65 protein-coding genes, 1 tRNA gene and 4 pseudogenes are annotated in these 55,399 nt (G+C 49.9%); 51 read left to right on the top strand and 19 right to left on the bottom strand.

The window, feature by feature from the left end; genetic code table 11:
• Positions 1–15: 15 nt before the first annotated feature.
• Both FC814_RS10915 and FC814_RS10910 read right to left on the bottom strand, forming a co-directional pair.
• Entirely contained in the window at positions 16–372 is a 357-nt protein-coding gene (locus FC814_RS10915) for a type II toxin-antitoxin system HicB family antitoxin (RefSeq protein ID WP_024165144.1), read from the bottom strand.
• 78 nt (positions 373–450) lie between these two features.
• A pseudogene (locus FC814_RS10910) lies at positions 451–2,163 on the bottom strand (flagellar biosynthesis protein FlhA); the annotation flags it as partial.
• On the opposite strand from FC814_RS10910, the gene lafU reads away from it, so the two are divergent.
• The 5 genes from lafU (at position 2,135) to prfH (ending at position 6,603) form a co-directional block, all read left to right on the top strand.
• Complete coding sequence (gene lafU, locus FC814_RS10905) at positions 2,135–2,902, top strand: putative lateral flagellar export/assembly protein LafU (RefSeq protein WP_137325931.1); 768 nt, start codon at positions 2,135–2,137, stop codon at positions 2,900–2,902. The pseudogene FC814_RS10910 and the gene lafU sit on opposite strands and share 29 nt — an antisense overlap.
• A 128-nt stretch (positions 2,903–3,030) precedes the next feature.
• On the top strand, positions 3,031–4,086 hold the full coding sequence (gene dinB / locus FC814_RS10900) for a DNA polymerase IV (RefSeq protein WP_001226214.1): 1,056 nt from the start codon (positions 3,031–3,033) through the stop codon (positions 4,084–4,086).
• Positions 4,083–4,535, top strand: a complete 453-nt coding sequence (locus FC814_RS10895) for a GNAT family N-acetyltransferase (protein ID WP_137325930.1) — start codon at positions 4,083–4,085, stop codon at positions 4,533–4,535. Before dinB ends, FC814_RS10895 begins: the two co-directional genes overlap by 4 nt.
• 317 nt (positions 4,536–4,852) lie before the next feature.
• Positions 4,853–5,992, top strand: coding sequence for an RNA ligase RtcB family protein (locus FC814_RS10890; protein WP_205713601.1), 1,140 nt, complete (start codon positions 4,853–4,855; stop codon positions 5,990–5,992).
• Complete coding sequence (gene prfH / locus FC814_RS10885; protein ID WP_137325928.1) at positions 5,989–6,603, top strand: peptide chain release factor H; 615 nt, start codon at positions 5,989–5,991, stop codon at positions 6,601–6,603. Before FC814_RS10890 ends, prfH begins: the two co-directional genes overlap by 4 nt.
• A gap of 54 nt (positions 6,604–6,657) precedes the next feature.
• Here the strand turns inward: prfH and pepD are convergent, their stop codons facing one another.
• On the bottom strand, positions 6,658–8,115 hold the full coding sequence (pepD, locus tag FC814_RS10880) for a cytosol nonspecific dipeptidase (RefSeq protein WP_001292990.1): 1,458 nt from the start codon (positions 8,113–8,115) through the stop codon (positions 6,658–6,660).
• A gap of 260 nt (positions 8,116–8,375) precedes the next feature.
• Between pepD and gpt the strand changes: the two genes are divergently transcribed.
• From gpt to crl, 3 genes are all read left to right on the top strand, one after another.
• Entirely contained in the window at positions 8,376–8,834 is a 459-nt protein-coding gene (gene gpt / locus FC814_RS10875; protein WP_001291989.1) for a xanthine phosphoribosyltransferase, read from the top strand.
• Between the two features lie 92 nt (positions 8,835–8,926).
• Positions 8,927–10,171 (top strand): esterase FrsA, encoded by a 1,245-nt coding sequence (frsA, locus tag FC814_RS10870; protein WP_000189561.1) that lies wholly within the window; start codon positions 8,927–8,929, stop codon positions 10,169–10,171.
• A gap of 57 nt (positions 10,172–10,228) precedes the next feature.
• Positions 10,229–10,630, top strand: coding sequence for a sigma factor-binding protein Crl (gene crl / locus FC814_RS10865; RefSeq protein WP_000174679.1), 402 nt, complete (start codon positions 10,229–10,231; stop codon positions 10,628–10,630).
• 37 nt (positions 10,631–10,667) lie between these two features.
• On the opposite strand, the gene phoE is transcribed toward crl, so the two are convergent.
• The gene (phoE, locus tag FC814_RS10860) at positions 10,668–11,723 is read right to left on the bottom strand and encodes a phosphoporin PhoE (RefSeq protein ID WP_137325927.1); all 1,056 of its coding nucleotides are present in this window, start codon (positions 11,721–11,723) and stop codon (positions 10,668–10,670) included.
• 287 nt (positions 11,724–12,010) lie between these two features.
• Here phoE and proB point away from each other — a divergent pair, with 287 nt between their 5' ends.
• The 3 genes from proB to FC814_RS10845 all read left to right on the top strand — a co-directional run bounded on the left by proB (position 12,011) and on the right by FC814_RS10845 (position 14,569).
• Entirely contained in the window at positions 12,011–13,114 is a 1,104-nt protein-coding gene (gene proB, locus FC814_RS10855; RefSeq protein WP_001285271.1) for a glutamate 5-kinase, read from the top strand.
• 11 nt (positions 13,115–13,125) lie between these two features.
• On the top strand, positions 13,126–14,379 hold the full coding sequence (gene proA / locus FC814_RS10850; RefSeq protein ID WP_085460414.1) for a glutamate-5-semialdehyde dehydrogenase: 1,254 nt from the start codon (positions 13,126–13,128) through the stop codon (positions 14,377–14,379).
• A gap of 114 nt (positions 14,380–14,493) precedes the next feature.
• Positions 14,494–14,569 (top strand) — tRNA-Thr (locus FC814_RS10845).
• A 14-nt stretch (positions 14,570–14,583) separates the two neighbouring features.
• On the opposite strand, the pseudogene FC814_RS10840 reads toward FC814_RS10845, so the two are convergent.
• The 13 genes and pseudogenes from FC814_RS10840 to FC814_RS10780 form a co-directional block, all read right to left on the bottom strand.
• Positions 14,584–15,701, bottom strand: a pseudogene (locus FC814_RS10840) (tyrosine-type recombinase/integrase).
• Positions 15,623–15,973 (bottom strand): helix-turn-helix domain-containing protein, encoded by a 351-nt coding sequence (locus tag FC814_RS23130; RefSeq protein WP_071830316.1) that lies wholly within the window; start codon positions 15,971–15,973, stop codon positions 15,623–15,625. Before FC814_RS23130 ends, FC814_RS10840 begins: the two are co-directional and overlap by 79 nt.
• The gene (locus tag FC814_RS10830) at positions 15,945–16,223 is read right to left on the bottom strand and encodes a DUF4222 domain-containing protein (protein ID WP_000488407.1); all 279 of its coding nucleotides are present in this window, start codon (positions 16,221–16,223) and stop codon (positions 15,945–15,947) included. Before FC814_RS10830 ends, FC814_RS23130 begins: the two co-directional genes overlap by 29 nt.
• A 47-nt stretch (positions 16,224–16,270) precedes the next feature.
• Entirely contained in the window at positions 16,271–16,489 is a 219-nt protein-coding gene (locus FC814_RS10825) for a TraR/DksA family transcriptional regulator (RefSeq protein ID WP_033554594.1), read from the bottom strand.
• Positions 16,490–16,587: 98 nt separating this feature from the next.
• Positions 16,588–16,803: a hypothetical protein gene (locus FC814_RS10820; RefSeq protein WP_000188870.1), complete on the bottom strand. Its 216-nt coding sequence runs from the start codon at positions 16,801–16,803 to the stop codon at positions 16,588–16,590.
• Between the two features lie 76 nt (positions 16,804–16,879).
• Complete coding sequence (locus tag FC814_RS10815; RefSeq protein ID WP_000129285.1) at positions 16,880–17,437, bottom strand: phage N-6-adenine-methyltransferase; 558 nt, start codon at positions 17,435–17,437, stop codon at positions 16,880–16,882.
• Positions 17,430–17,591: a DUF1317 family protein gene (locus FC814_RS10810; protein WP_000682319.1), complete on the bottom strand. Its 162-nt coding sequence runs from the start codon at positions 17,589–17,591 to the stop codon at positions 17,430–17,432. The genes FC814_RS10815 and FC814_RS10810 overlap by 8 nt, the downstream gene beginning before the upstream one ends.
• Entirely contained in the window at positions 17,588–18,268 is a 681-nt protein-coding gene (locus FC814_RS10805; protein ID WP_137325926.1) for a lambda exonuclease family protein, read from the bottom strand. Before FC814_RS10805 ends, FC814_RS10810 begins: the two co-directional genes overlap by 4 nt.
• The gene (bet, locus tag FC814_RS10800) at positions 18,265–19,050 is read right to left on the bottom strand and encodes a phage recombination protein Bet (protein WP_105906434.1); all 786 of its coding nucleotides are present in this window, start codon (positions 19,048–19,050) and stop codon (positions 18,265–18,267) included. Before bet ends, FC814_RS10805 begins: the two co-directional genes overlap by 4 nt.
• A gap of 5 nt (positions 19,051–19,055) precedes the next feature.
• Positions 19,056–19,352 carry a host-nuclease inhibitor Gam family protein gene (locus tag FC814_RS10795; RefSeq protein ID WP_000995455.1) on the bottom strand — a complete coding sequence of 99 codons (297 nt, stop codon included), beginning with the start codon at positions 19,350–19,352 and terminating at the stop codon, positions 19,056–19,058.
• A gap of 75 nt (positions 19,353–19,427) precedes the next feature.
• A complete protein-coding gene (locus FC814_RS10785) occupies positions 19,428–19,634 on the bottom strand; it encodes a cell division inhibitor protein (RefSeq protein ID WP_107316934.1) in 207 nt (68 codons plus the stop codon).
• A gap of 485 nt (positions 19,635–20,119) precedes the next feature.
• Positions 20,120–21,022, bottom strand: coding sequence for a hypothetical protein (locus tag FC814_RS22845; protein WP_023568614.1), 903 nt, complete (start codon positions 21,020–21,022; stop codon positions 20,120–20,122).
• Positions 21,023–21,731: 709 nt separating this feature from the next.
• On the bottom strand, positions 21,732–22,424 hold the full coding sequence (locus FC814_RS10780) for a helix-turn-helix transcriptional regulator (RefSeq protein ID WP_032316961.1): 693 nt from the start codon (positions 22,422–22,424) through the stop codon (positions 21,732–21,734).
• Between the two features lie 110 nt (positions 22,425–22,534).
• On the opposite strand from FC814_RS10780, the gene FC814_RS10775 reads away from it, so the two are divergent.
• From FC814_RS10775 to cspB, 16 genes and pseudogenes are all read left to right on the top strand, one after another.
• The gene (locus tag FC814_RS10775) at positions 22,535–22,762 is read left to right on the top strand and encodes a helix-turn-helix domain-containing protein (RefSeq protein ID WP_000184665.1); all 228 of its coding nucleotides are present in this window, start codon (positions 22,535–22,537) and stop codon (positions 22,760–22,762) included.
• Positions 22,763–22,792: 30 nt separating this feature from the next.
• Positions 22,793–23,332, top strand: coding sequence for a toxin YdaT domain-containing protein (locus FC814_RS10770; RefSeq protein ID WP_107316933.1), 540 nt, complete (start codon positions 22,793–22,795; stop codon positions 23,330–23,332).
• Positions 23,329–24,348, top strand: a complete 1,020-nt coding sequence (locus FC814_RS10765; protein ID WP_170967946.1) for a replication protein — start codon at positions 23,329–23,331, stop codon at positions 24,346–24,348. Before FC814_RS10770 ends, FC814_RS10765 begins: the two co-directional genes overlap by 4 nt.
• Positions 24,345–25,067: a replication protein P gene (locus FC814_RS10760; protein WP_089659851.1), complete on the top strand. Its 723-nt coding sequence runs from the start codon at positions 24,345–24,347 to the stop codon at positions 25,065–25,067. Before FC814_RS10765 ends, FC814_RS10760 begins: the two co-directional genes overlap by 4 nt.
• A 152-nt stretch (positions 25,068–25,219) precedes the next feature.
• Positions 25,220–25,885, top strand: coding sequence for a hypothetical protein (locus FC814_RS10755; RefSeq protein ID WP_000691849.1), 666 nt, complete (start codon positions 25,220–25,222; stop codon positions 25,883–25,885).
• 14 nt (positions 25,886–25,899) lie between these two features.
• Positions 25,900–26,859 (top strand): hypothetical protein, encoded by a 960-nt coding sequence (locus tag FC814_RS10750; protein ID WP_001030591.1) that lies wholly within the window; start codon positions 25,900–25,902, stop codon positions 26,857–26,859.
• A 631-nt stretch (positions 26,860–27,490) separates the two neighbouring features.
• The gene (locus FC814_RS10745) at positions 27,491–28,099 is read left to right on the top strand and encodes a P22AR C-terminal domain-containing protein (RefSeq protein WP_000211451.1); all 609 of its coding nucleotides are present in this window, start codon (positions 27,491–27,493) and stop codon (positions 28,097–28,099) included.
• A 234-nt stretch (positions 28,100–28,333) separates the two neighbouring features.
• Positions 28,334–28,843 carry a hypothetical protein gene (locus FC814_RS23125; protein WP_000990012.1) on the top strand — a complete coding sequence of 170 codons (510 nt, stop codon included), beginning with the start codon at positions 28,334–28,336 and terminating at the stop codon, positions 28,841–28,843.
• Positions 28,844–28,939: 96 nt separating this feature from the next.
• On the top strand, positions 28,940–29,041 hold the full coding sequence (locus FC814_RS10735; RefSeq protein WP_077167840.1) for a hypothetical protein: 102 nt from the start codon (positions 28,940–28,942) through the stop codon (positions 29,039–29,041).
• Complete coding sequence (gene ybcN, locus FC814_RS10730) at positions 29,038–29,493, top strand: DNA base-flipping protein YbcN (protein ID WP_001053035.1); 456 nt, start codon at positions 29,038–29,040, stop codon at positions 29,491–29,493. Before FC814_RS10735 ends, ybcN begins: the two co-directional genes overlap by 4 nt.
• Complete coding sequence (locus tag FC814_RS10725) at positions 29,493–29,663, top strand: NinE family protein (protein ID WP_000224914.1); 171 nt, start codon at positions 29,493–29,495, stop codon at positions 29,661–29,663. Before ybcN ends, FC814_RS10725 begins: the two co-directional genes overlap by 1 nt.
• Positions 29,656–29,946 carry a DUF1364 domain-containing protein gene (locus FC814_RS10720; protein WP_000774504.1) on the top strand — a complete coding sequence of 97 codons (291 nt, stop codon included), beginning with the start codon at positions 29,656–29,658 and terminating at the stop codon, positions 29,944–29,946. Before FC814_RS10725 ends, FC814_RS10720 begins: the two co-directional genes overlap by 8 nt.
• Positions 29,943–30,305 (top strand): crossover junction endodeoxyribonuclease RusA, encoded by a 363-nt coding sequence (gene rusA, locus FC814_RS10715; protein ID WP_137325924.1) that lies wholly within the window; start codon positions 29,943–29,945, stop codon positions 30,303–30,305. Before FC814_RS10720 ends, rusA begins: the two co-directional genes overlap by 4 nt.
• Positions 30,302–30,441 (top strand): annotated as a pseudogene (locus FC814_RS10710) (YlcG family protein). The gene rusA and the pseudogene FC814_RS10710 overlap by 4 nt, the downstream one beginning before the upstream one ends.
• Before the next feature lie 80 nt (positions 30,442–30,521).
• Complete coding sequence (locus tag FC814_RS10705; RefSeq protein ID WP_137325923.1) at positions 30,522–31,274, top strand: antitermination protein; 753 nt, start codon at positions 30,522–30,524, stop codon at positions 31,272–31,274.
• 368 nt (positions 31,275–31,642) lie between these two features.
• Positions 31,643–31,858, top strand: a complete 216-nt coding sequence (gene cspB / locus FC814_RS10700) for a cold shock-like protein CspB (RefSeq protein WP_000066486.1) — start codon at positions 31,643–31,645, stop codon at positions 31,856–31,858.
• A gap of 281 nt (positions 31,859–32,139) precedes the next feature.
• Here cspB and ynfU read toward each other — a convergent pair whose 3' ends face one another.
• Positions 32,140–32,310, bottom strand: coding sequence for a putative zinc-binding protein YnfU (gene ynfU, locus FC814_RS23120; protein WP_001405948.1), 171 nt, complete (start codon positions 32,308–32,310; stop codon positions 32,140–32,142).
• A 221-nt stretch (positions 32,311–32,531) separates the two neighbouring features.
• Between ynfU and essD the strand changes: the two genes are divergently transcribed.
• Both essD and FC814_RS10690 read left to right on the top strand, forming a co-directional pair.
• Entirely contained in the window at positions 32,532–32,747 is a 216-nt protein-coding gene (gene essD, locus FC814_RS10695) for a phage lysis protein EssD (protein ID WP_137325922.1), read from the top strand.
• 4 nt (positions 32,748–32,751) lie between these two features.
• A complete protein-coding gene (locus tag FC814_RS10690) occupies positions 32,752–32,970 on the top strand; it encodes a DUF1327 domain-containing protein (RefSeq protein ID WP_000165360.1) in 219 nt (72 codons plus the stop codon).
• 24 nt (positions 32,971–32,994) lie between these two features.
• Here FC814_RS10690 and FC814_RS10685 read toward each other — a convergent pair whose 3' ends face one another.
• Positions 32,995–33,291 (bottom strand): hypothetical protein, encoded by a 297-nt coding sequence (locus tag FC814_RS10685; protein ID WP_064226331.1) that lies wholly within the window; start codon positions 33,289–33,291, stop codon positions 32,995–32,997.
• A 127-nt stretch (positions 33,292–33,418) separates the two neighbouring features.
• On the opposite strand from FC814_RS10685, the gene FC814_RS10680 reads away from it, so the two are divergent.
• From FC814_RS10680 to FC814_RS10575, 22 genes and pseudogenes are all read left to right on the top strand, one after another.
• On the top strand, positions 33,419–33,952 hold the full coding sequence (locus tag FC814_RS10680) for a lysozyme (RefSeq protein WP_137325921.1): 534 nt from the start codon (positions 33,419–33,421) through the stop codon (positions 33,950–33,952).
• The gene (locus FC814_RS10675; protein ID WP_137325920.1) at positions 33,949–34,416 is read left to right on the top strand and encodes a lysis protein; all 468 of its coding nucleotides are present in this window, start codon (positions 33,949–33,951) and stop codon (positions 34,414–34,416) included. The genes FC814_RS10680 and FC814_RS10675 overlap by 4 nt, the downstream gene beginning before the upstream one ends.
• Positions 34,404–34,556: a hypothetical protein gene (locus FC814_RS10670; RefSeq protein ID WP_001139679.1), complete on the top strand. Its 153-nt coding sequence runs from the start codon at positions 34,404–34,406 to the stop codon at positions 34,554–34,556. Before FC814_RS10675 ends, FC814_RS10670 begins: the two co-directional genes overlap by 13 nt.
• A 674-nt stretch (positions 34,557–35,230) precedes the next feature.
• Positions 35,231–35,725, top strand: coding sequence for a DUF1441 family protein (locus FC814_RS10665; protein ID WP_000373425.1), 495 nt, complete (start codon positions 35,231–35,233; stop codon positions 35,723–35,725).
• Positions 35,725–37,827 carry a phage terminase large subunit family protein gene (locus FC814_RS10660; RefSeq protein WP_137325919.1) on the top strand — a complete coding sequence of 701 codons (2,103 nt, stop codon included), beginning with the start codon at positions 35,725–35,727 and terminating at the stop codon, positions 37,825–37,827. Before FC814_RS10665 ends, FC814_RS10660 begins: the two co-directional genes overlap by 1 nt.
• Positions 37,824–38,036, top strand: a complete 213-nt coding sequence (locus FC814_RS10655) for a hypothetical protein (RefSeq protein ID WP_001072975.1) — start codon at positions 37,824–37,826, stop codon at positions 38,034–38,036. The genes FC814_RS10660 and FC814_RS10655 overlap by 4 nt, the downstream gene beginning before the upstream one ends.
• Positions 37,964–39,544, top strand: a complete 1,581-nt coding sequence (locus tag FC814_RS10650; protein WP_011478361.1) for a phage portal protein — start codon at positions 37,964–37,966, stop codon at positions 39,542–39,544. Before FC814_RS10655 ends, FC814_RS10650 begins: the two co-directional genes overlap by 73 nt.
• A complete protein-coding gene (locus tag FC814_RS10645; RefSeq protein ID WP_021538845.1) occupies positions 39,489–41,516 on the top strand; it encodes a ClpP-like prohead protease/major capsid protein fusion protein in 2,028 nt (675 codons plus the stop codon). The genes FC814_RS10650 and FC814_RS10645 overlap by 56 nt, the downstream gene beginning before the upstream one ends.
• 86 nt (positions 41,517–41,602) lie before the next feature.
• A complete protein-coding gene (locus FC814_RS10640; protein ID WP_001097045.1) occupies positions 41,603–41,926 on the top strand; it encodes a DUF2190 family protein in 324 nt (107 codons plus the stop codon).
• Positions 41,919–42,194: a DNA breaking-rejoining protein gene (locus FC814_RS10635; protein WP_137325918.1), complete on the top strand. Its 276-nt coding sequence runs from the start codon at positions 41,919–41,921 to the stop codon at positions 42,192–42,194. The genes FC814_RS10640 and FC814_RS10635 overlap by 8 nt, the downstream gene beginning before the upstream one ends.
• 11 nt (positions 42,195–42,205) lie before the next feature.
• A complete protein-coding gene (locus tag FC814_RS10630; protein ID WP_000677106.1) occupies positions 42,206–42,784 on the top strand; it encodes a phage tail protein in 579 nt (192 codons plus the stop codon).
• Positions 42,781–43,182: a phage minor tail U family protein gene (locus FC814_RS10625; protein WP_001079419.1), complete on the top strand. Its 402-nt coding sequence runs from the start codon at positions 42,781–42,783 to the stop codon at positions 43,180–43,182. The genes FC814_RS10630 and FC814_RS10625 overlap by 4 nt, the downstream gene beginning before the upstream one ends.
• 10 nt (positions 43,183–43,192) lie before the next feature.
• The gene (locus tag FC814_RS10620; RefSeq protein WP_000211128.1) at positions 43,193–43,936 is read left to right on the top strand and encodes a phage tail protein; all 744 of its coding nucleotides are present in this window, start codon (positions 43,193–43,195) and stop codon (positions 43,934–43,936) included.
• Positions 43,937–43,996: 60 nt separating this feature from the next.
• Positions 43,997–44,383, top strand: coding sequence for a phage minor tail protein G (locus tag FC814_RS10615; protein ID WP_001298500.1), 387 nt, complete (start codon positions 43,997–43,999; stop codon positions 44,381–44,383).
• Positions 44,384–44,391: 8 nt separating this feature from the next.
• Positions 44,392–44,721 (top strand): phage tail assembly protein T, encoded by a 330-nt coding sequence (locus tag FC814_RS10610; RefSeq protein WP_001161009.1) that lies wholly within the window; start codon positions 44,392–44,394, stop codon positions 44,719–44,721.
• Positions 44,693–47,758 (top strand): phage tail tape measure protein, encoded by a 3,066-nt coding sequence (locus tag FC814_RS10605; RefSeq protein ID WP_137325917.1) that lies wholly within the window; start codon positions 44,693–44,695, stop codon positions 47,756–47,758. The genes FC814_RS10610 and FC814_RS10605 overlap by 29 nt, the downstream gene beginning before the upstream one ends.
• Positions 47,758–48,087, top strand: coding sequence for a phage tail protein (locus FC814_RS10600; protein WP_000447253.1), 330 nt, complete (start codon positions 47,758–47,760; stop codon positions 48,085–48,087). The genes FC814_RS10605 and FC814_RS10600 overlap by 1 nt, the downstream gene beginning before the upstream one ends.
• An 8-nt stretch (positions 48,088–48,095) precedes the next feature.
• On the top strand, positions 48,096–48,794 hold the full coding sequence (locus FC814_RS10595) for a phage minor tail protein L (protein ID WP_001152389.1): 699 nt from the start codon (positions 48,096–48,098) through the stop codon (positions 48,792–48,794).
• Positions 48,795–48,798: 4 nt separating this feature from the next.
• Positions 48,799–49,542, top strand: a complete 744-nt coding sequence (locus FC814_RS10590; protein ID WP_137325916.1) for a C40 family peptidase — start codon at positions 48,799–48,801, stop codon at positions 49,540–49,542.
• Positions 49,440–50,087 carry a tail assembly protein gene (locus tag FC814_RS10585; protein ID WP_137325915.1) on the top strand — a complete coding sequence of 216 codons (648 nt, stop codon included), beginning with the start codon at positions 49,440–49,442 and terminating at the stop codon, positions 50,085–50,087. Before FC814_RS10590 ends, FC814_RS10585 begins: the two co-directional genes overlap by 103 nt.
• A gap of 60 nt (positions 50,088–50,147) precedes the next feature.
• On the top strand, positions 50,148–53,561 hold the full coding sequence (locus FC814_RS10580) for a phage tail protein (protein WP_137325914.1): 3,414 nt from the start codon (positions 50,148–50,150) through the stop codon (positions 53,559–53,561).
• Between the two features lie 60 nt (positions 53,562–53,621).
• A pseudogene (locus FC814_RS10575) lies at positions 53,622–55,325 on the top strand (prophage tail fiber N-terminal domain-containing protein); the annotation flags it as partial.
• Positions 55,326–55,399 lie beyond the last annotated feature (74 nt).

Genomic DNA, 55,399 nt, shown 5'->3' with positions numbered 1-55,399 from the left:
CGGCATCCGGCCTGTTTACATCTGGGCTGAAAACTCACGTTCTAAGACATCAACAATGAGCTGGTTTTTTGAAATGGAATGTTGCCTGGCGACGATGGTCAGCCGTGAATCGATGTGATGAGGAACGCGCAGCGTCAGGCGTTTTTGCTCTTCTTCTTCACGAAAAGGGGCAATGCCGTCCTCTTCACAATCTGCAATCCACTCATCCAGCGCGCTTTCACCTTCACGGTACAATGCTTCAATGCTTGTGGCCACAAAGTCGCAATAACCATTTACATTAAGGAATTTGCCGCGAAATGCGTTGATATCAGCTTCAAATGTCACTGCGGCTGGTTGACCTTTAATTGTGATAATGTTCGATGCTTGAGATATTAATGAACGCGTTTTCATCATCTTATCAATCCCTGACGTCATAAATTGATGTCATCGTATTGCGTTTCTTAAAAGGCATCAACTCAACGCCCCCATAATCTTCAACTCCAGCTCATCCGGCACTTCGTTATACGACAGCACATGCAGCCCCGGCGCAAACAATCTCGCATAGCGCGCCAGTAAAGGGCGTAACTGCGGCGGCACCAGCAACACCGGGTCTTTCCCCGCCGCTTTCATCTGCTCTTTCACCTGCGGCATCGTGCTCTGGAACTGGTTGAGCATATTCGGGTCAACCGGCACGCTGTCGAGCATCACTTTCCCGCCCTGTTGCGCCTGACTCACCACATTGGTCAGCAGATTTTCCAGCTCATTATTCAGCGTATATACCGTCAGCTCCTGCTTGCGAACGAACGGATGGGTAATGCTACGCCGCAGCGCCAGGCGCACATCGGCTGCCAGCAGAATATGATCTTTGGTCACTGTACTACTGGCAACTAGCACGGTGGCGATGGTGACGATATCGCGCAGGGAAACGCCTTCGGTCAGCAGCGCACGGTACACTTTCAGCAACTGGCTGTAATTCAGCGCCGCGCTCAAATCTTCCGCCAGGCGCGGTGCCATCGACGACAGGCGGTTATGTAACTGCGTAATATCGTCATAGTTAAACAAATCAGGGATATAGCTGCGCACAATCTTGTTCACATGGGTGGCAATCACGCTGGCGCTGTCGATCACCTGATACCCCATATTCAGCGCCTTCGCTTTCTGCGCAGGTTGAATCCAGGTCACCGGCATCCCATACGCCGGGTCATTCCCCAGCACGCCATCAATCTCGCCGTAGGTTTCGCTGGAGGGCAGGGCCATCAGTTTATCCGCCGGAATATCCGCTTCATCAGCCTTAATGCCGTTGATGAAAATAGCGTACTGGCTGGGCTTGAGGCGGAAGTTTTCCCGAATACGGATCTCCGGTAGCAGCACGCCGTTGCCGTCGGAAATCACCTGCCGCACGCCGCGAATACGCTGGGTGAGCGGGTTACCCTGTGCTTTATCGACCAGCGCCACCAGCTTATAACCGAGGCTTAAACTGATGGGTTCGATCAGCGGAATGGTCTCCCAACTGACCTGTTGCTCGCTGGTTTCGGTGATAGTGCGGGTCAGCGTTTCGAGGCTTTTCTCTTCCGCCTCCGCCGCCTGAGGGCGTTTGCTCATCCGCCAGCCGGTAAAACCAAGCAGGGCGCTGAACATCAGGAACGGGAAGTGTGGCATTCCCGGCACCACCGCCAGCACGAACATAATCCCGGTGGCGGTGTAGAGCACCGACGGGCTTGCCAGCAGTTGGTGGCGCACGTCGTGGGCGATATCGCCGTTGTCGCTGACGCGGGTGACAATAATCGCCGCCGCAGTGGAGAGCAGCAAGGAAGGTATCTGCGCCACCAGGCCGTCGCCGATGGTCATCAGCACGTATTGCTGGAAGGCGGCATCGGCGCTCAGGTTGTATTTGAAGATCCCGATACAGACACCGCCGATCAGGTTGATTGCCAGAATCATCATCCCCGCGATGGCGTCCCCGCGCACAAACTTCGATGCCCCGTCCATCGCGCCATAGAAATCGGCCTCGCTGGCAACATCTTTACGCCGGGTTTGCGCCTGCGCCTGGTTGATCAACCCGGCGTTAAGATCGGCGTCAATCGCCATCTGCTTGCCGGGCATCGCGTCCAGGGTAAAGCGGGCAGAAACCTCGGAGATTCGCTCGGCCCCTTTAGTGACAACGATAAAGTTGATTGTCAACAGCGTCAGTAAATCCGAGCGCGAAAGCATTATGGCGGCGCTGCATGGGCAGTCGATCTTCAACGGTGGCGGGCTGTCGCCGTTAAATAAAATAAGCCCGACTCATCCGCCGAAACCGACTACCGTGGCGGTGCCGGAAGAAACCGAGAAAAAAGCACGTGATGTGAACGAGAAAACGGCGTTACTGAAGAAGAAATCCGCCACTGAACTGGGCGAGCTGGCGACCAATATCAATACCATCGCCCGTAATGCGCATATGGAAGCCAATCTGGAGATGGAGATTGTCCCGCAGGGATTACGCGTGCTGATTAAAGATGACCAAAACCGCAATATGTTTGAACGCGGCAGCGCGAAGATTATGCCGTTTTTTAAAACGCTGCTGGTAGAATTAGCGCCGGTTTTTGACTCACTCGATAACAAGATCATTATCACCGGGCATACCGATGCGATGGCCTATAAAAGCAATATCTATAACAACTGGAACCTTTCGGGTGACCGCGCGCTTTCGGCCCGTCGGGTGCTGGAAGATGCCGGAATGCCGGAAGATAAAGTGATGCAGGTAAGTGCGATGGCGGACCAGATGCTGCTGGACGCGAATAATCCGCAAAGCGCAGGCAACCGGCGCATTGAGATTATGGTGCTAACCAAAAGCGCGTCGGATACGCTGTATCAATATTTTGGTCAGCATGGGGATAAAGTGGTGCAGCCGCTGGTGCAAAAACTGGATGAGCAGCACGGGTAGCAAAAACGGCCTCCTGTTGGTCAGATAAGCGCAGCGCATCCGGCAATAAGGGGACTGATTGCAGAATCTTTACGCATTTCTCAAACCTTAAAATCACTGTATACTTTACCAGTATTGAGAGGTGAGCGATGCGTAAAATCATTCATGTGGATATGGACTGCTTTTTCGCAGCGGTGGAGATGCGTGATAATCCCGCCCTGCGCGATATCCCTGTAGCTATTGGCGGTAGCCGCGAACGTCGGGGGGTGATCAGCACCGCCAATTATCCCGCGCGTAAATTTGGTGTACGCAGCGCAATGCCGACCGGCATGGCGCTCAAATTATGCCCGCACCTCACCTTGCTTCCGGGGCGCTTTGACGCCTACAAAGAAGCCTCAAATCATATCCGCGAAATCTTCTCGCGTTACACTTCGCGCATTGAGCCGTTGTCGCTGGATGAGGCCTATCTCGATGTCACCGACAGCGTGCATTGCCACGGTTCTGCGACTCTCATCGCCCAGGAAATCCGTCAGACGATCTTTAACGAGTTGCACTTGACGGCTTCTGCGGGCGTGGCGCCGGTTAAATTTCTCGCCAAAATCGCCTCTGACATGAACAAACCCAACGGTCAGTTTGTGATTACACCTGCTGACGTTCCTGCATTTCTGGAAACGTTGCCGCTGGCGAAGATTCCTGGTGTCGGCAAAGTATCAGCGGCAAAACTAGAGGCGATGGGGCTGCGCACCTGTGGTGATGTACAAAAGTGTGATCTGGTGACATTGCTCAAGCGCTTTGGCAAATTTGGCCGCATTTTGTGGGAGCGTAGCCAGGGTATCGACGAGCGCGATGTTAACAGTGAACGGCTGCGTAAATCCGTCGGTGTGGAACGCACGATGGCGGAAGATATCCATCACTGGTCTGAATGTGAAGCGATTATTGAGCGGCTTTATCCTGAACTGGAGCGCCGTCTGGCAAAGGTGAAGCCTGATTTACTGATCGCCCGCCAGGGAGTGAAATTAAAGTTCGATGATTTTCAGCAAACCACTCAGGAGCATGTCTGGCCGCGTTTGAATAAAGCTGACCTAATCGCCACTGCGCGTAAAACCTGGGATGAACGTCGCGGCGGACGCGGTGTACGGTTGGTGGGGCTGCATGTGACGTTGCTTGATCCGCAAATGGAAAGACAACTGGTGCTGGGATTATGAATAACATTCAAATAAGAGACTATCAGTCTGGCGATTTTCAGCAACTATGCGCTATTTTCATTAGAGCGGTTACGATGACTGCCAGTCAGCATTATTCACCGCAACAAATTGCCGCCTGGGCGCAGATTGATGAATCTCGCTGGAAGGAGAAACTCGCACAATCACAAGTGCGGGTTGCGGTGATTAATACACAAACGGTCGGCTTTATTACCCGTATTGAACATTATATCGATATGCTATTTGTTGACCCGGAATACACCCGCTGTGGTGTCGCCAGTGCCTTGTTAAAACCTTTTATTAAGTCTGAATCCGAACTTACGGTGGATGCCAGCATAACTGCAAAACCCTTTTTTGAACGTTATGGTTTTCAGGTGGTTAAGCAACAGCGCGTTGAATGTCGGGGGGCGTGGTTTACTAATTTTTATATGCGATATAAACAGCAACATTAAATCCAGCTTGCAATGAAAATAACGCCCGCCTAATATGTGCGCGTTTTTTTATTCCACAAACTGCAAGGAGGTAAATCATGACAAATCCTTTATCAATGACTCTTTGCAGACCTTTCCAGGATTAATTCTTTTTTTCTTGCCCTGGATTCGTCTGCCATTTTCTGATTTTTATATTTATATACTCTAAATAATTCGAGTTGCAGGAAGGCGACAAGCGAGTGAATCCCCTGGAGCTTACTAAAGTAAGTGACTGGGGTGAACGAACGCAGTCGCAGTACATGCAACTTGAAGTATGACGAGTATAAATGGAATGGTACATGGGCAAATATATTCGTCCCTTATCCGATGCGGTATTTACCATCGCATCTGATGACCTGTGGATCGAGAGTTCAGCGATCCAACAATTACACACCACGGCAAATTTACCCAACATGCAACGCGTAGTTGGGATGCCAGATTTACACCCCGGACGCGGCTATCCGATTGGCGCAGCGTTCTTCTCCGTTGGTCGTTTTTACCCGGCACTTGTCGGCAATGATATCGGCTGCGGCATGGCGCTATGGCAAACAGATATTCTCGCTCGCAAATACAACGCCGATAAGTTTGAAAAGCGATTATCAGCTTTGGATGACGTTGCTGAAGAAAGCTGGCTGGAGGAAAACCTGCCGTCAGCGTTTGCACAGCATTCGTGGCGCAGCGCGCTTGGCTCTATCGGTGGCGGAAACCACTTCGCAGAACTGCAACAGATTGATCAAATCATCGATGCGGAACTGTTTGCACTGGCTGGTCTGGATGCGCAGCATCTGCAACTGCTGGTTCATAGCGGCTCGCGGGGTTTGGGGCAGTCTATTTTACAGCGACATATTGCCTCGTTTTCGCATCATGGTTTGCCTGAAGGCAGTGATGACGCGCTACGGTATATTGCGGAACATGACGATGCGCTGGCGTTTGCGCGTATTAATCGCCAGATGATCGCTCTGCGCATAATGCAACAGGTGAAAGCCAGCGGAAGTCCGGTTCTGGATGTGGCGCATAACTTTGTTAGCGCGTGTCAAATCGGCGATCAACAGGGTTTCTTGCATCGTAAAGGTGCCACGCCGGATGACAACGGTCTGGTGATTATTCCCGGTTCACGCGGTGATTACTCCTGGCTGGTTAAACCTGTTGCGAACGAAAAAACGCTTCACTCGCTGGCGCATGGGGCAGGGCGTAAATGGGGGCGCACCGAGTGTAAAGGGCGGCTGGCAGCGAAATACACGGCGACGCAACTCTCGCGTACTGAACTTGGCAGCCGGGTAATTTGTCGCGATAAACAACTCATTTTCGAAGAAGCGCCACAAGCCTATAAATCGGCAGAAAGCGTGGTGCAATGTCTGGTGCAGGCCGGTTTAATTATTCCTGTCGCGCGGCTGCGTCCGGTGCTGACGCTCAAAAACAGTGGAGGGAAAAAAGGATGATTTTGCTACAACTCTCCTCAGCTCAGGGGCCGGAAGAATGTTGTCTCGCAGTGAAAAAGGCGCTGGACAGGTTGATTAAAGAAGCTACCCGACAAGACGTCGCGGTAACGGTGCTGGAAACAGAAACGGGTCGCTATTCTGACACGCTGCGTTCGGCGCTGATTTCACTTGATGGCGACAGCGCATGGGCATTAAGCGAAAGCTGGTGTGGCACTATTCAGTGGATTTGTCCGAGTCCGTATCGGCCTCATCATGGGCGCAAAAACTGGTTTCTGGGTATTGGGCGTTTTACCGCTGATGAGCAGGAGCAATCCGATGCGATCCGGTATGAGACGCTGCGTTCGTCGGGGCCGGGCGGTCAACATGTTAATAAGACCGACTCGGCGGTGCGCGCCACGCATCTGGCAACCGGAATTAGCGTGAAAGTACAGTCCGAGCGCAGCCAGCATGCCAATAAACGGCTGGCACAATTACTGATTGCCTGGAAGCTGGAACAACAGCAACAGGAAAATAGCGCAACGCTGAAATCGCAGCGGCGAATGTTCCATCACCAGATTGAACGTGGTAACCCGCGACGGACATTTACAGGGATGGCTTTTATCGAAGGATAGTGAAGGGAAACTGCCGGAAGGCGATTAAACGCCATCCGGCAGCAAATCAAATAATTACTTCGCTGGAATTTCTTTCAGCAGTTCAGTCAGAAGCCGCCAGTAATGGCCAACGCTTTCGATATGAACTTGCTCATCCGGAGAGTGTGGTCCGGTGATAGTCGGCCCGATAGAAACCATGTCCATTTCCGGATACGGTTTTTTGAACAGACCACATTCCAGACCCGCGTGGATAATCTGGATGTTCGGCGTCTTGTTGAACAGACGCTGATAGGTTTCACGTACCAGATGCATCACCGGAGAGTTAGCGTCCGGCTGCCAGCCAGGATATGCGCCTTTCGCTTCGGTTTTCGCGCCTGCCAGTTTACCCAGCGAATCCAGCATACTGACCACGTAGTCTTTACCGCTGTCGATCAGAGAACGGATCAGGCAGTGAATTTGTACGTTATTGTCGGTCATGGTTACCACACCGACGTTCAGTGAGGTTTCAACCACGCCTTTTGCCACGTCGGAGTTACGGATCACACCGTTCGGGGTGGCGTTCAACAGGCGAATAAAGGTATCGCGAGATTTGGTGGTCAGCGCAGTTTTGTCGTTCGCTACTGAATCCAGCAGTAATGCCAGGTTTTTCTCTTTCTCGGCCAGCTCGTTTTTCAGGATCTCCTGATAGGTATTCACCAGAGATTTCAGCGCGTCGACTTTATCGGCTGCGACAGCGATGGTTGCAAAGGCTTCACGCGGGATGGCGTTACGCAGTGTGCCGCCGTTGAAATCGATAAGGCGCAGATCCAGTTCTTCCGCATGACCTGCCAGGAAGCGCACCAGCAGTTTGTTTGCATTACCCAGGCCAACGTGGATTTCGCCACCAGAGTGACCGCCTTTCAGACCTTTTAAGGTTAATTTAAAGGTTTCAAAACCAGCCGGAACTGTTTCACGGTCTAAATGCAGGTTGGAGGTGAAGTCGATACCACCCGCGCAGCCCATGTAGATTTCACCTTCTTCTTCAGAGTCGGTGTTAATCAGAATATCTGCCTGTAACCAGTTGCTCTGTAAGCCGAACGCACCGTCCATACCGGCTTCTTCGGTCATGGTCAGCAGCACTTCCAGCGGGCCGTGTACCACGTTGTCATCGGCAAGAACCGCCAGCGCAGACGCCATGCCAATGCCGTTATCTGCACCGAGCGTGGTGCCGCGCGCTTTAACCCATTCGCCATCGATATAAGGCTGGATAGGATCTTTAGTGAAGTCGTGCACGGTATCGTTGTTTTTCTGCGGCACCATATCGAGGTGAGCTTGTAAGACGACCGGTTTACGATTTTCCATACCTGCGGTGGCAGGTTTACGAATCAGGATATTCCCCACTTGATCGCGTTCGACATGGAAACCTTTTTCTTTTGCCCAACCTACAATGTATTCAGCGAGTTGCTCTTCGTGGTAGGACGGGTGAGGAATAGAACAGATTTTGGCAAAAATATCCCACAGCGGCTGTGGAGATAATTGAGACAGTTCAGACACGTTAAGTCTCCTTGTCGATCACCCGCAAAACAGTATTGCAGGTCACAGGGTTAGCAGAAAATGTTGTCAGCACAAGTCAGGCTTGCGAGATATGTTTGAGAATACCACTTTATCCAGCGACAGGTAGTAGCAGTGCGCAAAAAGACGCGGACTTATGTGAAATACTGGTTTTTAGTGCGTCAGATCTCTATAATCTCGCGCAACCTATTTTCCCCTCGAACACTTTTTAAGCCGTAGATAAACAGGCTGGGACACTTCACATGAGCGAAAAATACATCGTCACCTGGGACATGTTGCAGATCCATGCACGTAAACTCGCAAGCCGACTGATGCCTTCTGAACAATGGAAAGGCATTATTGCCGTTAGCCGTGGCGGTCTGGTGCCGGGTGCGTTACTGGCGCGTGAACTGGGTATTCGTCATGTCGATACCGTTTGTATTTCCAGCTACGATCACGATAACCAGCGCGAACTGAAAGTGCTGAAACGTGCAGAAGGCGACGGTGAAGGCTTCATCGTCATTGATGATCTGGTGGATACCGGCGGTACTGCGGTTGCGATTCGTGAAATGTATCCTAAAGCGCACTTTGTCACCATCTTCGCTAAACCGGCTGGTCGTCCACTGGTTGATGATTATGTTATTGATATCCCACAAGATACCTGGATTGAGCAACCGTGGGATATGGGCGTGGTATTCGTTCCGCCTATCTCTGGTCGCTAATCTTTTCAACGCCTGGCTTCGCCGGGCGTTGTTCTTTTTAACTGCAGGCGAGTTACAATAGCTTCCAGTAAGTATTCCTGGAGGTTGCATCCATGACACAGGCAAACCTGAGCGAAACCCTGTTCAAACCCCGCTTTAAACACCCTGAAACCTCGACGCTTGTCCGCCGCTTTAATCACGGTGCACAACCGCCTGTTCAGTCGGCTCTTGATGGCAAAACTATTCCCCACTGGTATCGCATGATTAACCGCCTGATGTGGATCTGGCGCGGCGTTGATCCGCGCGAAATCCTCGACGTCCAGGCGCGTATTGTGATGAGCGATGCCGAACGCACCGACAATGATTTGTACGATACGGTGATTGGTTACCGTGGCGGTAACTGGATTTATGAGTGGGCCACCCAGGCGATGTTGTGGCAACAGAAAGCGTGTGCGGAAGAAAATCCACAAGTCAGCGGTCGTTACTGGCTGCACGCAGCGACGTTGTACAATATTGCTGCCTATCCACACCTGAAGGGTGATGATCTGGCAGAACAGGCGCAGACGTTATCAAACCGCGCTTATGAAGAAGCGGCGCAACGTCTGCCAGGAACGATGCGGCAAATGGAATTCACTGTGCCAGGGGGCGCGCCCATCACCGGGTTTCTCCATATGCCAAAAGGCGATGGTCCGTTCCCGACAGTATTAATGTGTGGTGGTCTGGATGCGATGCAAACGGACTATTACTCCCTTTATGAGCGTTATTTTGCGCCGCGCGGCATTGCGATGTTGACTATCGATATGCCTTCGGTGGGCTTTTCTTCAAAATGGAAGCTCACCCAGGACTCCAGCCTGTTGCATCAGCACGTCTTAAAGGCGCTGCCTAACGTACCGTGGGTGGATCACACTCGCGTCGCGGCCTTTGGTTTCCGTTTCGGCGCTAACGTTGCCGTGCGTCTGGCATACCTTGAATCGCCGCGTCTGAAAGCTGTGGCCTGCCTTGGTCCGGTGGTTCACACCTTGCTGAGTGATTTTAATTGCCAGCAACAGGTGCCGGAAATGTATCTTGACGTTCTGGCGAGTCGTTTAGGGATGCACGATGCTTCCGACGAAGCGTTACGTGTAGAGTTGAATCGCTATTCATTGAAAGTGCAAGGGTTGCTGGGACGTCGCTGCCCAACGCCAATGTTATCAGGCTTCTGGAAGAACGATCCGTTCAGCCCGGAAGAGGATTCACGATTAATCACTTCGTCATCTGCTGACGGTAAATTGTTAGAAATTCCATTTAATCCGGTGTATCGGAATTTTGACAAAGCACTCCAGGAAATTACTAACTGGCTCGAAAAGCGATTGTGTTAAAAATTTGCTAAATTTTGCCAATTTGGTAAAACAGTTGCTTCACAACAGGAGATCGCAATGACGTTACCGAGTGGACACCCGAAAAGCAGATTGATCAAAAAATTTACCGCACTAGGCCCGTATATTCGTGAAGGTAAGTGCGAAGATAATCGATTCTTTTTCGATTGTCTGGCTGTATGCGTCAATGTGAAACCGGCGCCGGAAGTGCGTGAGTTCTGGGGCTGGTGGATGGAACTGGAAGCGCAGGAATCCCGTTTTACCTACAGTTACCAGTTTGGTCTGTTCGATAAAGCAGGCGACTGGACGCATGTTCAGGTAAAAGATGCGGAAGTGGTTGAGCGGCTGGAGCACACCCTGCGAGAGTTTCATGAAAAGCTGCGTGAACTGCTGGCGACGCTGAATCTGAAGCTGGAACCGGCGGATGATTTTCGTGATGAGCCGGTGAAGTTAACGGCGTGAGTGAAAAGTGCCGGATGCATCGCATCCGGCAATATTATTAAAACTGATATGTCATTCCTATCGCGACAATATCATCATTATTAATATTCAACTTATTATCGCTATCCAGCTGGTTGATTTTATAATCAACAAACGCTGACATGTTTTTGTTGAAATAATACGTGGCACCGACATCAATATAATTGACCAGATCCTCATCACCGATACCTTCAATATCTTTTCCTTTCGATAGCACATAACCTAAAGATGGACGCAGACCAAAGTCGAATTGGTATTGAGCGACCGCTTCAAAATTCTGTGTCTTATTAGCAAAACCGCCAGAAATTGGCGTCATTTTACGCGTTTCAGAATAGAAGGTTGCCAGGTAAATATTATTGGCATCGTATTTAAGACCCGTTGCCCACGCTTCGGCACGTTTGCCCGTACCACGGCTTTGCAGATTCTGCTCGTTGGTGCGATCTGAGTTGGTATAGGCCCCACTAATGGCGAAATCGCTGCCGCCAAAGTCATATGTCAATGACGTGCCGAAGCCATCGCCGTTTTGCTTTTTAACGTCGCGGTTTTCGTTTTTCCCTTGATATTGCAGGGTTAAGTTCAGGCCATCGATAACGCCGAAGAAGTCGGTGTTCCGATACGTCGCCAGCCCGCTGGCGCGTTTGGTCATAAAGTTGTCGGTCTGCGCCGAGGAGTCGCCACCAAATTCCGGGAACATATCGGTCCAGGCTTCGACGTCATACAGCGCGCCCAGATTACGTCCATAATCGAAAGAACCTAAATCCTTATATTTCACCCCGGCAAAAGCGAGACGCGTTTTTTGCTGTGCGGTATCACTCTCCGCTTTATTTCCGGCAAACTCCGCTTCCCACCGACCATAACCGATCAGTTGATCGTTAATTTGCGTTTCGCCTTTAAAGCCAAAACGGGTATAACTCTGGTCGCCATCTTTACTGTCATTATCACTCATATAATGCATGGCTTTAACTTTGCCATAGACATCCAGTTTATTACCGTCTTTGTTATATATTTCTGCGGCCTGTACGGATGCAGATGCCACAATACCCATCACCACTAATGCCAGAGTGCTCTTTTTCATTTTCATTCCTGATTTTAATTAACGCGCGAATATTCAGCGGGAGAGACCCGTTGAAAACAGGAAAGTTTTTAACTTGAGATTGTTAAAGATATATTACAGATTAATAATATTCTTAAAATGTGGTAATTTATTAAATCTGTAATAAAAACGTAAACAACTGCCGCTACGCTTGCTGATCCCGCGCAACAAAACGCTATGCTTTGCTCGCAGATGGTTGGCAACCGGCGACAGTCCTGCTAAAACGTTCGTTTGATATCATTTTTCCTAAAATTGAATGGCAGAGAATCATGAGTGACAGCCAGACGCTGGTGGTAAAACTCGGCACCAGTGTGCTAACAGGCGGATCGCGCCGTCTGAACCGTGCCCATATCGTAGAACTTGTTCGCCAGTGCGCGCAGTTACATGCCGCCGGGCATCGGATAGTCATTGTGACGTCGGGCGCGATTGCCGCCGGACGTGAGCACCTGGGTTACCCGGAACTGCCAGCGACTATCGCCTCGAAGCAACTATTGGCGGCGGTAGGGCAGAGTCGACTGATTCAACTGTGGGAACAACTCTTTGCAATTTACGGCATTCACGTCGGGCAGATGTTACTGACCCGTGCCGATATGGAAGACCGTGAACGCTTCCTGAATGCCCGCGATACGCTGCGTGCGCTGCTCGATAACAACATCGTTCCGGTAATTAATGAGAACGATGCTGTTGCTACGGCAGAGATTAAAGTCGGCGATAACGACAACCTTTCTGCGCTGGCGGCGATTCTGGCAGGTGCCGATAAGCTGTTGCTGCTGACCGATCAAAAAGGTTTGTATACCGCTGACCCGCGCAGCAATCCGCAGGCGGAACTGATTAAAGATGTTTACGGCATTGATGACGCACTGCGGGCGATTGCCGGTGACAGCGTTTCAGGTCTTGGAACCGGCGGCATGGGCACCAAATTGCAGGCGGCGGACGTGGCTTGCCGTGCGGGGATCGACACCATTATTGCCGCAGGTAACAAGCCGGGCGTCATTGGTGATGTGATGGAAGGTATTCCTGTCGGTACGCTGTTCCATGCCCAGGCAACGCCTTTAGAAAATCGTAAACGCTGGATTTTTGGCGCGCCACCTGCGGGTGAAATTACCGTTGATGAAGGTGCGACTGCTGCTATTCTTGAACGCGGCAGCTCCCTGTTGCCGAAAGGTATTAAAAGCGTGAGCGGCAACTTCTCGCGTGGTGAAGTCATTCGTATTTGCAACCTCGAAGGTCGCGATATAGCCCACGGTGTCAGCCGTTACAACAGCGATGCATTGCGTCGCATTGCCGGACACCACTCGCAAGAAATTGATGCAATACTGGGATATGAATATGGCCCGGTTGCCGTTCACCGTGATGACATGATTACCCGTTAAGGAGCAGGCCGATGCTGGAACAAATGGGCATTGCCGCGAAGCAAGCCTCGTATAAATTAGCGCAACTCTCCAGCCGCGAAAAAAATCGCGTGCTGGAAAAGATCGCCGATGAACTGGAAGCACAAAGCGAAAATATCCTCAACGCTAACGCCCAGGATGTTGCAGACGCGCGTGCCAATGGCCTTAGCGAAGCGATGCTTGACCGTCTGGCACTGACGCCCGCACGGCTGAAAGGCATTGCCGACGATGTGCGCCAGGTGTGTAACCTCGCCGATCCGGTGGGGCAGGTGATTGATGGTGGTGTGCTGGACAGCGGTCTGCGTCTGGAGCGTCGTCGCGTCCCACTTGGCGTGATTGGGGTGATTTATGAAGCGCGCCCGAACGTGACGGTTGATGTCGCTTCCCTGTGCCTGAAAACCGGTAACGCGGTGATCCTGCGCGGTGGTAAAGAAACCTGCCGCACCAACGCTGCAACGGTGGCGGTGATTCAGGACGCCCTGCAATCCTGCGGTTTACCGGCAGGCGCAGTGCAGGCGATTGATAATCCGGATCGCGCATTGGTGAGTGAAATGCTGCGTATGGATAAATACATCGACATGCTGATCCCGCGCGGTGGCGCTGGTTTGCATAAGCTGTGCCGCGAGCAGTCAACGATCCCGGTGATCACCGGCGGTATTGGCGTCTGCCATATTTATGTTGATGAAAGTGCAGAGATAGCTGAAGCCCTGAAAGTAATTATCAACGCGAAAACTCAGCGTCCGAGCACATGTAATACGGTAGAAACGTTGCTGGTAAATAAAAACATCGCTGATAGCTTCCTGCCCGCATTAAGCAAGCAAATGGCGGAAAGCGGCGTGACGTTACACGCAGATGTAGCTGCGCTGGCGCAGTTACAGGCAGGCCCTGCGAAGGTGGTGGCTGTTAAAGCCGAAGAGTATGACGATGAGTTTCTGTCATTAGATTTGAACGTCAAAATCGTCAGCGATCTTGACGATGCCATCGCTCATATTCGTGAACACGGCACCCAGCACTCCGATGCGATCCTGACACGTGATATGCGCAATGCCCAGCGTTTTGTTAACGAAGTGGATTCTTCTGCTGTTTACGTCAACGCCTCTACACGTTTTACCGACGGCGGCCAGTTTGGTCTTGGCGCGGAAGTGGCGGTAAGCACACAAAAACTCCACGCGCGCGGCCCGATGGGGCTGGAAGCACTGACCACTTACAAGTGGATCGGCATTGGTGATTACACCATTCGTGCGTAAACAAAACCGGGTGATGCAAAAGTAGCCGTTTGATTCACAAGGCCATTGACGCATCGCCCGGTTAGTTTTAACCTTGTCCACCGTGATTCACGTTCGTGAACATGTCCTTTCAGGGCCGATATAGCTCAGTTGGTAGAGCAGCGCATTCGTAATGCGAAGGTCGTAGGTTCGACTCCTATTATCGGCACCATTTAAATCAATAAGTTACACATCATTAGTACCTTCCTTATTTTTTGACTGGGACAAATTTGGGACAGATGGGTTCAGGATCGAGTCTATTTGCCGTGCGTGTTCGGTAAGGTGATTAGGTGCAAGGTGAGCATATCGACGAACCATTTCGATAGACTCCCAGCCTCCCATTTCCTGTAACACTGACAACGGGACTCCGGCTTGAACCAGCCAGCTTGCCCAGGTGTGTCTCAAGTCGTGAAATCTGAAATCATCAATACCAGCCCGTCTCAGCGCCGCTTTCCAGGCTGTGTTTGCGTCATACCGCATCTTCCTGACCGTTGGCGCTTTCGTTCCGTCTGGTTTGGTACAGCTTTCCTTGTACACAAATACCCAACGGTGATGATTCCCGATTTGTTTTTTCAATACGCGACATGCAGTATCATTCAGCGCAACGCCAATTGCGCGGTTTGATTTACTCTCTTCCGGGTTTATCCATGCCACCCGGCGCTGCATGTCTATTTGTTGCCATTCAAGGTTGATGATGTTCGAGCGTCTTAAGCCTGTTGCCAGTGCAAATTCAACAACAGACTTTAATGGCTCCGGACATTCATCAATCAGCCTTTGTGCTTCATGGGGCTCCAGCCAGCGGATCCGTTTATTCTTTGGTTGAGGCACTTTAATAATTGGTGCCTTATCCAGCATTTTCCATTCACGCTCTGCGGCTCTTAGTAGGGCCTTTATAAATGAAAGATGCGTAGCCTTCGTTGCAACGGACGCTGGTTTTGGCGTGTATTCTGGAACAGGTTTCCCTTTTTTTCTGCATGCTTCTGCCCTGAGTTTCCAGTTTTCCTCATGACGCCGGTTCGTCATTTTCTGCATTGCTGAATAAATTTTTGATTCAGTAATGTCTCTTAGTTGCATTCCTGCGAAATGTTGAAGCCAGAATCCGATCCGGCTTTTGTCATCGTCCAGTGATTTTTATGTGCTTTCTCTTCAAGCCACCTGACACACGCTTCCTCGAACGTTATATCAGGTATTTCACCAAGTTTGCTGACCCGCCATGCTTCAGCCTTTAGCTTGTCATGGAGTTCTGTCGCCTGCCTTTTGTCCTTTGTTCCAAGAGACTGTTTAAATCTTTTACCGTTCGGCAATGTGAAACTGGCGTACCATATTTCACCTCTGCGGAAGAGTGACATTTTCTTTCCTCTGTTATGCCATCACCCGCGCTCACCTGGACAGTATGCAGCGGAGACTGAAGCGCCGCAATGCAGGCTTGTCGCGTTGTGAGGTAAGGAGATTTTGGTTTAGTGGGGTCTTTGCGTGTTGCCTGTAGGCGGCCTGTTCGTATCCAGTTGGTGGCGGTTGGTCTGGATATCTTAAGAAACTGACAGGCCTCATCGAGTGTGAGGCTGTATGATTCCATGGTTACCTCTGCTTTTTGAACGCATGTCACGTAACTTCTTAATGTGTTCTGCCGTTTCGATCTCTTCTGCTATCCGATCTGCATCAGCTTTATTCACAGGTTCAAAGTCATGATTAAAGCGGAACATGCTGGCGATACATGTTCTGCCTTTTCGGATGTAGTGAACTTTGTTGTGGGTAGAACGCAGGATTTTGCAGGGAGTGCCGTGGTGGTCGACGTACCAGGTGTTAGGAAAAATGATTCTGAACATTTTTACACCTCAGTTGGACGATGTTGAAATTTGCTGCTTTGAGGCCATCACAATCCCCATTGTTTGTTCTTAAGTTCGATCTCCTCCTGGCAACTTGCACAAGTCCGACAACCCTGAACGACCAGGCGTCTTCGTTCATCTATCGGATCGCCACACTCACAACAATGAGTGGCAGATATAGCCTGGTGGTTCAGGCGGCGCATTTTTATTGCTGTGTTGCGCTGTAATTCTTCAATTTCTGATGCTGAATCAATGATGTCTGCCATCTTCCATTAATCCCTGAATTGTTGGTTAATACGCTTGAGGGTGAATGCGAATAATAAAAAAGGAGCCTGTAGCTCCCTGATGATTTTGCTTTTCATGTTCATCGTTCCTTAAAGACGCCGTTTAACATGCCGATTGCCAGGCTTAAATGAGTCGGTGTGAATCCCATCAGCGTTACCGTTTCGCGGTGCTTCTTCAGTACGCTACGGCAAATGTCATCGACGTTTTTATCCGGAAACTGCTGTCTGGCTTTTTTGATTTCAGAATTAGCCTGACGGGCAATGCTGCGAAGGGCGTTTTCCTGCTGAGGTGTCATTGAACAAGTCCCATGTCGGCAAGCATAAGCACACAGAATATGAAGCCCGCTGCCAGAAAAATGCATTCCGTGGTTGTCATGCAGCCTCCCGACGGGCAAGAATCCTTGAGCCGAACGCCATCAACTCTCCACGATCAACGGTCGTAAAGTGGCAGTGTGTACGGGGGTATGGGTGCCAGATAATGAGCATCGAGCCTTTATTATTTCCACTGACGGGTTTCTCAGTGAGTGGGTTAATAAATGCCAGTCGTCCTGCCGTGATGAATCTGACCTCACTGGCGGTTTGTATCGCTTCATGAAACCATCCGACAGATGTGTCAGCAGGCAATAACATTACACATCCCACACTACTGAATTTGTTTTCAGTGGCTGCCTTTTTCACAAAAGGGGAAATATTGCTGTATGGTGGATTCAACCAGACATAACCAGAGGCATATCCCATTGCTTCAGGCCATGAAGTGGTTAATGTGTTCTGCTCCTGTGAGATAAAAAGCCGACATAGTCGGTTTTTTTCGCTGGCGGCAGCATCAAGTTGAAAAACGAACTCTGCATTAAGCGCAGCAAAAATCTCTGGTGGTGTGCGCCAGCTGTCGCGATGTTCGGCAGGAGTATTGCTTCCGGTGAAATCAGTCATACAGCCCCCGTTTATTATTTATCTCCTCAGCCAGCCGCTGTGCTTTCAGGGGATTTCGGATAACAGAAAGGCCGGGAAATACCCAGCCTCGCTTTGTAACGGAGTAGACGAAAGTGATCGTGCCTACCCGGATATTATCGTGAGGATGCTTCATCGCCATTGCTCCCCAAATGCAAAACCAATTTCAGCTAGTGCCTCGTCCATTTTTTCGATGAACTCCGGCACCATCTCGTCAAAACTCGCCATGTACTTTTCATCCCGCTCAACCACGACATAATGCAGTCCTTCACGCTTCATACGCGGGTCATAGTTGGCAAAGTACCAGGCATCTTTTCGTGTCACCCACATGCTGTACTGCACCTGGGCCATGTAAGCCGACTTTATGGCCTCGAAACCACCGAGCCGGAACTTCATGAAATCCCGGGAGGTAAACGGGCATTTCAGCTCAAGGCCATTGCCGTCACTGCATAAACCATCGGGAGAGCAGGCGGTACGCATACTTTCGTCGCGATAGATGATCGGGGATTCAATAACATTCACGCCGGAAGTGAACTCAAACAGGGTTCTGGCGTCGTTCTCGTACTGTTTTCCCCATGCCAGCGCCTTAGCATTAACTTCCGGAGCCACACCGGTGCAAACCTCAGCCAGCAGGGTGTGGAAGTAGGACATTTTCATGTCAGGCCACTTCTTTCCTGAGCGGGGCTTTGCTATCACGTTGTGAACTTCTGAAGCGGTGATGACGCCGAGCCGTAATTTGTGCCATGCATCATCCCCCTGTTCGACAACTCTCACGTCGATCCCGGTACGCTGCAGGATAATGTCCGGTGTCATGCTGCCACCTTCTGCTCAGTGGCTTTCTGTTTAAGGAATCCAAGAGCTTTCACTGCTTCGGCCTGTGTCAGTTCTGACGATGCGCGAATGTCGCGGCGAAATATCTGGGAACAGAGCGGCAATAAGTCGTCATCCCATGTTTTATCCATGGCGATCAGCAGAGTGTTAATCTCCTGCATGGTTTCATCGTTAACCGGAGTGATGTCGCGTTCCGGCTGACGTTCTGCAGTGTATGCAGTATTTTCGACAATGCGCTCGGCTTCATCCTTGTCATAGATACCAGCAAATCCGAAGGCCAGACGGGCACACTGAATCATGGCTTTATGACGTAACATCCGTTTGGGATGCGACTGCCACGGCCCCGTGATTTCTCTGCCTTCGCGGGTTTTGAATGGTTCGCGGCGGCATTCATCCATCCACTCGGTAACGCAGATCGGATGATTACGGTCCTTGCGGTAAATCCGGCATGTGCAGGATTCATTGTCCTGCTCAAAGTCCATACCATCAAACTGCTGGTTTTCATTGATGATGCGGGACCAGCCATCAACGCCCACCACCGGAACGATGCCATTCTGCTTATCAGGAAAGGCGTAAATTTCTTTCGTCCACGGATTAAGGCCGTACTGGTTGGCAACGATCAGTAATGCGATGAACTGCGCATCGCTGGCATCACCTTTAAATGCCGTCTGGCGAAGAGTGGTGATCAGTTCCTGTGGGTCGACAGAATCCATGCCGACACGTTCAGCCAGCTTCCCTGCCAGCGTTGCGAGTGCTGTACTCATCCGTTTTATACCTCTGAATCAATATCAACCTGGTGGTGAGCAATGGTTTCAACCATGTACCGGATGTGTTCTGCCATGCGCTCCTGAAACTCAACATCGTCATCAAACGCACGGGTAATGGCTTTTTTGCTGGCCCCGTGGCGTTGCAAATGATCGATGCATAGCGATTCAAACAGGTGCTGGGGCAGGCCTTTTTCCATGTCGTCTGCCAGTTCTGCCTCTTTCTCTTCACGGGCGATCTGCTGGTAGTAACGCGCCCAGCTCTGAGCCTCAAGACGATCCTGAATGTAATAAGCGTTCATGGCTGAACTCCTGAAAATGGCTGTGAAAATATCGCCCGCGAAATGCCAGGCTGATTAGGAAAACAGGAAAGGGGATTAGTGATTCAGGCTGTTACCGCGTCCGTCGAGAAAAACTTCCACGAGCAAATCACGGGTATAAGTGCGCTCGATGCCGCGATGCAGATATAGCCGTCCGCGTAAATTAGCTGATGCAGTCCAGGTACCATCTTTGTGTTTGACCAGCATTCCTGGCATGACCGCACCTCGATTAACGGTCTGCGTTCCGTAATGTTGATGAACCATAAAAACTCCTGCCCGTAAGCTGGGCTGCTGAACATATAGAGACTTCTGCGCGTATTCAGGCGGTGGATGGCCGCCGGTTGTCATAACTAAGCCGCCTCGTTGAAGCGACTAAGGTATGAAGTGTTGAGTTGATTTCAGCTGGTCACACCGACGTTCACGCGTCCGCTTCACCCCTCGCACTCCCCGGAGCCTGCTGAAATTCAAGCTGCGGATCTAAGCGGTCATCGCAACGGTGAATCAGGTGGTTGCCGTATCGTTGTGTTGTTGCGACATGGTGATAATAGCTATTGCTATTGGTTGTATCAATACTTATTGCTATTGATTGATGTGTTTTGATATTAACTGTTTGATAGCAAAAAGAATTAATTTTGTGACTTGCATCGCATAGCGATAACTGAAGGGAGGTTGTGGTGGTTTTTCGAACGGTTTGTGTGATGAGGGGAGGGGACAAAAGAAAACCCGGCGCGGTGGCCGGGTGCAAATGATTAAATTTCTGAGTACAACGCGATAGGTTCTATGAAAAACTCATTTTCTGTTGGTTTACAGAACGTTGACTCGATATTTGCTAATGCATCATTCATGTTCCATGCTGCACTTCGTATATCAATCATTGCTCTTTCTGAGTCTGTATTATTGATTGTATCTTTACCTGATTGCGTTACTATACCAACAATAGTAAATTCTCTGGTCGTTTTTCTGGAGTATAGTTTCACTAACATTTCTGGCGTTAGCTTTAAAAATCCCCGAATTAAGAAAGATGTAAATTTGTAATCATTAATTTTTTGTGATATTTCAAGCTCATCTCCATAAGCATAATTTAAAACAATTGATAGGTTGTCAAAGAAAGCTTTTTTGTTTTTCATGGCACTTTCTTTTATTTGTTCTAATAAATTATCGCGAAGTATTTTTAAATCTTTTTTTACATTTGGCTTTGCTGTCTTATCAGAAATCAAGATGTCAATATTTTCTAATTCATCATGTTTGTGAACATAATGAATAGCATATCCAAGGTCAGTAAAATTTTTAGTGGTATCTTTTAGTTTTTTATAATCATTAATTTCAATAGCACATTTTATTTTTACGAATTGTCCTGATTCAATCTCCTCTGGATAAAAATCCCCAGAGGAGATTGATTTGATGAGTCCTCTATGAAACAGTTCTTTTTCAAATTTCAAGTAATGGTAGTCATGCGGGTTTATAACAGTCGATAGCTTATTTGTATCACTAGTATTACTAGATTTTGTCTGCGTTTTGACCTCGACCGCATCAGAGTTTGATAGCGTTGATGCCTGCTCTTCTACGGCTGATTGAACAACTCCTTCGAATAACTGTGAACTGAGGGAGTAAACTTTTTCGTAATCAATGTAAATTATATTTTTTAACGACATAGTAATACCTGTTATCGATATCTAAGTGCTTTTGCTTTCTCGGCAAAATGCTCACTATTTTTCTTTCTTATGTTTTCAATGGACGCTAGTGCGTCTTTATATTTTTTGAGGTTATTTCTTGAGAGAAATGCAAGATATACAGGAATGATAACTGTTATTATAAAGAGCAAGATCATTAAATAATACATAATCACTCCTTGGTTAAAATATCATTATTTATAATAGCACATTGAACGGAGTTTTGTCCAATATATAGCGATATTAAGCATGTAATTATTACTAGTATCTTGGTGAATGTTAAATCCAAAAGTTCCTCTGCCAACATGCTTATTATGTATATAGTAGAGAAAATCACTATAAAAATAATGGAGAAGGTTGTATTTACTATGAATTTATTTTCACTTTTGAAACTCGGTTTACCAATGCCAAAGTAAATGCTTGATATTTGTATGGCGAAACCAAAGCATACTAACTCAGTAATATTAAAAAGCTCAATGTCTTTTTTTATAATCATGAATGAAATCAATCTAATTATAATTGGGATCGCACCAACTATAACTGTCCCACACCACCACTTAAAATAATCAGCATGTATATTTCCATTCATTGTAATGGCTTCCGTTTTTCCTATAAATATACGCTCATACAATTTGTCCCGTGGCCAACTATATTTGGCCTATCTCACAAACACATAACATTAGCAATAAAACTACCCATGCTTCCTATACGTCTGCGGCATGCTTCCAATGACTTTCCCGAAGATAAACACCCGGTTCATCTCGTCTTTCTCGATCGGGTCCCACGGTGAGTAGCTCTTGTTATCAGAGATAACCAATAGCTTGTCCTTCATCATTTGTAGGCGCTTAACATGGGCTGTGTCGTCGTACAGGAACGCATAGATACCATCGCCATCGAAAGATTTAACTGTGATATCAACGAACAGCAGGTCACCAGGTTCGATCGTCCCTGACATACTGTCACCGCGCACGTTAATGATGCGGATATTTTCCGCCTTCCTGCCATCGAACATATGGCGAGCATCGTCCTGGGAGTACTCAACTGAACGTAGAACTTCTACGAATTCGCGGTTAATGACACCAGGACCAGCGCTTACTTCTATGTCAAGAACGTCAATCTTGAAGTATTTGGGATGGTTGGCAGTAGGCTTCCCTAATTGTTGACCGTCATTTCTCATCGGGCCTATGCCTGATGAGAGCCACTCTGTTCGAACACCCAATGCATTAGCTATTTCAACAATTTTTGTTGAGCCGCGCGCGTTGCCGCTTGTCAGTCTCCAGATTGTGGGTTGAGCTACGCCAGACGCCTTTGCAAGAGCGCCTTGAGACATTCCAGATTGTTCCATCGCTAGGTTTAAGCGATCAGCAAGAGTTTCTTTTTTCATAAGTTTTAATTTATACGCTTGCGTATTGATGGTCAAAACACGTTTTGCTATTGTTATGGTTAATACGCATTGCTATTATTTATTCATTGTAATACCAATAGGAATCGATAATGACAAATCAAACCATTCAACTCGCAATCAGTATTACAGGTAGTCAAAAACGACTGGCAGATCTATGCGGTGTAGCCCAGCCCACTGTTTGGCGTTGGCTACACGGTGGCGGAATTGATGCCCGCTATGTAATGAAAATTGTCTCAGCCACTGGTGGAAAGATTAAACCAGCAGATATTCGTCCCGACCTCGCACCATTGTTTAACGCGAGTAATTCTGCCGCCTAATCTGCGGCGTTAACTGATAAGGCAATGACTATGCAACCACTTACATACCAACAGACTAGCGGATTTAGCCCGACTGCGGTGATAAATCGTTCTCAAACAAAACAAGCTCCAGGCCACGAAAAAATCCGTGATGCCGTCCGCGCCTGGTCGGCTGCAGATAATCAGGATGTTGTTGCCGCACTCATTGTGAATGAGTATCGGGAGCAGGGCGGCGGCACCATCGATTTCCCTGATAATGTCAGTCGTGCACGCCAGAAGCTGTTCCGCTTCCTCGATAACAAATTCGATTCTGAAAAATACCGAAATAACGTGCGTGAACTGACCCCGGCAATTCTGGCGGTACTACCGCTGGAATATCGCGGCCACCTGGTTGAGCAGGATAGCTTCATGGCTCGGCTGGCTGAAATGGAAAAGGAACTCAGTGAGGCAAAACAGGCTGTCATTCTCAACGCACCACGCCACCAGAAACTGAAGGAGATGAGTGAAGGCATTGTGTCGATGTTTCGTGTGGACCCAGATCTGGCTGGTCCACTGATGGCGATGGTCACCAACATGCTGGGGGCAATATGACAGGTTCGGAAATGGCGAAAGCCGGTCTGCGCGAACAGAACCGACTTTCAGGTGCAAATCGTAACACACTCATTGCGGGAGGAATTATGGCAAACACTGCTGAGATATTCAATTTTCCAGTGCCGGATGTGGCACAAAAGGAGCCGCGCGTGGCAGATCTCGATGATGGTTATACGCGCATTGCAAATGAGTTGCTGGAAGCTGTGATACTGGCCGGATTAACACAGCACCAGCTTCTGGTCTTTCTGGCTGTCATGCGCAAAACATATGGCTTTAATAAAAAACTGGATTGGGTTAGCAACGAGCAACTTTCCGAATTAACCGGGATATTGCCGCACAAGTGTTCTGCTGCAAAAAGTGTTCTGGTAAAGCGTGGGATTTTTATTCAGAGCGGGCGGAATACCGGCATTAATAATGTGGTCAGTGAATGGTCAACATTACCCGAATCAGGTAAGAAAAATAAAGTTTACCTGAAAGAGGTAAATTTACCTGAATCAGGTAAAAAAAGTTTACCCAAATCAGGTAAAGGCGTTTACCCGAATCAGGTAAACACAAAAGACAAACTAACAAAAGACAATATAAAACCTTTTTCGTCCGAGAATTCTGGCGAATCCTCTGACCAACCAGAAAACGATCTTCCTGTGGTGAAACCAGATGCTGCAATTCAGAGCGGCAGCAAGTGGGGGACAGCAGAAGACCTGACCGCCGCAGAGTGGATGTTTGACATGGTGAAGACCATCGCGCCATCAGCCAGAAAACCGAATTTTGCAGGGTGGGCTAACGATATCCGCCTGATGCGTGAACGTGACGGACGTAACCACCGCGACATGTGTGTACTGTTCCGCTGGGCATGCCAGGACAACTTCTGGTCCGGTAACGTGCTGAGTCCGGCCAAACTCCGCGACAAGTGGACCCAGCTCGAAATCAACCGAAACAAGCAACAGGCTGGCGTGACAGCCGGCAAACCAAAACTCGACCTGACGAACACTGACTGGATTTACGGGGTGGAGCTATGAAAAACATCGCCGCACAGATGGTTAACTTTGACCGTGAGCAGATGCGTCGGATCGCCAACAACATGCCGGAACAGTACGACGAAAAGCCGCAGGTACAGCAGGTAGCGCAGATCATCAATGGTGTGTTCAGCCAGTTACTGGCAACTTTCCCGGCGAGCCTGGCTAACCGTGACCAGAACGAACTGAACGAAATCCGCCGCCAGTGGGTTCTGGCTTTCCGGGAAAACGGGATCACCACGATGGAACAGGTTAACGCAGGAATGCGCGTAGCCCGTCGGCAGAATCGACCATTCCTGCCATCACCCGGGCAGTTTGTTGCCTGGTGCCGGGAAGAAGCATCCGTTACCGCCGGGCTGCCAAACGCCAGCGAGCTGGTTGATATGGTTTACGAGTATTGCCGGAAGCGTGGGCTGTATCCGGATGCAGAGTCTTATCCGTGGAAATCAAACGCGCACTACTGGCTGGTTACCAACCTGTATCAGAACATGCGGGCCAATGCGTTGACTGACGCGGAATTACGGCGCAAGGCTGCCGATGAACTGTCCTGTATGACCGCACGAATTAACCGTGGTGAGGCTATACCTGAACCAGTAAAACAACTTCCTGTCATGGGCGGTAGACCTCTAAATCGTGCACAGGCTCTGGCGAAGATCGCAGAAATCAAAGCTAAGTTTGGGCTGAAAGGGGGAAAAGCATTATATAAAAAGATTTCGAAATAATGCATTGATTTTTATGTTTTTTTCTGTTCAGGTTCTATTGGTTGAAATTAATGCCACTGGGAATAAAAGTTTTAGCAAAGCCCTTCAAAAATGTTGCTGTTGTAAGCTAGAATAATGCGCCAAATTTACATTGCTGAAACCTGGAATATAGGATGAAAATCATACAGTTACAAATGGTATTTTTTTACGATTCATCAACGACTGTCGATTTCGATGGAATGTCGTATTTTATTAGGCAAACTTTTAAAAAGAAGGCAGGTATTGAATTAACAAACAATATGATGTTGGGCGTTTTACCTATGGATACCCCACCAGAGATTCCTCGTCTCCAATTGTTTTCTATAGATAATAAATTTAGAGTTCAATGCTCACTGCAGAGATGTGATTTGTTTTTTGAACGTATGGATTCTGAGCAAGAGGTAGACTTACATTTGTTTCAAGAAGTTTTCGATAGTGTGGTTGATATCCATAAAGAACTCAATAAGGATATTATCAGAATAGGCTTGGTGGCCGTTAAGGCGGAATTAAACAACAACCCAAACAAAGAGATTGTTAAAAACTATCTTAGTAACAACATGCAGAATGATAGCGAAATAATTGAAGATATTAATTTAATGTATAATAAAAAATTCGAGTTTGAGCAGTCCATATTTAATTGTCATTTGTCGATTATGTCAGGATATGATCTTGTCAGAGAACAACCAATGCTAGTGAAACAGATCGATGTGAATACAATCGAGAGTTTTATATTTAAAGATAAATATACCGCAGAAAAAACAAAAAAAGCCTTTTTAAGTAAAGTGAATGAAATTCAGTAATGTGAGGTGGCTGAATGAATAAGGATGATAATAAAAAGGATATAAAAAGAATTGCAAATAATAATGCTATAGTCAACGATGACATGGCAAAAAGAACTGCGCATCATTCACTTTATTCTAATTCACAAGTATCGAATAGTACATCTACGTATACAGGAGGGGTACAAAAAATTAGTAATTTGCAGATAGATAATAAAACTGCAACAGCTTCAAATAAAGAGCGGGAAAGTATATCTATCAAAGACGCGGCACCACAAAACTTAATAAAAACCTCTCTTTTTGTTAATGAAAAAGAAATGTTGCATGAAGCTATAAAATACAGTTCAAAAGCAACTGTGCCGGTGATGGATAATACTGTCTCTAATGCCATTTTATCTAATTACTTTGTTAATAATAATTCTGAATCTACAATTTCTTTTAATAAAGAGAATGTAAAAAAATATACAAAAAGTGATATTGATAACATCCTCTGGAAAAATATCAATGATCAACTAACCAATTTTTCGCAAGAGTTGAATAAGAGCAAAAAGAATATTAATGATACTAAAAGAAAAATAGGTAAGGTAATGTCTTCATTATCTCAGCAAACTGCAAAGATTGAGCAATTTGATGCAACATTATCAAATGCTGAAAAAGATATACATGAGAAAGTTAAAAGCTTTGAATCGGAAGTAATTACAGCAAGGAACTCAATGCTGGGTGTCATTGCTTTATTTGCTTCTTTCTTTACTTTCATTTCTATTTCAGTAAACGTATTTTCTCGCGATATGTCTTTAAGCATGTCAATCTCAGTTTTGTTAGTGATATGGTCGTGCTTAATTAGCTTTATCTTTGTTTTTATGGCAGGAATTAGCAAGGGAGGAGCTTTTTTTACAAGCTCATCATTTATTAAGCATGCCATTTTTATGGTTGTGCTTTTTATTTCATCTTTCGCACTCCCTAAAGTTATTTTTAATATCTTTGCAATTAGCTGACTATCAGATGTTATCTTCAGTTGTTTAGGGTTGATTTAAAAGCGAATCTTAATATTTTCAAGTTTTGAATTTAGAAATAAAAAAGCCATAATATTGTCATCGGAGCCTAAAAAACTCCGGTGACTTCTGCGCTAAACGGGGACGTTTATGCGCACACACAATCCAAACTCTCATCTCCATTCACAGATGCAGAAATGCACCTACGATTTTTTACATTCGGTGTTTTACTTCGACAGCCAGAATTGGGAGTCTCTATTCGTCTGGCGGCTAAAGGTGATATGGAAATCGTTATGTTTTGGCCTGAGGTAGTTGTAACTGTTGTAGCAACTATGGCTGTGATCATCATGGTGTCCATTTACTGGGGTTGACGACATGATTTATCCGGCGCTATATTCTGTGCGTTGCCGCAAAATCGGCACACGGGATTGGCGTCCCGGGATACTACTCAACGCATACCGCGTTAAGCGGTTTTTTTGTGCGCTAAGCACGGCTATGCCCAAATTATGGTGGGCTGTGTGAGGGCTTCTTCGGAAGCGCCGGGTTTGAGTAGCCGGTTACGCCAACCTTACACAGTTCACCACCAGTCGATTGGCGTCGTTGGTGGTGATGGTTAACCTGATGAGGTGATACTATGACTACTCAATTAGCATTCCACAAAACGACGTTTACCCCGATTTGCCACAATAACAGAATTTGGCTTACTGCCACTGAAGTTGGTTTAGCACTGGAATATGCGGACGATAAAGCAGTTCAGCGCATTTACTCTCGGCACTCAGATGAATTCACAGATATGATGACAAGGGTGGTCAAAGTGACCACCCCTCGTGGAATGCAGGAGTCTCGAGTATTTAGCCTTCGCGGAGCCCATTTGATCGCCATGTTTGCTCGTACTCCTGTGGCCAAAGAATTCCGCCGCTGGGTTCTGGATATTCTCGATCGAGAAGTTCAACAATCCCCAATCACAAAACAATTCACTGATAACGAACTTTGCACACTCGCCTGGTTATGGCGAGCAAGTGATACGATGTTAACCGCCTGCCAGAACGTTACGCCCCTTCTTCAGGTCGCAGAGCATCGCGAAGCAGGTAGATTCACTTCAATCGAACAAGAATATCCTCGGATACTCAACAGGGCGCGAGAAATCCTTGCCAGAGAAACGGCGCATGTAAAATTCCAACCGTGGCAGGATGATAAGTGGAGTCGTGTGTTACCATATTTCCGTCAGAATCTGTTGCAATAAAGTCACTAGTTAGAAATACTGCCAGCATTCTGCGATGACGGAAGTGCTGGCATTTTTTTGGTAATGTGCGAGTCCATTTCATAAAATACGGGTACTGGAACTGGACGATATAATCTAAAAGATACCATTATCAGTAGCATTAAAATCGCTATGTGCCGATACGGATATAAGTTATATTGATTGTTCACATACCTTATTGGATATTACTGAGGGGTGTTTATATAAGGTGTAACGATGATGTGGAACTTTGACAGTGCCGACTTAAGTGCAATAGCAGCAGGCATTTCTGCGTTTGGCACATTAGCCGCAGCGGGGTCGGCGCTTGCAAGTTGGTACACGTCAAAAAAAGCGCTGCAGCTACAAAATAGAGTTTACCTTTATGAGTCTTTAAAGGCTTGCGCTGAGAGAGCCAATTCATCAGCTAAAGATAAGCGCGGATCTGAATGGAGCGTTAATGATGCAGCGGATATCATCAGGTGCCTAGTACGGGCGATGGAGATCATCAAGCAGGATAGCCAGCAGAAAGAAGGTAATCAGGCATTAATGTTGAAACAGTACTTTGTTAATCTGCTAATAATGGAACTGTACGAGGAAGTTCATAACGGTGATGCGGCTGATTCTGTTTTTAAAAGGACGGAACCTACACAAGTACTTGATAACTTATGGGGCAAATGGCAGGAGGCTATAGCTTTTTTTGATATTTGGAATTACCCAGTTGCGACTGAGGAAGACTTGGCAGACTAATTTTCAGCACATTTGATTTCCAATAATCAACCAGCCATAATCATGCCATTGGAGCCTGAACAACTCCGGTGACTTCTGCGCTAAACGGGGACGTTTATGCGCACATACAATCCAACCTATCTTCTCCATTCACAGATGCAGAAATGCACCTGCGATTTTTTGCATCCAGCGTTTGGCCTCTGCGGAGGTGAAGCGTGAACCTCCCACAAGACGGCATAAAATTACATCGCGGTAACTTCACCGCTATCGGTCGGCAGATCCAGCCTTATCTGGAGGAGGGCAAATGCTTTCGCATGGTGCTTAAACCGTGGCGTGAGAAACGCAGTCTTTCCCAGAATGCACTCAGCCACATGTGGTACAGCGAAATCAGTGAATACCTCATCAGCAGGGGTAAAACGTTCGCCACTCCAGCTTGGGTAAAAGATGCTCTCAAACACACATATCTCGGTTATGAAACCAAAGACCTGGTTGATGTCGTAACCGGTGATATCACCACTATCCAGTCGTTACGCCATACCTCCGATCTTGATACCGGAGAGATGTATGTCTTCCTGTGTAAGGTCGAAGCCTGGGCGGTGAATATTGGCTGCCATCTGACTATTCCGCAGAGCTGCGAGTTCCAGCAGCTCCGTGACAAGCAGGAGGCGTAATGGCTACACCGCTTATTCGTGTCATGAACGGACACATCTACAGAGTACCAAATCGTCGTAAGCGTAAACCGGAGCTGAAGCCTTCCGAAATACCAACACTGCTCGGATATACCGCCAGCCTGGTTGATAAAAAATGGTTGCGACTGGCAGCAAGGAGGAATCATGGCTGATTTGAGAAAAGCAGCGCGTAGTCGGGAATGCCAGGTAAGAATCCCTGGCGTATGTAATGGCAACCCTGAAACGTCTGTACTGGCACATATCCGGCTGACTGGATTGTGCGGCACCGGTACCAAACCGCCAGACCTGATTGCCACCATTGCATGTTCTGCCTGCCACGACGAAATCGACCGCCGCACACATTTTGTCGATGCTGCATATGCAAAAGAATGCGCGCTGGAAGGTATGGCGAGAACACAGGTTATCTGGCTGAAAGAGGGGGTAATCAAGGCGTGAATACTTACCACATCACACTACCCTGGCCGCCGAGCAATAACCGCTACTACCGCCATAATCGCGGGCGCACGCACATCAGCGCAGAGGGGCAGGTATACCGCGATAACGTCGCCCGAATCATCAAAGGCTCCATGCTGGATATCGGTCTGGCTATGCCAGTGAAAATCCGTATTGAGTGCCACATGCCGGATCGCCGTCGCCGTGACCTGGATAATCTGCAAAAAGCAGCTTTTGACGCACTCACCAAAGCAGGTTTCTGGCTGGATGATGCTCAGGTCGTTGATTATCGCGTTGTGAAAATGCCCGTTACCAAGGGTGGAAAGCTGGAACTGATCATCACCGAACTGGGGGATGAATGATGTGTGAGTCATATATGGCAGAACTCCTTCGCTACCGCTGGGTGCGCCTGCGCTTATATCGTTTCCCGGTTCTGTTTTGACCGATTACCGGATACTGAAGAATTACGCCAAAACACTGGCAGAGACAATTGTATGAAGCCAGAGATAACGATCGGTTGATGCCGTTTTATTGTTTTTTGCTGCCAATTGGCGTGCTGGTGTAAATGGAGAGCGAGAATGAATCTTGAGGCCTTACCAAAATATTACTCCCCAAAATCTCCAAAATTGAGCGATGACGCACCGGCGACAGACTCAGGTGGTTTATCAATTACGGATGTGATGGCTGCGCAGGGGATGGTGCAGTCGAAAGCACCGCTTGGGTTTGCCTTATTCCTGGCAAAAGTTGGTGTTCAGGACCCTCAGTTTGCGATTGAAGGTCTGCTCAATTACGCGATGGCACTGGATAACCCGACATTGAATAAATTGAGTGCAGAAACACGGTTACAGATTATTCCTTACCTCGTGAATTTTGCCTTTGCTGATTATTCCAGGTCTGCGGCAAGTAAGGCTCGCTGTGAGCATTGTGCTGGTACGGGATTTCATAATGTATTGCGCGAAGTGGTGAAACATTCCAGAAGCGGGGAATCCGTTATCAAGGAAGAGTGGGTGAAGGAACTATGTCAGCATTGTCATGGTAAGGGAGAAGTCAGCACAGCGTGCAGAGGGTGTAAGGGTAAAGGTATTGTCCTGGATGAAAAAAGGACCCGGCTTCATGGCACGCCTGTTTATAAGATTTGTGGGCGTTGCAATGGAAACCGGTTTAGCCGTTTACCAACCACACTGGCGCGGCATCATGTCCAGAAACTGGTACCGGACCTGACGGATTATCAGTGGTACAAGGGGTATGCTGATGTTATTCATAAACTGGTTACAAAGTGCTGGCAGGAAGAAGCATATGCAGAAGCACAGTTGAGAAAAGTGACAAGATAAATAATTTTCGCCGAAGATATCGACATGATGCTTGCATTTTTCAAAAAATATGGATAGGATTTTCTCAACGATGGGCTTTGTATGTCCGGTGTTGAGAAAAAGTAGAAAACCCGCTAATGAGCGGGTTTTTGTGTTTTAAATGGGGAGGTGGCTGGATGTCTAAAATAAACATTGCTTCCAAGTGTACAACTATGCGTTAATGGCTGCGTCGGTTTGAAGAACAGACGATATACGAAGTAGTTTACTAAAGCAGTTCTCATTTCAGGTGTTATTCACTTATTCCTTCTTTGAGTCTCTCCAATTAAGTACGAAGTCGTTTCTGTTATACAAATCATTTATGCCGAAAGGCTCAAGTTAAGGAATGTAGAATGTCAAATAAAATGACTGGTTTAGTAAAATGGTTTAACGCTGATAAAGGTTTTGGCTTTATTTCTCCTGTTGATGGTAGTAAAGATGTGTTTGTGCATTTTTCTGCAATTCAGAATGATAATTATCGAACCTTATTTGAAGGCCAAAAGGTTACCTTCTCTGTAGAGAGTGGTGCTAAAGGTCCTGCAGCAGCAAATGTCATTATTACTGATTAAAATTCATAGCTTGTCTGTATACGATAACGAAGAAGGCTGATGCCTGAGTAGAGATGCAGATAGAGTTGTGGGTATTGAATCCCATTTTGTGGTGAAGTGCAGGTTTGCTGCATGAATAGTTTTACAGTAGAAGCTAACTGCTGGCATAGCAATACAAAGTGCGTAAGTGGGTAACTACCACAAAAAGCACCACAATCTCAAACCCGCGCAGGCGGGTTTTTTATTATCTGATTTAAATATATTATTAAAATATAAAAACTCTTTGTAAGTAATCAAAACACTCAGGCAACAGCTTTAAGATTTGTTTGGAATACTTTGTTGCAATGAGGGCAGATCAAAAGGGCACCTTTTTGTACTCTAGAAAAACTGTGTTCTGATTCTTGGGTACAGTTTGGGCAGGAACATTTTACGAGATAATTACGGCGTGATTTTGAGTCTTTACGTTCTGACATAGGCTTTTCCTGTATAAATGGCCGTATACATTACACTAAATAGAAAAATATATCCCGCATTATTATTTAATAGATGGTTTTTCTTTTAAAATATTTAACCACATTATTTTAATTTTCTGTTTTTTGAGCGTCGTTGAGAACAACGTTTGCTGTAAAAACTAACCCGTAGACTCCGATCTTTTCAAACATATTGCACCATCCGTGTACATCGGGGTGAGGATATGAAATCAATGGATAAGTTAACAACAGGTGTCGCCTATGGCACCTCTGCAGGCAGTGCTGGCTACTGGTTTTTACAGTTACTCGATAGAGTAACTCCGTCACAGTGGGCTGCAATCGGTGTGCTGGGTAGTCTGGTATTTGGCCTGCTGACGTACCTGACAAACCTTTATTTCAAGATTAAAGAAGACAGGCGTAAGGCTGCGAGAGGAGAGTAAGACAATGACTAAAAACTATGAACTGATTGTGAAAGGGACCCGCAATTTTGAGAATAAAGTTACGGTAATCTTAACGTTACAGGACAAAGAACGTTTTGCCGGTGAAATTTTTGATCTGAACATCAACCTTGAGCGACTTGAAGGAGCTGGTTTGGATTATTATGAAGTTACTGCGGTAAAACATGCCAAACAGTTCTTGAGAGATTTGGCTGAAAAAATATAAAGCGGCATTACTGCCGCTTAGAAATTATTCAATGTCTGGTAGCTTATCAAAGATTTCGGATACTCTTATATTTGTCATATAAGCAAATTGAGATTCTGCCAACTCTTTGGGTGATTTTCCCGCTTTTTCTGAGCCAAAAATTGTTTCTAAAGCCAGCATGTTATATTTGAGAACCTCTTCTCGAGTTTTACCTGATAATTTTGCGGTAACAGCAATATAAAAAGGCAACACTTTATCCAGAAGGTCGTCGTGTTTTATCAGTTGTGGTAATACCACATCAAGTTGCTTACTGATTGGTTTGAATGGATCTATACCGTTCATAGTTACATTCCCTTATCAGAGGTAATCAGCCATCCCCCCTTTATTACATACGCCAGTATCCACCACTGACGGGCTGAGTGCTTAACATATCTAGAGATTAGAAACTGATAAATCCTGATAAATATCCATGAATGCTAATATCAAATACGGCCTGTCAGCAGCCGTTCTGGCGCTGATTGCTGCAGGCGCGTCTGCTCCTCAAATACTTGACCAGTTTCTGGACGAAAAAGAAGGTAACCACACAACGGCATACCGTGATGGCTCCGGAATATGGACCATCTGTCGGGGGGCAACAAGGGTTGATGGTAAACCTGTTATTCTGGGCATGAAACTGACGAAGGAAAAATGCGACCAGGTTAACGCCATTGAACGTGATAAGGCGCTGGCATGGGTGGATCGCAATATTAAAGTACCACTGACCGAACCACAGAAAGCGGGTATCGCGTCATTTTGTCCCTATAACATTGGCCCCGGTAAGTGTTTCCCGTCGACGTTTTATAAGCGGCTGAATGCCGGTGATCGTAAGGGCGCATGCGAGGCGATTCGCTGGTGGATAAAAGATGGTGGGCGCGATTGCCACATACGTTCAAATAACTGCTATGGACAGGTTATTCGTCGTGACCAGGAAAGCGCATTAGCCTGTTGGGGGATAGATCAGTGAGCAGAGTCGCCGCGATTATTTATGCTCTGATTATCTGCATCATCGTCTGCCTGTCGTGGGCGGTCAATCATTACCGTGATAACGCCATCGCCTACAAAGAACAGCGTGATAAAAAAGCCAGTGAGCTGAACCTGGCGACCGCCACCATTACTGAAATGCAGCAGCGCCAGCGTGATGCTGATGCACTCGATGCTAAATACACGAAGGAGTTAGCTGATGCGAAAGCTGAAAATGATGCTCTTCGGCGCAAGCTTGATAATGGTGGTCGGGTGCTCGTCAAAGGCAAATGTCCTGTGCCATCCTCAGCCGAAACCTCCAGCGCCTCCGGCATGGGCAATGATGCCACCGTCGAACTCTCTCCAGTTGCTGGACGAAACGTTCTCGATATCCGAGACGGAATCATTAGCGACCAAACAGCACTGAGAACGCTTCAGGAATACATCAGGACGCAATGCCTTCGATGATAGCGATAATTTTACTCATCATCCTTCACATCTGGCTCTGTAGACAGGGTGGTGCTCACTTCTGGAGTGAATCATGGTTAAATATCTCATTGCTGATGCTTGATATTGAGCATCTGGCGCGCGGTAAGGGGCTGCGTTGAGATAAGAGCCAGTCATTAAAAATACCTGGATTTAGCCTCGCATTCGCGGGGCTTTTTTATTGCCATTACAAAAGCCACTCCCTACAGAGTGGCTTTGATAATGGCTTATACCCTACACGGGATAACTTAACTGATATCCCTTTTAACGGATAAAGGTATTCAAGCCTGACACATCATGCGCTGTATCGTCGCTGTATTCCCGCATTAACCATGACCGTAGCCCGACGGGGAACTCCTTCTGCGCGAGTGTGCGGGAATAATCAAAAACGATGCACACCGGGTTTTTACCGCACTAATGATTCGCGGGTTTGTCCCTCATGCTCGCCAGTCCTGTGCGGGGGTGGAAGAAACAGGACACTCACACAGATTCTTGTGGGTCGATGCTATTCCTTTCTGGATTATCCCGATGCCATTCATGCAAGGGCTGTATCAGACGTTCGTCATGGCTGTCAGGCTGACGGGTCCTCCCGGTGGGGTGGCCTGCCACGGGGCGGGAGCGTCGCGGAAAAAGGCTAGTTTTTGAAATTTCATTCGTCATCACCACAACTGTAGTGAATTGATATTCAAGAGATTTTATTTTTCCGGTGTCGATTTTGATTGTTTTTTGTTCATCACTAACACCATTTATCTAAAGTTGTTCGCAAGATGCATGTTTAAAACATTCCGGAGCGGGTATGGATCGAGAGTTAAAAAATCTGACGCTGAATATCAGTCAACTGGCAGCACTGTCAGGTGTACATCGCCAGACTGCTGCGGCAAGGCTGCAAAATCTACCCGTTGCAGGGGGGCATGAAAGCAACCTTAAGCTTTATCGGGTGGTTGATATTGTGTCGGCATTTCTGGCATTACCACCGCCGGTTGCTGAAGGCGAAATGGACGCGCATGAGCGCAAAGCCTGGTATCAGTCTGAACGTGAGCGTCTTAAGTTCGAACAGGAAACAGCACAACTCATTCCGGCCAGTGATGTCAGACGGGAGTTTGCCATCTGGGCAAAAGCGGTCGTGCAGGTGCTGGAGACATTACCGGATATTCTGGAACGCGACTGCGGTCTGCAGCCTGCCGCTGTGAGCCGTGTTCAGTCCATTATTGATGATCTGCGCGATCAGATAGCCCTGCGGGTGACAGAAGCAGGTGCGGATGATGAGGAGGAATTACAGCAGGAGGAGTAATGCTGAATCAGGAAACCGCAAAGGCAGCACGAACCGATTCAGGTTATATCCTTCGCGCACCGAGACGAATGCGGGTTGCTGATGCCGTTGCTCAGTATATGCGGGTGCCCATGGGGGCCGGGAACTCAGTCCCGTGGGATCCGCTGGTGGCACCGTATGTTATTGAGCCGATGAACTGCCTGGCCTCGCGTGAATACGACGCAGTGATATTTGTTGGCCCGGCACGAACTGGCAAGACTATCGGCCTGATTGACGGCTGGGTGATTTACAACGTGATTTGCGATCCTGCGGATATGCTGATCATTCAGATGACGGAGGAAAAAGCCCGCGAACACTCCAAAAAACGACTTGCCAGAACGTTTCGCGTCAGCCCGGAAGTGGTCAGTCGCCTGAGTCCGAACAAAAATGACAACAACGTTTATGACAGAACATTCCTTGCTGGCAACTACCTGAAAATCGGCTGGCCGTCAGTCAATATCATGTCCTCATCAGATTATAAATGCGTGGCGCTGACGGATTATGACCGTTTTCCGGAAGATATTGATGGCGAGGGGGATGCCTTCTCTCTTGCCTCAAAACGTACCACCACATTTATGTCCAGTGGTATGACGCTGGTGGAGAGTTCCCCCGGCAGGGATGTGAAGGATGTGAAATGGCGACGGACTTCACCGCATGAGGCTCCACCAACCACGGGGATACTGTCGCTCTATAACCGTGGCGATCGCCGTCGCTGGTACTGGCCCTGTCCACACTGTGGTGAGTATTTTCAGCCCTGCGGCGATGTGGTTGCTGGTTTCCGTGATATTGCCGATCCCGTGCTGGCAAGTGAGGCGGCTTATATTCAGTGTCCTTCCTGTTCAGGACGGATTATGCCTGAACAAAAACGTGAGCTGAACGGACGTGGGGTCTGGTTGCGGGATGGTGAATCCATCAATGCGGATGGCAGTCGTTATGGTGATCCCCGACGCTCACGTATTGCGTCATTCTGGATGGAGGGTCCGGCAGCTGCTTACCAGACACTCTCGCAACTCGTTTACAAACTGCTTACTGCAGAACAGGAATACGAGACAACCGGAAGTGAAGAAACACTCAAGACGGTTATCAATACCGACTGGGGATTACCTTATCTTCCCCGTGCCAGCATGGAGCAACGAAAAAGTGAACTGCTTGAGCAGCGGGCAGAGCCAGTTCCTTCCCGCAGTGTGCCAGATGGCGTTAATTTCCTGGTGGCGACAGTGGATGTGCAGGCGGGACGTCATCGCCGTTTTGTGGTTCAGGTAACGGGCTATGGCAGCCGTGGCGAACGCTGGATTATTGATCGTTACAACATCACGCAGTCATTGCGCGGTGACAGCGACGGGGAGAGCCAGCGAATTGATCCGGCCAGCTATCCGGAAGACTGGGATGTCCTGCTGACGGATGTTTTTCATAAAAGCTGGCCGCTGGCCTCCGATCCTTCTCAACAAATGCGACTGATGGCAATGGCGGTGGACTCCGGCGGTGAAGACGGGGTCACTGATAATGCCTATAAATTCTGGCGTCGTTGCCGTCGTGATGGCCTTGGTAAACGTATTTACCTGTTTAAGGGCGACAGCATCCGGCGCGCAAAACTGATCACCCGTACATTCCCTGATAACACCGGACGAACGGGCCGACGGGCGCAGGCCGCAGGTGATGTGCCGCTCTGGCTTCTTCAGACGGATGCCCTGAAAGACCGGGTGAATAACGCGTTATGGCGTGACTCTCCAGGTCCCGGCTATGTGCATTTCCCTGACTGGCTGGGGAGCTGGTTTTACGACGAACTGACGTATGAAGAGCGGAGTAGTGACGGGAAATGGAGTAAGCCGGGTCGCGGTGCCAACGAAGCTTTTGACCTGATGGTGTATGCCGAGGCTCTGGTCATTCTGCATGGATACGAAAAGATCCGCTGGCCGGATGCACCGGAGTGGGCGAGCCGGGAAACCTGGCTGGAGTGTGTCCCGGACAGTACTGAACCGTCACCCTCACCGGAACCGGTATCCACGCCTGTTAAAAAACAAAAACGGAAGAAAACAGTAACTGACGATATTAACCCCTGGCTGACTTCCGGAGGATGGTTATGAACCAGAATGATATCGAAGCCATGATTCAGCGTTATACGGAAGCTGAAATGGCGGTGCTGGACGGAAAATCCGTCACCTTTAATGGTCAGCAGATGACCATGGAAAACTTATCTGAGATCCGGCAGGGACGGCAGGAGTGGGAGCGCCGCCTTGCGGCTCTGATTACACGACGACGGGGGCATCCCGGGTACCGGCTGGCGAGGTTCTGATGGCAATTCTTGATGATGTGATTGGCGTTTTTTCACCAGGATGGAAAGCGGCAAGGCTGCGTTCCCGTGCGGTGATCCAGGCTTATGAGGCCGTAAAAACGACGCGGACACACAAAGCCCGGCGGGAAAACCGAACTGCCGACCAGTTAAGCCAGTACGGGGCCGTGTCGTTACGTGAGCAGGCCCGTTACCTTGATAACAACCACGATCTGGTTATTGGTGTATTTGACAAGCTGGAAGAACGGGTGGTGGGGAAAAACGGGATTATTGTCGAGCCACATCCGGTATTACGCAATGGGGCCATTGCCCGTGATCTGGCAGCGGAGATACGCACCCGATGGAGTGAATGGTCTGTCAGTCCGGAAGTCACCGGGCAGTTTACCCGTCCGATGCTGGAACGTCTGATGCTGCGTACCTGGCTGCGCGATGGTGAGGTGTTTGCCCAGATGGTTTCCGGGCGCATAAACAGCCTGACGCCTTCTGCCGGTGTTCATTTCTGGCTGGAGGCGCTCGAGCCGGACTTTATTCCCATGACCAGTGATGAGAGCAACAGGCTGAATCAGGGCGTGTTTGTTGATGACTGGGGGCGTCCCGAAAAATATCTGGTGTATAAAAGCCGTCCCGTATCCGGGCGGCAGATGGAAACCAAAGAAGTGGATGCAGAGCGAATGCTGCATCTTAAATTTGTTCGCCGTCTGCACCAGATGCGCGGGACGTCTTTGTTGTCCGGTGTGCTGATCCGCCTCAGTGCCCTGAAAGAGTATGAAGATTCTGAGCTGACTGCAGCAAGGATCGCCGCTGCTCTGGGGATGTACATCCGCAAAGGCGACGGGCAGAGCTATGAACCGGATGGTAATGGCAGCAAGGAGAATGAACGCGAGCTTACCATTCAGCCAGGCATTATTTACGACGATCTGAAACCCGGCGAAGAAATCGGAATGGTGAAGTCGGATCGTCCCAATCCTAACCTTGAAACTTTTCGTAATGGTCAGTTGCGTGCCGTGGCGGCGGGCAGTCGTCTGAGTTTTTCCAGTACGGCACGCAACTATAACGGCACTTACAGCGCCCAGCGTCAGGAACTGGTTGAGTCTACTGATGGCTACCTGATCCTGCAGGACTGGTTTATTGGTGCCGTCACCCGCCCGATGTATCGTGCCTGGCTGAAACAGGCTGTGGCATCCGGTGTTATCAGGCTACCCCGCGATCTTGACCGTTCTTCACTGTATACCGCGGTGTATTCCGGACCAGTGATGCCGTGGATTGACCCTGTTAAGGAGGCTGAGGCCTGGAAAATCCAGATTCGTGGTGGAGCGGCGACAGAATCAGACTGGGTACGTGCTGGTGGTCGTAATCCGGATGATGTCAAACGTCGGCGCAAGGCCGAAATTGATGAAAACCGCAAGCTGGATCTGGTATTTGATACTGATCCGGCCAGTGATAAAGGAGGCAGCAGTGCCGCAACGAAACGACAGGAGCCGCAGCACACCGACGACCAGTCCGAAGAATAATTCCTGGTTCAGGATGCAGGCTGGTCACCAGAGTGACGCGGATATTTATATTTATGACGAGATTGGTTTCTGGGGTGTTACAGCGAAGCAGTTTATCAGTGATCTGAATGCACTGGGCGATATCACCCACATTAATCTCCATATTAATTCACCGGGTGGCGATGTCTTTGAAGGCATCGCCATTTTTAATGCGCTGAAAACACATGGTGCGTCCATTACCGTTTATGTCGACGGTGTGGCGGCGTCAATGGCGTCGGTCATTGCGATGGTGGGAAACCCGGTCATTATGCCGGAAAACACCTTCATGATGATTCATAAACCATTTGGCTTTACGGGCGGTGATGCGGAAGACATGCGCACCTATGCCGACCTGCTCGATAAGGTTGAGGCGGTTCTGTTACCCGCTTATGCACAGAAAACCGGGAAAACCACCGATGAAATTGCTGCCATGCTGGCGGATGAGACCTGGATGTCCGGTGCCGAATGTCTGGCACATGGATTTGCTGATCAGGTAACGCCAGCCGTTAAGGCAATGGCATGTATTCAGTCAAAACGTACAGAGGAATTTAAAAAGATGCCGGAATCCATTCGAAACATGATTACTCCGCCACGCAACAGTGCTCCACGCGTACAGGATAATGAACCTGTAGCCTCCCGGACGCCAGTGCAGGCAGCAGCACCCGTGGTGGATGAAAACAGTATCCGTGCGCAGGTACTGGCAGAGCAAAAAGCGCGTGTAAACGGTATTAATGATTTGTTTGCCATGTTTGGCGGGCGTTATCAGACGCTGCAGGCTCAGTGTCTTGCCGATCCTGAATGTTCGCTGGAGCAGGCCCGCGAAAAGCTGTTGAACGAGATGGGGCGCGAGTCCACGCCATCCAATAAAAATACCCCGGCTCATATTTATGCCGGTAACGGTAATTTTGTGGGGGACGGGATCCGCCAGGCGCTGATGGCGCGTGCCGGATTTGAAAAAACCGAACGTGATAATGTCTACAACGGGATGACCCTGCGTGAATATGCTCGTATGTCACTGACTGAACGGGGGATTGGGGTTTCCAGTTATAACCCGATGCAGATGGTCGGTGCGGCGTTCACACACAGTACGTCTGACTTCGGTAATATTCTGCTGGATGTTGCGAACAAAGCCATTCTACAGGGCTGGGAAGATGCCCCTGAAACCTATGAACAGTGGACGCGGAAAGGTCAGTTGTCTGATTTTAAAATTGCCCATCGTGTGGGTATGGGGGGCTTCAGTGCTCTGCGTCAGGTGCGTGAAGGGGCGGAATATAAATACGTCACCACCGGAGATAAACAGGCCACTATTGCACTGGCGACCTATGGCGAGCTGTTCAGTATCACCCGTCAGGCCATTATCAATGATGATCTGAATATGCTGACCGATGTCCCGATGAAACTGGGTCGTGCGGCGAAATCCACTATTGCCGATCTGGTTTATGCCATTCTGACGTCTAACCCGAAAATATCCACAGATAATGTAAGTCTGTTCGATAAAGCGAAACATGCAAACGTACTGGAGAGCGCTGCAATGGACGTGGCATCGCTGGATAAAGCCCGCCAGTTGATGCGTGTTCAGAAAGAGGGGGAGCGTCATCTGAATATTCGTCCTGCGTTCGTACTGGTACCGACGGCGATGGAGTCTGTTGCTAACCAGGTCATTCGCTCCTCAAGTGTCAAGGGGGCTGACATTAACGCCGGTATTATTAACCCGGTGAAAGATTTTGCGACCGTTATTGCAGAGCCTCGTCTTGATGATAACAGCCAGACCACTTTCTACCTGGCTGCGTCCAAAGGCTCCGATACGATTGAAGTGGCTTATCTCAACGGTGTGGATACGCCATATATTGATCAGATGGAGGGCTTCAGTGTGGATGGCGTGACAACGAAAGTGCGTATTGACGCCGGTGTCGCGCCAGTTGATCACCGCGGTCTGGTGAAATGTACGGCGTAAACGTCGCAGACAACAACTCTGATGGCCCGTAAGGGCTTTTTTTGTACCTGAAATCAGCCCCTGAACGGGGCTGTGCGGAGACAGTTATGGCAAAGAATTTTGTAGAAGAAGGAAAAACGGTGGCGATTGTTGCCAGTGCAGCCATCAGCAGCGGAGATCTGGTGCAGGTGGGCGATGTTTTTGCGGTGGCGCTGACCGATATTCCACAGGGTGAAACAGGCGACGGCCTGACCGAAGGTGTGTTTATGCTGCCTAAGCTGAAAACGGATGACATGAAAACGGGTAAGAAGGTTTATCTGAAGTCCGGAAAAGTTCAGCTGACTAACAGCGGCTCTGATCCGCTGGTCGGGGTTGTCTGGGCAGATGCTGGAACCAGTGCAGAAGAAGTGCCGGTAAAACTCAATGTCTGATCCCTTTTCCCGGCTGGCAGCGCGTATGGATGCTATCACGGTCAGAAAGATGGGAAAGACAGCCTCGATTAATGATGTCGATATGACTGTGATCCTGGGAGAAACACTGGCAGAGCTGAATGCTCTGTCCGGACCTGCGGTCTCTCTGGTGGTGTTTTCTTCGGGATATCGCCCACGGCGCGGGGATCGCGTTGTTTATGACGGACAACAATGGACGGTCACACGGCATGAACGCTTTAACGGTAAGCCAATGATCTTTATTGAGTAAAGAGGTGTGGGATGAAGGGGCTTGAGAATGCCATCCGCAATCTGAACAGCCTTGATACCCGTATGGTACCACAGGCCAGCGCATGGGCGATAAACCGTGTGGCACAGAAAGCGGTCTCGGTTGCCACCCGGCAGGTTGCCGGGAATACCGTTGCGGGAGATAACCAGGTGAAAGGGATCCCCCTGAAACTGGTACGTCAGCGTGTCCGGGTGTTTAAAGCCAGTCCGTCAGGAAAAATGACGGCCAGGATCCGCGTTAACCGGGGCAATCTGCCCGCCATTAAGCTGGGGACAGCCCGGGTTAGACTGGCCCGGCGTGGTGGAAAACTGCAGTACCGTGGCAGTGTGCTGAAGGTGGGTAAATATCTTTTCCGGGATGCGTTTATTCAGCAACTGGCGAATGGTCGCTGGCATGTGATGCGGCGTATTGATGGCAAAAATCGTTACCCCATTGATGTGGTGAAAATCCCGCTGTCCGGACCGCTGACACAGGCATTTGAAGATGCCCGCGACCGCATCATTGCTGCGGAAATGCCGAAACAGCTGGGGTATGCACTGAAACAACAACTGAGGTTATGGCTGACCCGATGAACCGACATACACAAATCCGCCAGGTCGTACTGGCACGCCTTCGGGAACAGTGTGGAGACAGCGCCACGTTTTTTGACGGGCTTCCGGCATTTGTTGATGCGCAGGAACTGCCTGCCGTGGCGGTGTGGCTGAGTGATGCTCAGTACACCGGAAAAATGACGGATGAAGATGACTGGCAGGCTGTTCTGCATATTGCTGTCTTCATCCGGGCACAGGCACCGGATTCAGAGCTGGATATGTGGATGGAGAGCACCATTTTCCCGGCCCTGAATGATGTACCGGCACTTTCCGGACTCATCGACACCCTGATCCCACTCGGTTTTAACTATCAACGTGATAATGAGATGGCCACCTGGGCGATGGCGGAAATCACGTACCAGATCACGTACACGAATTAAGGAGGTGGCAATGACCACACCAAATCCACTGGCAAAGACGAAAGGTGCGGGGACGACGTTCTGGATGTATACCGGCAACGGCGACGCATTTGCGAACCCTTTGTCGGACACTGACTGGCTGCGTCTTGCGATGGTGAAGGATCTGCAACCTGGCGAAATGACCGCTGATGCAGAAGATGATACTTATCTCGATGATGAAGATGCAGACTGGAAAACGACAACCCAGGGGCAGAAATCAGTCGGTGATACTTCGGCGACGCTGGCCTGGCGTCCGGGTGACAGCGGGCAGAAAAAACTGGTTCAGTTGTTCGACTCCGGTGAAGTCTGCGCGTTTCGTATCAAATATCCCAACGGTACTGTTGATGTTTTCCGTGGCTGGCTGAGTTCACTGGGTAAAACCATTGCCTCAAAAGACGTGATGACCCGCACTGTGAAAATCAGCGGTGTGGGGCGTCCGTATCTGGCAGAGGAAGGCACTGAAACAGTGAGCGTTACCGGGCTGACGGTGGCACCGGCATCTGCCAGTGTAAAAGTGGGAGCAACCACCACGCTGACCTTTACAGTAAAACCTGACGGAGCCAGTGACAAAGCGATCAGTGTGCATTCGTCAGATCCACAGACTGCCACGGTGACCCTGAACGGGCTTGTGGCCACGGTGAAAGGCGTGAAGCAGGGCAGTGTCAGCATTGTGGGCATGACCGCTGACGGGAATTTTGTGGCTGTGGCTGCGGTGACTGTCAGCGCTGCAGGTTAACAGGACGATACTCATCATTTGCCCCGGTTATCCGGGGCTTTTTTGCAGGTGGAGAACATGATGTTTCTGAAACAGGGCACGTTTAATTATGAAAAACAGTCCGTGGTGCTCAGTGAGCTGTCCGGGCTGCAGAGAATTGAATATCTGGCGTTTGTTCAGCAGCGAACGGCAAAGTTTGATGCCGGTGAGGGAGAACTGCCGGAGGCTGAACGACAGATTGCTTTTCTGCGGATGGGGATGGATATCAATGCCTGGCTGGTTTCCCGCTCACTGTGGAATGCGGATCAGTCTAAGGATGTAGAGACGCTTTGCGCATCCGTTATTACAACATGGTCGTATGATGCCCTGGGTGCGGGGGCGGAGATGGTTCTGTCGCTGAGCGGTATGGGGGCCATTGATAATGCCGGGGATGATGAGCATGAGGCGCTGACGCCGGAAAAGTCCTGACGCGGGAAATGCAGTTTGTCATGCGGCTTGCCCGGGAGTTCCGGCGGGCAGACTGGCGGCGGATGCTGTCGGAAATGTCGGCCACTGAGCTTGGTGAGTGGGGCGATTATTTCCGGATGCAGAGCTTCAGTGATGTGTGGATGGATGCGCAGTTTGCCTCGCTGAAGGCATTGATCGTGAGAATGGTGTCCGGCAGCAGTGATGCTGCGGTGGCTGATTTCAGCCTTTTACCGGAAGAGAACGGGATACCGGAGCGAACGGACGAAGAACTGATGCATCTTGGGGAAGGTATTTCCGGAGGTGTGCGTTATGGACCAGATAGCCAACCTGGTCATTGATTTGGGGATTGATGCGGCAGAGTTTAAAAATGAAATCCCCCGTATCAAAAACCTTCTGAATGGTGCAGCCAGCGATGCAGAACGGTCTTCTGCCCGTATGCAGCGTTTTATGGAGCGTCAGACTCAGGCCGCCCGGCAGACAACGCAGGCGGCGTCTTCGGCTGCAACAGCCGCATCCGTCCATGCGCAGACGGTGGAGAAGAACGCACAGGCTCATGAACGCATGGCCCGCGAGGTGGAGAAAACCCGCCAGCGCATGGAGGCGCTGAGCCAGAAAATGCGCGAGGAACAGGCGCAGGCCATGGCTCTGGCGGAGGCTCAGGATAAAGCGGCTGCTGCGTTTTATCGTCAGATTGACAGTGTGAAACAGGCCAGTGCGGGTCTGCAGGAATTACAGCGTATTCAGCAGCAGATCCGACAGGCCAGAAACAGTGGCGGGATTGGTCAGCAGGATTATCTGGCGCTGATTTCTGAGGTTACGGCGAAAACCCGTGTTCTTACACAGGCTGAGGAAGAGGCTACCCGACAGAAAGTGGCGTTTATCCGTCAGCTTAAAGAGCAGGCAACCCGCCAGAATCTTTCTTCTTCTGAGTTGCTTCGTGCTAAGGCTGCCCAGCTGGGGGTAAGCAGTGCTGCAGAAGTGTATATCCGCAAAATGGAGCAGGCAGGAAAAGCCACGCATTCGCTGGGGCTGAAAAGTGCAGCGGCCCGTCAGGAGATAGGCGTTCTGATAGGTGAACTGGCCCGCGGAAATTTAGGTGCGCTGAGGGGATCCGGAATAACGCTGGCTAACCGTGCCGGGTGGATAGACACATTGATGTCACCGAAAGGCATGATGCTTGGCGGGGTTATTGGCGGTATTGCCGCGGCTGTCTATGGTCTGGGTAAAGCCTGGTATGACGGTCAGAAGGAGGGGGAAGAATTTAACCGCCAGCTGTCGCTGACGGGGCATTATGCCGGAGTCACTGCCGGGCAGCTGTGGACGCTCAGTCGTGCTATTTCCGGGAATGGTATCACGCAACATGCTGCAGCCGGTGCGCTGGCTCAGGTGGTGGGGAGTGGTGCATTTCGTGGAAACGATATCGGTATGGTGGCGAGAGCTGCCGCACAGATGGAGCGATCGGTTGGCCAGTCGGTCAGCGATACCATAAGTCAGTTTAAGCGGCTGAAGGATGATCCTGTAAATGCCGCGAAGGCTCTGGACAATGAGCTGCATTTTCTTACTGCCACTCAGCTTGAGCAGATACGCGTCCTTGGGGAACAGGGGCGGTCCAGTGATGCGGCACGGATAGCCATGTCTGCACTGGCAGAGGAAACCGGTCGGCGTACTGCGGATATTGATAATAACCTCAATGCGCTGGGCAGTACGCTGAAGTATCTGTCTGATTTATGGAGTCGTTTCTGGGATGCGGCCATGAATATTGGTCGTGAAGACTCGCTGGATGAACAGATTTCCGCTTTACAGGAGAAAATGTCGCGGGCGAAAAGACTCCCCTGGACGGCATCATCTTCTCAGGTTGAGTACGATCAGCAGCGTCTTAACGAGCTTCAGGAGAAAAAACGCCAGAAGGATTTGCAGGATGCAAAAGAGCAGGCAGAGCGGAATTATCAGGAGCAACAGAAACGCCGTAATGCTGAAAATGCTGCACTGAACCGGATGAATGAAACGGAAGCAGCACGACATCAGCGTGAAATTGCGCGTATTAATGCCATGCAGTACGCCGATCAGGCTGTCAGGGATGCGGCGATACAACGTGAAAATGAACGTTACGAGAAAGCCCTGGCATCCGGTAAGAAAAAAACACGCGATACCCGTAATGATGAGGCCACCCGGTTATTGCTGCAGTACAGTCAGCAACAGGCACAGGTGGAAGGACAGATTGCTGCTGCCAGACAGTCAGCAGGCATTGCCACGGAAAGGATGACAGAAGCGCATAAACAGCTTCTGGCTCTGCAGCAGCACATCAGCGACCTGGACGGGAAAAAACTGACGGCAGATGAAAAGAGTGTGCTGGCCCGTAAAGATGAACTGATTCAGGCACTGACGCTGCTGGATGTAAAACAGCAGGAGCTTCAGAAACAGACGGCACTCAACGAGCTGAAGAAAAAAACAATTCAGCTGACCAGTCAACTGGCTGAAGAAGAGCGCGCTCAGCGTCAGCAACATGACCTGGATATCGCCACGGTGGGTATGGGTGATCAGCAGCGGCAGCGATATCAGGTACAACTGAGTCTTCGCCAGAAATACCAGCAACAGCTGGAGCAGTTGAGGCGGGATAGTGAGCAGAAAGGGACATATAACACGGATGACTACAGAAAGGCCGAGCAGGCGCTGACGGAGAGCCTGAACCGACAACTGAATGAGAATCGCCGTTACTGGCAACAGCTTGAAGTTGTGCAGGGTAACTGGAAAAACGGAGTCCTGCGTGCATTTCAGGATTTTACCGTGGATGCAGATAATACGGCAGGAACAGCAGAACAGGTGTTCTCGTCAGCCTTCAGCAACATGGGAAATGGCCTGGCAACTTTTGTCACTACCGGCAAACTCAATTTCAAATCCTTCACCTCTTCTGTGCTGTCAGATATGGCGAAAATCCTGGCGCAGGCAACCATGATGAAATCGATAAAAGGGATTGGCAGTGTACTGGGATTTGATCTCAGCAGCCTTTCCCTGAATGCCAATGGGGGGATTTATCAGTCTGCTGATTTGAGTCGTTACAGTGGCACGGTGGTTAACCGTCCGACGTTTTTTGCTTTTGCAAAAGGCGCGGGTGTGATGGGGGAAGCTGGACCTGAAGCCATTCTGCCACTGCGTCGTGGTGCTGACGGTAAGCTGGGGGTTGTGGCGGATATTGGTGGTTCAGGTATGGCGATGTTTGCCCCGCAGTACAACATCGAGATCAATAACGATGGCACGAACGGGCAGATAGGTCCGGCTGCCCTGAAGGTGGTTTATGACCTTGGGAAAAAAGCGGCAGCGGACTTTATGCAACAGCAGGCCCGTGATGGTGGTCGGTTAAGTGGAGCATATCGGTAATGGAGACGTTTCACTGGAAAGTGCGCCCGGATATGAATGTGGTATCAGAGCCGAAAGTGGTGACAGTGAAGCTGGGCGATGGTTATGAACAGCGTCGTGCGGCGGGACTGAATAACCAGTTGTCGACTTACAGCGTGACGATACGTGTTCGTAAATGTGAACACCCATCTTTAAAAGCCTTTCTGGAACGGCACGGTGGCGTCCGCGCATTTCAGTGGACGCCACCTTATGACTGGAAGCCGATCAGGGTGGTTTGTCGTAAATGGTCGGCAAGCGTGGGGGCGTTGTGGGTAACCATAACGGCAGATTTTGAACAGGTCGTGGCATAGAGGCTCTGATGCAGGATATTCCACAGGAAACACATCATGAGACGACACGCCTTACTCAGTCAGCCCAGGTGGTGCTCTGGGAAATCGATCTGACAGAGGTCGGTGGTGAACGTTATTTTTTCTGTAATGAGCAGAACGAAAAAGGTGAGCCGGTCACCTGGCAGGGGCGGCAGTATCAGGCATACCCCATTCAGGGGACGGGATTTGAACTGAACGGTAAGGGCAGTGCTGCCCGTCCGACACTGACGGTCTCTAACCTGCACGGCATGGTCACCGGGATGGCGGAAGACCTGCAGAGTCTGGTCGGCGGAACGGTGGTCAGGCGTAAGGTTTACGCCCGTTTTCTGGATGCGGTGAACTTCGTCAACGGAAACAGCGACGCCGATCCGGAGCAGGAGGTGATCAGCCGCTGGCGCATCGAGCAGTGCAGCGAACTGAGTGCGGTCAGTGCCTCCTTTGTGCTCTCCACACCGACGGAAACTGATGGTGCTGTTTTTCCGGGGCGCATCATGCTGGCCAACACCTGCACCTGGACCTATCGCAGTGATGAGTGCGGTTATCATGGTCCGGCTGTCGCGGATGAATATGACCAGCCGACGTCCGATATCACGAAGGATAAATGCAGCAAATGCCTGAGCGGCTGTAAGTTTCGCAATAACGTCGGCAACTTTGGCGGCTTCCTTTCCATTAACAAACTTTCGCAGTAATCCCATGACACAGACAGAATCAGCGATTCTGGCGCACGCCCGGCGATGTGCGCCAGCGGAGTCGTGCGGCTTCGTGGTGAGAACGCCGGAGGGGGAAAGATATTTTCCCTGCGTGAATATCTCCGGTGAGCCGGAGGCGTATTTCCGGATGTCGCCGGAAGACTGGCTGCGGTCAGAGATGCAGGGTGAGATTGTGGCGCTGGTCCACAGCCACCCCGGTGGTCTGCCCTGGCTGAGTGAGGCTGACAGGCGGCTGCAGGTGCAGAGCGATTTGCCTTGGTGGCTGGTCTGCCGGGGTGAGATTCATAAATTCCGCTGTGTGCCGCATCTTACCGGGCGGCGCTTTGAGCACGGGGTGACGGACTGTTACACGCTGTTCCGGGATGCTTATCATCTGGCGGGGATTGAGATGCCGGATTTTCATCGCGGGGATGACTGGTGGCGTCACGGTCAGAATCTCTATCTGGATAATCTGGAGGCCACAGGGCTGTATCAGGTGCCGTTGTCAGCGGCGCAGCCGGGCGATGTGCTGCTGTGCTGTTTTGGTTCATCGGTGCCGAATCATGCCGCCATTTACTGCGGCGACGGCGAGCTGTTGCACCATATTCCTGAACAACTGAGCAAACGAGAGAGGTATACCGACAAATGGCAGCGACGCACACACTCCCTCTGGCGTCACCGGGCATGGCACGCATCTGCCTTTACGGGGATTTACAACGATTTGGCCGCCGCATCGACCTTCGTGTGAAAACAGGGGCCGAAGCCATCCGGGCGCTGGCCACGCAGCTTCCGTCGTTTCGCCAGAAACTGAATGAGGGCTGGTATCAGGTGCGCATTGCCGGGCGTGATGCAGGCGAAAATGAATTATCTGCCCGTCTTAATGAGCCGCTGGCAAATGGTGCCGTGATCCACATTGTGCCGCGTCTGGCGGGAGCTAAAAGTGGCGGTGTATTTCAGGTGGTGCTGGGGGCGGCGTTGATTGCGGTGGCATGGTGGAACCCTGTGGGCTGGCTGGGTGCCGCGGCTGTATCGGGCATGTATGCGGCAGGGGCCAGTATGATCCTGGGCGGTGTGGCTCAGATGCTGGCACCGAAAGCCAGAACTCCCCGCACACAGACAACGGATAACGGTAAGCAGAACACCTATTTCTCCTCACTGGATAACATGGTTGCCCAGGGGAATGTTCTGCCCGTTCTGTACGGTGAAATGCGCGTGGGGTCACGCGTGGTATCTCAGGAGATCTGCACGGCAGACGAAGGGGACGGTGGTCAGGTTGTGGTGATTGGTCGCTGATGCAAAATGTTTTATGTGAAACCGCCTCCGGGCGGTTTTGTCGTTTATGGAGCATGACGAATGGGTAAAGGAAGCAGTAAGGGGCATACCCCGCGCGAAGCGAAGGACAACCTGAAATCCACGCAGCTGCTGAGTGTGATCGATGCCATCAGCGAAGGGCCGATTGAAGGTCCGGTGGATGGATTAAAAAGCGTGCTGCTGAACAGTACGCCGGTGCTGGACAGTGAGGGGAATACCAATATCTCCGGTGTCACAGTGGTGTTCCGGGCAGGTGAGCAGGAGCAGACACCGCCGGAGGGTTTTGAATCCTCCGGATCCGAGACGGTGCTGGGTACGGAAGTGAAATACGACACGCCGATCACCCGGACTATCACGTCTGCAAATATCGACCGTCTGCGCTTTACCTTCGGTGTGCAGGCACTGGTGGAAACCACCTCAAAGGGTGACAGGAATCCGTCGGAAGTCCGCCTGCTGGTTCAGATACAACGTAACGGTGGCTGGGTGACAGAAAAAGACATCACCATTAAGGGCAAAACCACCTCGCAGTATCTGGCCTCGGTGGTGGTGGGTAACCTGCCGCCGCGCCCGTTCAGTATCCGGATGCGCAGGATGACGCCGGACAGCACCACAGACCAGCTGCAGAACAAAACGCTCTGGTCGTCATACACCGAAATTATCGATGTGAAACAGTGCTACCCGAACACGGCACTGGTCGGCGTACAGGTGGACTCGGAGCAGTTCGGCAGTCAGCAGGTGAGCCGTAATTATCATCTTCGCGGGCGCATTCTGCAGGTGCCGTCGAACTATAACCCGCAGACGCGACAATACAGCGGTATCTGGGACGGAACGTTTAAACCGGCATACAGCAACAACATGGCCTGGTGTCTGTGGGATATGCTGACCCACCCGCGCTACGGCATGGGGAAACGTCTTGGTACGGCGGATGTGGATAAATGGGCGCTGTATGTCATCGGCCAGTACTGCGACCAGTCAGTGCCGGACGGCTTTGGCGGCACGGAGCCGCGCATCACCTGTAATGCGTACCTGACCACACAGCGCAAGGCGTGGGATGTGCTCAGTGATTTCTGCTCGGCGATGCGCTGTATGCCGGTATGGAACGGGCAGACGCTGACGTTCGTGCAGGACCGACCATCAGATAAGGTGTGGACCTATAACCGCAGTAATGTGGTGATGCCGGATGATGGCGCGCCGTTCCGCTACAGCTTCAGCGCCCTGAAGGACCGCCATAATGCCGTTGAGGTGAACTGGATTGACCCGGATAACGGCTGGGAGACGGCGACAGAGCTTGTGGAGGACACGCAGGCCATTGCCCGTTACGGTCGTAACGTCACGAAGATGGATGCCTTTGGCTGTACCAGCCGGGGGCAGGCGCACCGCGCCGGGCTGTGGCTGATTAAAACGGAACTGCTGGAAACGCAGACCGTGGATTTCAGCGTGGGCGCAGAAGGGCTTCGCCATGTGCCGGGCGATGTTATTGAAATCTGCGATGATGACTATGCCGGTATCAGCATCGGCGGGCGCGTGCTGGCGGTGAACAGCCAGACCCGGACGCTGACTCTCGACCGTGAAATCACGCTGCTAGCCTCCGGCACCACGCTGATAAGCCTGGTTGACGGGCAGGGGAGTCCGGTCAGCGTGGAGGTTCAGTCCGTCACCGACGGCGTGAAGGTAAAAGTGAGCCGGGTTCCTGACGGTGTTGCTGAATACAGCGTGTGGGGGTTGAAGCTGCCGACGCTGCGCCAGCGCCTGTTCCGCTGTGTGAGTATCCGTGAGAACGATGACGGTACGTATGCCATCACTGCCGTGCAGCATGTACCGGAGAAAGAAGCCATCGTGGATAACGGGGCGCACTTTGACGGCGACCAGAGCGGCACGGTGAATGGTGTCACGCCGCCAGCGGTGCAGCACCTGACCGCAGAAGTCACCGCAGACAGCGGGGAATATCAGGTGCTGGCGCGCTGGGACACACCGAAGGTGGTGAAGGGCGTGAGCTTTATGCTTCGCCTGACCGTGGCAGCGGATGACGGCAGTGAGCGGCTGGTCAGCACGGCCAGGACGACGGAAACCACATACCGATTCACGCAACTGGCGCTGGGAAACTACAGGCTGACAGTCCGGGCGGTAAATGCGTGGGGACAGCAGGGTGATCCGGCGTCGGTATTGTTCCGGATTGCCGCACCGGCAGCGCCGTCGCGGATTGAGCTGACGCCGGGCTATTTTCAGATAACCGCCACGCCGCATCTTGCCGTTTATGACCCGACGGTACAGTTTGAGTTCTGGTTCTCGGAAAAGCGGATTGCGGATATCAGGCAGGTTGAAACCGCAGCCCGCTATCTTGGCACGGCGCTGTACTGGATAGCTGCCAGTATCAATATCAAACCGGGCCATGATTATTATTTTTATATCCGCAGTGTGAATACTGTTGGCAAATCGGCATTCGTGGAGGCTGTCGGTCGGGCGAGCGATGATGCGGAAGGTTACCTGGATTTTTTCAAAGGCCAGATAACTGAATCCCATCTCGGCAAGGAGCTGCTGGAAAAAGTCGACCTGACAGAGGATAACGCCAGCAGACTGGATCAGTTTTCGAAAGAGTGGAAAGACGCCAACGATAAATGGAATGCCATGTGGGGCGTCAAAATTGAGCAGACCGAAGACGGCAAACATTATGTCGCGGGGCTTGGCCTCAGCATGGAGGATACAGAGGAAGGCAAACTGAGCCAGTTCCTGGTTGCCGCTAACCGTATCGCGTTTATTGACCCGGCAAACGGGAATGAAACGCCGATGTTTGTGGCGCAGGGCAACCAGATATTCATGAACGAAGTGTTCCTGAAGTATCTGACGGCGCCAACCATTACCAGCGGCGGCAATCCGCCGGTATTTTCCCTGACACCGGACGGGCGGCTGACGGCGAAAAATGCCGATATCAGCGGTAACGTGAATGTGAACTCCGGGACGCTCAACAACGTCACGATAAATGAGAACTGTACGATTAAGGGAATGCTCGAGGCTACTCAGGTCAGAGGTGACTTCGTTAAAGCTGTATCTAAGCCATTCCCGAAAAAAACTGGCTCGTGGGGCGATACGGAAACACCAGGCGGGACGGTTACAGTCACCATTTACGATGATCATAACTTTGACCGCCAGATTATTATTCCGCCCATTATTTTTAACGGTATGGCGTATGACGATCCGGGGAGCGGTAATAACCCGGGAGGTACGCGATATACGGGTTATGGTTTTGAAGTTCGCAAAAACGGCGTATTAATCGCATCCAGAGAAACTAAAGGAGCCATTCCCGGTAGTTACAGTGCGGTTATTGATATGCCGAGTGGTGGTGGTAGCGTCACTCTGGAGTTTAAGATTTTCCAGAAAGGCAATCAGGGCGCAGGTAACATCACAGACTGTACGGTGATTGTGACCAAAAAAGCTGCTTCCGGTATCAGTATCCGTTGAAATATTTATAACCCCAATACGGGCGCCGGAAATGGCGCCTTTTTTATTTGTGGAGTGAGTATGGCAGTACAGATTTCAGGTGTGCTGAAAGATGGTGCGGGAAAACCAATACAGAACTGCACTATTCAACTGAAGGCAAAGCGTAACAGCACCACGGTACTGGTGAACACGGTGGCCTCTGAAAATCCGGATGAAGCCGGACGTTACAGCATGGATGTCGAGTATGGCCAGTACAGCGTCGCCCTGCTGGTTGAAGGTTTTCCGCCTTCACATGCCGGGATCATTACCGTGTATGAAGGTTCCAGACCAGGTACGCTGAATGATTTTCTCGGTGCCATGACGGAAGATGATGTCATGCCGGAGGCATTGCGTCGTTTTGAGGCAATGGTGGAAGAAGCGGCACGCAACGCCGAAGCCGCCTCTCAGAGCGCAGCGGCGGCAAAGAAATCCGAAACTGCAGCGGCATCATCGAAGAACGCGGCGAAAACCTCAGAAACGAATGCAGCTAACAGCGCACAGGCAGCAGCGGCCTCACAGACTGCATCGGCAAACTCCGCGACAGCAGCCCAAAAATCAGAAACCAACGCGAAAAATAGCGAAACAGCCGCAAAGACGAGCGAAACCAACGCGAAGTCCAGCCAGACGGCAGCGAAAACCAGCGAAACGAATGCCAAAGTCAGTGAAACTGCGGCGAAAAACAGCCAGGCTGCAGCAGCTGAAAGCGAGAACGCAGCAGCCGGTTCTGCGACTTCAGCAGCTGGATCAGCAACTGCTGCGGCTAACAGCCAGAAAGCAGCGAAGACGAGCGAAACTAACGCAAAGTCCAGCCAGACGGCAGCGAAGACCAGCGAAACGAATGCCAAAGCCAGCGAAACTGCGGCGAAAAACAGTCAGGATGCAGCGGCCCAAAGCGAGAGTGCCGCAGCTGGTTCTGCAAGTGCGGCGGCTGCTTCTGCCACTGCATCAGCAAACAGTCAAAAAGCTGCAAAAACCAGTGAAACCAATGCAAAGACAAGCGAGACTGCAGCGGCGAACTCGGCGCAAGCATCGGCAGCAAGCCAGACAGCAGCTAAAGCAAGTGAGGATGCAGCCAGAGAGTATGCAAGCCAGGCTGCGGAGCCGTATAAACAAGTATTGCAGCCGCTTCCTGATGTGTGGATACCATTTAACGATTCGCTGGATATGATTACGGGTTTTTCGCCATCATATAAAAAGATTGTTATTGGTGATGATGAAATAACGATGCCTGGCGACAAGGTTGTTAAGTTTAAACGCGCATCGAAAGCAACCTATATTAATAAATCTGGTGTGCTGACAGAGGCTGCCATTGACGAGCCACGGTTTGAACGTGATGGCCTGCTTATTGAGGGGCAAAGAACGAACTACATGCTCAATTCGGAAAGCCCTGCCAGTTGGGGGCGATCGTCAAATATGGATGTTCCCGAAACCGGGACGGATAGTTTTGGTTTTACCTATGGAAAGTTTGTCTGTAACGATTCTCTGATTGGGCAAACCTCAGCCATTAATATTGCATCAATTGCTGCAACAAAGTCAGTTGATGTCTCAGGCGATAATAAATACGTGACAACCTCATGTCGTTTTAAAACAGAACTGCAGGTAAGGTTGCGTATCCGATTTGATAAATATGACGGTAGCGCAACAACTTTTCTTGGTGATGCGTATATAGATACACAAACGCTTGAAATTAATATGACAGGCGGCGCTGCCTCAAGGATTACAGCGAGAGTCAGAAAGGACGAAGCGGTGATGCTGCCAACTTACTGATTTAGTGTATGATGGTGTTTTTGAGGTGCTCCAGTGGCTTCTGTTTCTATCAG

The organism is Escherichia sp. MR (assembly GCF_005280595.1).
GTDB classification, from domain to species: Bacteria; Pseudomonadota; Gammaproteobacteria; order Enterobacterales; family Enterobacteriaceae; genus Escherichia; species Escherichia ruysiae.
Note: the sequence above shows the minus strand (reverse complement) of the source record. Positions and strands in the feature narration are given on the sequence as shown.

Bases quoted from the DNA above. Each gene is read 5' to 3' on its own strand.
- FC814_RS10690 (WP_000165360.1), top strand. From the start codon at position 32,752: ATGACTAAAAACTATGAACTGATTGTGAAAGGGACCCGCAATTTTGAG.
- cspB (WP_000066486.1), top strand. From the start codon at position 31,643: ATGTCAAATAAAATGACTGGTTTAGTAAAATGGTTTAACGCTGATAAA.
- FC814_RS23130 (WP_071830316.1), bottom strand. From the start codon at position 15,973: ATGGAATCATACAGCCTCACACTCGATGAGGCCTGTCAGTTTCTTAAG.
- FC814_RS10775 (WP_000184665.1), top strand. From the start codon at position 22,535: ATGACAAATCAAACCATTCAACTCGCAATCAGTATTACAGGTAGTCAA.
- ynfU (WP_001405948.1), bottom strand. From the start codon at position 32,310: ATGTCAGAACGTAAAGACTCAAAATCACGCCGTAATTATCTCGTAAAA.
- FC814_RS10625 (WP_001079419.1), top strand. From the start codon at position 42,781: ATGAACCGACATACACAAATCCGCCAGGTCGTACTGGCACGCCTTCGG.
- FC814_RS10640 (WP_001097045.1), top strand. From the start codon at position 41,603: ATGGCAAAGAATTTTGTAGAAGAAGGAAAAACGGTGGCGATTGTTGCC.
- FC814_RS10770 (WP_107316933.1), top strand. From the start codon at position 22,793: ATGCAACCACTTACATACCAACAGACTAGCGGATTTAGCCCGACTGCG.
- FC814_RS10745 (WP_000211451.1), top strand. From the start codon at position 27,491: ATGACTACTCAATTAGCATTCCACAAAACGACGTTTACCCCGATTTGC.
- FC814_RS10590 (WP_137325916.1), top strand. From the start codon at position 48,799: ATGACACAGACAGAATCAGCGATTCTGGCGCACGCCCGGCGATGTGCG.
- FC814_RS10765 (WP_170967946.1), top strand. From the start codon at position 23,329: ATGACAGGTTCGGAAATGGCGAAAGCCGGTCTGCGCGAACAGAACCGA.
- FC814_RS10815 (WP_000129285.1), bottom strand. From the start codon at position 17,437: ATGACTGATTTCACCGGAAGCAATACTCCTGCCGAACATCGCGACAGC.
- FC814_RS10825 (WP_033554594.1), bottom strand. From the start codon at position 16,489: ATGGCAGACATCATTGATTCAGCATCAGAAATTGAAGAATTACAGCGC.
- frsA (WP_000189561.1), top strand. From the start codon at position 8,927: ATGACACAGGCAAACCTGAGCGAAACCCTGTTCAAACCCCGCTTTAAA.
- FC814_RS10600 (WP_000447253.1), top strand. From the start codon at position 47,758: ATGGAGACGTTTCACTGGAAAGTGCGCCCGGATATGAATGTGGTATCA.
- FC814_RS22845 (WP_023568614.1), bottom strand. From the start codon at position 21,022: ATGTCGTTAAAAAATATAATTTACATTGATTACGAAAAAGTTTACTCC.
- FC814_RS10820 (WP_000188870.1), bottom strand. From the start codon at position 16,803: ATGACACCTCAGCAGGAAAACGCCCTTCGCAGCATTGCCCGTCAGGCT.
- phoE (WP_137325927.1), bottom strand. From the start codon at position 11,723: ATGAAAAAGAGCACTCTGGCATTAGTGGTGATGGGTATTGTGGCATCT.
- proB (WP_001285271.1), top strand. From the start codon at position 12,011: ATGAGTGACAGCCAGACGCTGGTGGTAAAACTCGGCACCAGTGTGCTA.
- FC814_RS10665 (WP_000373425.1), top strand. From the start codon at position 35,231: ATGGATCGAGAGTTAAAAAATCTGACGCTGAATATCAGTCAACTGGCA.
- FC814_RS10890 (WP_205713601.1), top strand. From the start codon at position 4,853: ATGGGCAAATATATTCGTCCCTTATCCGATGCGGTATTTACCATCGCA.
- FC814_RS10660 (WP_137325919.1), top strand. From the start codon at position 35,725: ATGCTGAATCAGGAAACCGCAAAGGCAGCACGAACCGATTCAGGTTAT.
- FC814_RS10630 (WP_000677106.1), top strand. From the start codon at position 42,206: ATGAAGGGGCTTGAGAATGCCATCCGCAATCTGAACAGCCTTGATACC.
- FC814_RS10760 (WP_089659851.1), top strand. From the start codon at position 24,345: ATGAAAAACATCGCCGCACAGATGGTTAACTTTGACCGTGAGCAGATG.
- FC814_RS10895 (WP_137325930.1), top strand. From the start codon at position 4,083: ATGAATAACATTCAAATAAGAGACTATCAGTCTGGCGATTTTCAGCAA.
- FC814_RS10595 (WP_001152389.1), top strand. From the start codon at position 48,096: ATGCAGGATATTCCACAGGAAACACATCATGAGACGACACGCCTTACT.
- proA (WP_085460414.1), top strand. From the start codon at position 13,126: ATGCTGGAACAAATGGGCATTGCCGCGAAGCAAGCCTCGTATAAATTA.
- FC814_RS10610 (WP_001161009.1), top strand. From the start codon at position 44,392: ATGCAGTTTGTCATGCGGCTTGCCCGGGAGTTCCGGCGGGCAGACTGG.
- FC814_RS10680 (WP_137325921.1), top strand. From the start codon at position 33,419: ATGAATGCTAATATCAAATACGGCCTGTCAGCAGCCGTTCTGGCGCTG.
- FC814_RS10750 (WP_001030591.1), top strand. From the start codon at position 25,900: ATGAATAAGGATGATAATAAAAAGGATATAAAAAGAATTGCAAATAAT.
- FC814_RS10685 (WP_064226331.1), bottom strand. From the start codon at position 33,291: ATGAACGGTATAGATCCATTCAAACCAATCAGTAAGCAACTTGATGTG.
- FC814_RS10810 (WP_000682319.1), bottom strand. From the start codon at position 17,591: ATGAAGCATCCTCACGATAATATCCGGGTAGGCACGATCACTTTCGTC.
- FC814_RS10585 (WP_137325915.1), top strand. From the start codon at position 49,440: ATGGCAGCGACGCACACACTCCCTCTGGCGTCACCGGGCATGGCACGC.
- dinB (WP_001226214.1), top strand. From the start codon at position 3,031: ATGCGTAAAATCATTCATGTGGATATGGACTGCTTTTTCGCAGCGGTG.
- FC814_RS10635 (WP_137325918.1), top strand. From the start codon at position 41,919: ATGTCTGATCCCTTTTCCCGGCTGGCAGCGCGTATGGATGCTATCACG.
- FC814_RS10620 (WP_000211128.1), top strand. From the start codon at position 43,193: ATGACCACACCAAATCCACTGGCAAAGACGAAAGGTGCGGGGACGACG.
- FC814_RS10805 (WP_137325926.1), bottom strand. From the start codon at position 18,268: ATGACACCGGACATTATCCTGCAGCGTACCGGGATCGACGTGAGAGTT.
- FC814_RS10735 (WP_077167840.1), top strand. From the start codon at position 28,940: ATGCGCACATACAATCCAACCTATCTTCTCCATTCACAGATGCAGAAA.
- prfH (WP_137325928.1), top strand. From the start codon at position 5,989: ATGATTTTGCTACAACTCTCCTCAGCTCAGGGGCCGGAAGAATGTTGT.
- FC814_RS10780 (WP_032316961.1), bottom strand. From the start codon at position 22,424: ATGAAAAAAGAAACTCTTGCTGATCGCTTAAACCTAGCGATGGAACAA.
- FC814_RS10720 (WP_000774504.1), top strand. From the start codon at position 29,656: ATGGCTGATTTGAGAAAAGCAGCGCGTAGTCGGGAATGCCAGGTAAGA.
- FC814_RS10580 (WP_137325914.1), top strand. From the start codon at position 50,148: ATGGGTAAAGGAAGCAGTAAGGGGCATACCCCGCGCGAAGCGAAGGAC.
- FC814_RS10705 (WP_137325923.1), top strand. From the start codon at position 30,522: ATGAATCTTGAGGCCTTACCAAAATATTACTCCCCAAAATCTCCAAAA.
- essD (WP_137325922.1), top strand. From the start codon at position 32,532: ATGAAATCAATGGATAAGTTAACAACAGGTGTCGCCTATGGCACCTCT.
- FC814_RS10615 (WP_001298500.1), top strand. From the start codon at position 43,997: ATGTTTCTGAAACAGGGCACGTTTAATTATGAAAAACAGTCCGTGGTG.
- FC814_RS10795 (WP_000995455.1), bottom strand. From the start codon at position 19,352: ATGAACGCTTATTACATTCAGGATCGTCTTGAGGCTCAGAGCTGGGCG.
- FC814_RS10725 (WP_000224914.1), top strand. From the start codon at position 29,493: ATGGCTACACCGCTTATTCGTGTCATGAACGGACACATCTACAGAGTA.
- FC814_RS10655 (WP_001072975.1), top strand. From the start codon at position 37,824: ATGAACCAGAATGATATCGAAGCCATGATTCAGCGTTATACGGAAGCT.
- FC814_RS10670 (WP_001139679.1), top strand. From the start codon at position 34,404: ATGCCTTCGATGATAGCGATAATTTTACTCATCATCCTTCACATCTGG.
- FC814_RS10785 (WP_107316934.1), bottom strand. From the start codon at position 19,634: ATGGTTCATCAACATTACGGAACGCAGACCGTTAATCGAGGTGCGGTC.
- bet (WP_105906434.1), bottom strand. From the start codon at position 19,050: ATGAGTACAGCACTCGCAACGCTGGCAGGGAAGCTGGCTGAACGTGTC.
- crl (WP_000174679.1), top strand. From the start codon at position 10,229: ATGACGTTACCGAGTGGACACCCGAAAAGCAGATTGATCAAAAAATTT.
- gpt (WP_001291989.1), top strand. From the start codon at position 8,376: ATGAGCGAAAAATACATCGTCACCTGGGACATGTTGCAGATCCATGCA.
- FC814_RS23125 (WP_000990012.1), top strand. From the start codon at position 28,334: ATGATGTGGAACTTTGACAGTGCCGACTTAAGTGCAATAGCAGCAGGC.
- FC814_RS10755 (WP_000691849.1), top strand. From the start codon at position 25,220: ATGAAAATCATACAGTTACAAATGGTATTTTTTTACGATTCATCAACG.
- FC814_RS10605 (WP_137325917.1), top strand. From the start codon at position 44,693: ATGGACCAGATAGCCAACCTGGTCATTGATTTGGGGATTGATGCGGCA.
- FC814_RS10830 (WP_000488407.1), bottom strand. From the start codon at position 16,223: ATGTTCAGAATCATTTTTCCTAACACCTGGTACGTCGACCACCACGGC.